We start from the raw sequence: 57,671 nt of genomic DNA on the forward strand, positions 1-57,671 counted from the left end.
CCGAACAACTCGGCCTGCCCCGAACCAACTTCTGGATTTACCCGAGCGCAGACCACGATGGCAACGTGGAGCAGTTCCTGAAAGACCCCCAGAGCGCGCCTTTCCCGGTGGTCTATATCTCGTTCCCGGCCGCCAAAGACCCGGATTACCAGAACCGCTGGCCCGACACCTCCATCATTGAAATTGTTGCCCCCACCACCTGGGAGATGTTCGAGCCCTGGCAGGGCTCCACCTGGGGCAAGCGCGGCGATGACTATGAAGCTCTGAAGACAAAGATCACCGACCAGTTGCTGGACGTAATGTACGACAAATTGCCCCAGCTCCGCGGCAAGGTAGACTACGTGGAAACTTCCACACCGCTCTCTACGGCCTGGTTCTGCCGTTACGAACAAGGTGAACTCTATGGCCTGGACCACACCCCGGAACGCTTCGAGCAACGCTGGCTGAGGCCGAAAACCGACATCCCCGGCCTGTACCTGACCGGACAGGACATCCTGACCTGCGGCGTCGTCGGTGCCATGATTGGCGGGCTGGTAACCACCCTGGCCATACGGGGTCTGAAAGGTGCAGGCCTGGCCAAGCGAATCTTTGTGGGCTGAGGTACTGCGATGAGCTCCACACTGACAGCTGCAGACGTGTCTCGCGTCATTGAAATGGCCTGGGAAGACCGAACGCCCTTTGAGGCCATTGAGGCCTGCTTTGGTCTGTCGGAGAAAGACGTCATCAGGCTAATGCGTCGGGAGTTGAAACCGGGCAGTTTCCGACTGTGGCGCAAGCGTGTCAGCGGGCGCAACACAAAACATGCCCGGTTAAGGCCTGAGGGTGTTTTACGGGCTTATTGCCCGACCCAGTACAAACACAGATGACGGCGCACACGAGTTTCGTTACCGTTACAGGTATTGAAAAACCACCGGACCGAGCTATGGCATTCTTCTCCGAAAAAGCAGCAGCGTCGCAACTGAAACACGAGGCGGACAAGGTCGGCAAGGACGACCTTGAATCGCTGTTAGAGCGACAGAGAGCGATTGAGGAAAAGGTCCGGGCCAGTGGCCGTTTACGCCGGTTCACCACCGACATCCGTTTGATGTTTTCGCTGATACGGGATTACTGGCGGGGCGATTACCGCGCCATTCCCTGGAAGAGCATTGCCGCCGTCGCCGGTGCCCTGCTGTACGTGCTGAACCCCATTGACCTGATTCCCGACATTATCTTTGGCATCGGTTTTCTCGACGACGCCGGCGTGGTGGCTTTGTGCCTGAAACTGGTGGAGTCAGACCTCCACCGCTATGCCGCCTGGAAAGCACAGCAGGAAGACAGCAACGTCACCACAGTGACAATTGATTAAGGAATAATCAGAGGGTATTCTCTCGCCCCTCCTCCTCAACCCTGTGCCGTTAACGGAGTTACCGTGGATTTTGCCACCCTGATCGGCCTGGTCGGCGCTATTATGCTTATCGCATCGGCGGTGATTCTGGGCGTGTCCCCCGAGGTATTTTTAAACCCGGCGTCACTGCTGATTGTGGTGGGCGGCAGCCTGCTGGTGGTGCTCGCCAAATTCAGCTTTTACCAGTTTTTCGATGCCTTCAAGGTGGCCGCCCGGGCGTTCAAGTTCAAGCTGCCGGAAACCCAGGCCAGCATCGACGAGCTGGTTGAAGTCGCTCAGATAGCTCGTAAACAGGGTGTTCTGGGACTGGAGGGCCGGGACGTCAGCTCGCCGTTTCTGGCCCAGGGCATTCAGATGCTGGTGGATGGCCAGGACGCCAGCACCATCAAGCAACTGCTTAACAAAGAACGGTTAATGACCCTGGACCACAATCGTTCCGGGGCCAAGGTGTTCAATGCCCTGGCTGACGTGGCGCCGGCCATGGGTATGATCGGCACCTTGATCGGCCTGGTGCAGATGCTGTCAAACATGGAAGACCCGAAATCCATCGGCCCGGCCATGGCGGTCGCTCTGCTCACCACACTTTACGGCGCCATGATCGCCACCATGATTGCCACGCCTATCGCCGACAAGCTGTCGCTGCGAATGACCGAAGAAGCCCGCATGCAATCTTTGTACATCGATGCTCTGGTGGCCATTCAGGAGGGCACCAATCCCAGAATCATTGAACAAATGCTGTCTTCTTACCTGCCGCCGAAAGAACGCGCAAAGAACGGTGAAGCGGAAACGGCAAGCGACTGACCATGGACGAGTTACCGGAAGAAGAAAAACGCGCGATACCGGCCTGGGTGGTCACCTTTGCCGACCTGATGTCGTTGCTGATGTGCTTCTTTGTGCTGCTGCTGTCATTCTCCGAAATCGACGCCCAGAAGTTCAAGCAGATAGCCGGTGAACTGTCCAAAGCCTTTGGTGTTCAAAGGGAAATTCCGGCCCTGGAAGTCCCCATGGGCACCAGCCCGATCTTCGACACGTTCTCACCGGCACCGCCGGAGCCGACCGTAGTCAATGAAATACGCCAAACCACCACCGATCAGCAACCGCAACTGCAGACCCTTAACGACCCGACCGAGCAGGCGGTGCGGGACGCCATTCGGGAACAGATGGATGCCAACCTTGCACAGATCCTGGAGGTACTGGAGCCGGCGATTATGGACGGGCGCATCAACGTCTCGGAAGACCAGCGCCGAATCGTAATCCGGGTCGAAGAGAAGGGCTCGTTCCCGTCCGGGTCTGCTCAGCTGACCTGGGAATTCGAGGGCTTGCTGCTTGGCATGGCGGAGGTGCTGGCCGACATGCCGGGCGATCTGGCGGTGGAAGGCCACACCGACAACATCCCGATCCGCACGGAAAGATTCTTCAGCAACTGGGACCTGTCAGCGGCCCGGGCAGCCGCAGTGGCTAATGTGTTGCTGGCGCGGGATCAGGTGTCGCCCGAGCGCCTGCGAGTGACCGGCCTGGCCGATACTCGCCCAAGGGTGGCCAACACCACCGCAGACAACCGGGCCAAGAACCGGCGAGTGGAAATCATCATTGACCTGTCGGGGCCGCTGGAAGAGCAGGAGATCCGACTGCGGGAGCTGATTGAGGCTGAACAGAAAAACCAGGAAGCGATCATCGATCTGCGGTCTGAGCAGACTTCACCGTCCGGCGACCTGGTCTGGTAGCGCGCTACTGTTCGGAGTAACCCGTAAGCTCCATATAACCTACCCCTTCGTGACTGCCAGTCACCGTTACCGGGCTTTCCCAGTAGGGATACAGACCATTGTTGGTGTAGTTACCTTGGGGAGCCGACAGCGTCAGATCAACATCATAATCCGGCACGGTCAGGCGCCACCGGGTGGGCACGGGCCCGGTGCCCGGTTCCAGTTGCAACTGGTCGGGGGCCAGGGCCACCGGCTCACCACCGGCAGGTATCCAGGTGCCGGAGCGGAAATGATCTTGTTGCTCCCGAAGCTGGAAGGCCATCAGTTTGTCACCGGAATCCAGATGCAGGGCAAACCAGTCCCAGCCCTGCTGGCCTGCTTTCAGAAACTGGCTGCTCCACTCCCGGTCAAACCAGGCCTTACCGCGTACCGGCAGCGTTTCACGCCCGAGCCTCACCTGTCCGGTCACCTCGATATCCACCAGGCTGAAATACATCGAGCCCTCGCCGCTGGCCGACTTGGCGCTGAACCCGTCAATGCCGTGGGCCACCGGCGCTCCCCGCACGGTCAGTTCAAGGTCAAACGCCCAATAGTCATCCGTATCAGGCTGCCCATGACGGACCAGGACCTGCCACTGATCCGGGTCATCACCGGTGATCAGTTGCCAGTGGTCTAGCCAAACCTTGAAGGGTTCGGCAGTGGCGCCCGCCTGGCCCAGATCACCCCGAGCCAATCGTTCACTAAACCAATGTTGCTCCCGGTAGCTGACGGCGGCATGGGCCATCCAGGCTGCCTGTAACGGCCAGCCCGAGGGCTCCGGTGACGGAGCTTCATGATCACGGGGCTCGATGGCCTGGCGGAACTGGGTCCATTGCAGGCCCAGCGGTTCGCCAGCGTCCGTTTCCAGATTCGCGGTGAGGTACCACCATTCGATGCGATGGGCCGGATGGGGGCCGAAATCCCGGGGGAATACCAGTTCCGTGCCCGGCCCCGGCTGCTCGAATCCGTCCCCGGTGCCGACCGTTCCACCCAGGCCGGCAAAACCCGCGTCTGTGCCCGGCTCGCTGCACCCTGCAAGCAGCCCGTAGACAAGCAACATGGTCAGCCAACGAAGCCTCATCGCTCTTCTCCCGTCACGCTACCGGTCACCGATGGGCGAACCGCAGGGCGCCCCAACTGCCGGCGCATCAGCAAGGCAATACAGCCGCCAATGAGCAACGCCAGGGCCAGCAATTCCAACCAGAATACCGGATAGACTGCCATCGGCAGCGACCAACCGAAAGCCAGGGGGTTGATGCGCTGCACCAGCACCCAGGTCAACCCAACACCCACCGGCAAGGCCAGCACGGCGGCGCTGAGGGTGACCGCCAGCGCCAGCAGCAGGAGCCTCCGGAAAACCTCCGCTCTCGCCATACCCCAGACTTCCAGCAGCCGGAAGTACCACAGGCGGGTGGACAGAAACACCCAGCCCATCAGTAACAGGGCAACCGCCGCCAGTGCCAGGGTCAGCACCGTCATGGCGCGGGTCAGTGTGAAGGTCTGCTCGAACACTCGATTGGCCAGATCCTGAATGGCGCGATTGTCCCGGATGGTCAACGCCGGCTCGCCCCAGAGTGCGCGCAAGGCGTCAGTGATGGTTTCAATACCGACGCTGGCCGTGGTGATCGAGAAACTCTCGAACGTCACCTCAAAATCCGGCGGCAGGATTTGCCCGGCAATCAGCACTTCCCCCGCTGGCCGGCCGTAATCCGGGTAGATCGCCAACACCGGCAGGTTAAGAGCCTGCTCCGCCAGCATCAGCTCCAGCTCTTCGCCCACGGACAATCCCAGGCGATAGGCGAGCTGCTCATTAACCATCACACCGGCACCAGACGCCAGTGCCTGCCAGGGCATGGGTGTCTGCTCAAGCAAGGCCCAGCCAGTCATCAGCGGGCCAACCGGCGCCACGGCAAAGATATCCACTCCCTGCCAGGCTTGCCCCTGCCGGAAGCGCCCTGAGCCACGCTGAACGTGGTGCCAAACCCCTTCGTTTGCGGTTGCAACATGTTCCGTGAGCCAGTTGGCAGCCAGGGCACTGTCCGCGCTCTCGGGCACTTCCAAGTAGACATCCGCCGACAACCGCTGGCTCAGCCAGCGATCAAAGGTCTCCTCAAAGGTAATCACCAAAGCCTGCACGGCCAACACCATGGCCAGGGAGAACTGCAACGCCACCAGGGGCAACGCCAGGCGCCGGCACAGCACGTTGAACTCGGCCCACCACCAGCGCATACCCGGTTTGCTACTGACTCGAACACCTGCACCAGACAACAAAGACAGGCCGCGGGGCATTAACCACCCGATACCGGCTAATACCAGTGCCAGTGCCGCGAACAGCAGCCACAAGGCATCGGCCCGCCACACACCAACCAGGCCGGCAAATACGACCAGGGCAGCGGCTGCTGGCCGCAGGCGGCTGCCCGGCGTGACGCGGGCAACCACCGGCATCAGCCAATCCACCGTGGCCACGGTGATCAGCAGCACGGTCATCACCAATGCGGGCACCTGCCAGTGGTTGCCGCCGGTCGCTAACTGGCGGCTGTCAAACAGCCCTTCCATGACATTGGCGAAGCCTCCTTCCAGCACTGAGGCCAACGCCTGACCGAGCCAAATACCGGGAATCAGGGTGAGAGCGGCAAGACACAGAAGCTCCAATAGCAGATGCCCACGCACACGCTGACCGGACACCCCAAAGCGGGCCAGCAGGGCGAAACTGTCCCGGCGCTGGGACAGCGACAATAGATAGACGCTGCGCAGGAGCAACCCGGTAATCAGCAACACCAGCACGCTCAAGGCATCCAGGTTCAGCAGGAAACTGTCGCCCAGCTGGCCGGTGTCCGGTGACAAAGCGAAAGGGGCGGTGCGATAGGCCGGGGGCAAAGGCCCCTCACCCGCCGACAGGATCAGGAACAGCTGCTGTTCGGCGGCCGTTAGCGCCGCTGCGTCGGCGATATCCAGAAACGGCTGGCCGACCAGTGGCTGGCCATCAAAGCTGGCAACATCCGCCTGGCCCTGAAAACACAGGGCCGCCAGAGGGTCGACACCAATCACCCGGCGGGACTCGCCCTCCGGCAGGACCTCCAGCCAGGGCATCACGCACAGGCCCTGGCGGCGAAGCAAAACAAAATCCTCTACGGTGATGGCTGCGCCATCAACCCGCTGCACCTGGTCACGCACCTCCACCAGCCGTTCACTCTGGCCGAGGCTGTCGCGGGCCTGGCTGGTCAGGTGGTGAATACCGGTCCACAAGGCGGTCGCCAGCAGCATCAGAAGGGCCAGCGCGGCGCCCTGCCAGGGGTGCCGGCGATAGTGGCTGAGCAGGGCGAAAAACACCGTCATGGGCGTTCAGCCCCCAGACCGATGGCCAAGGTCCAGCGTTTGCTGGCAGCGGGCCGCCAGCTCCGGGTCGTGGGTAGCGAGAATCAGGCTGCAACCGGTATCGCCCTGAAGCCGGAACAGCTCATCAGCCACCTCGTTGGCCGTGTTGCGGTCCAGACTGCCGGTGGGTTCGTCTGCCAGAATCAGGTCCGGTGCCATGGCAAAGACCATGGCCAGCGCCGCCCGCTGGCGCTGGCCGCCAGACACCTGGTCCGGAAACCGGTGGCCGAGTTCTCCGATATCCAACAGCTCCAGCCAATGCTGGCAACGGGTTTCCGGCTGGCCGGCCAAGGACGCGCGAAAGCGCACGTTATCCAGCAGCGACAGGGTGGGCATCAGGTTGGCTTCCTGAAACACCACACCGATTCGCTCGCGGCGCAGGCATGGCCAGTTGGCGGTCCGGCCGTCCTCGCCAAACAACGTCACGGTGCCGGCATCCGCTTGCTCCAGCCCACACAGAATATTCAGCAAGGTAGACTTGCCAGAGCCGGAACGCCCCATCAGCGCCAACGAACTGCCGGCAGGCAGATCAAAGTCGAGGCCAGACAACACGGCAACCGCCGAATCGCCCTGGCCGAAGGTTTTAAGCAAGCCGCTGACTTTCACTGCACTGTGCACCTTAGCGTCTCCCCTGGTTGGCCGATTCGCCCACAACGTTCAACCCTGCAGGGGTTCTGGCGATTCCCCGTGGCGCTGCGCCCGCCATTCCCGGAAGTGCTCCAACCACGATAACAGTGCCGGTATCACCAGCAACACCAGGAAAGTGGACAGGCCAAGGCCAAAGGCAATGGACGTCGCCATGGGTATCAGGAACTGCGCCTGCAGGGAGGTTTCAAACAACAGCGGCAACAGGCCACCGATGGTGGTGAGCGAGGTCAACAGTACCGCCCGTACCCGCTGCACGGCCGCCTCATTGAGGGCATCGGTAATACCCAGTCCTTTCTGCCGCTGCTGGTTATAGAACGACACCAGAATGATGGCGTTGTTGACCACAATACCCGACAAGCCAAACAGGCCGAACAACGACAGAATGGTGAGCTGCAATCCCATCAGCCAGTGCCCCAACAAGGCGCCGACCAGGGCAAAGGGAATGATCGCCATCACGATCAGCGGCAGACTCCAGGAGGCAAACACCCAGGCCAGCACCACGTACATCAGCGCCAACCCGATCATTAACCCGGTTTTCATGTCATCCATGGTCTCCCGCTGATCGGCAGACCGCCCCTCAAAGCTGTATCGCACGCCGTACCGACTGGCGATATCCGGCAGGGCGCCAGCCTGCAGGCTTTCCAATACTTGATCGGTGGTGGCCACCCGGGTATTCAGGGCCGAGGTCACTTCCACCGCCAGTTTGCCGTCGGCATGGCGCAGCGCCTGGAAACCCTGACGGTGGTCCAGGTTCATCACCTGGGTCAAAGGCACGAACCGGCCATCGGGAATACGCACCGTCATTTGCTCCAGTGTCGAATACCTCTCCCGCTGATCGCGGGGTAGCTGAACCCGCACCTCGATCTCGTCCCGGCCGTCCTGGTAGATCTGGGCAACCCGGCCATCAAACGCCGCCCGCAGCTGCCGCCCGAGATCCACGGTGGTCAGTCCCAGAGCCTCGCCATAGGGGCTGACCTGATAGATCAGTTGCTCCCGGCCCCAGGGCATGTCGTCTTCCACATCCAGCACCCCCGGCAAGGTGCCGAGTGCCTGAGCCACTTCGTCTGCCGCGCGCTTGAGGTTGTCGGCACTGTCGCCGGTCAGGCGAATGTTCACATCCCGCCCCGGCGGTCCGGCCTGGCGCTCACTGATGTTGAGCGAATCCAGCCCCGCTGGCAGCGACAGGCGCTGGCGCCATTGCTCAATGAATTCCGGGTTACGGACGTCTCGCCGGTCTGAAGGCACCAGTTCCACCAGCATGGAACCCAGCTCGTCATCATTGCGGGAGCTGCCTTCCGCACCTTGGGTGGCGCCGTAAGTGGTCACGGCATGAAGAATCAGGTTGCCGCCCAGCGCCTGTTCGGTCTCGTTCAGTGTGTGCTGCATCTCACGCATGAAGTCCGCCACCACCCTTTTGTCGGTACCGGCCACAAAACTGGCGTTGGCGTAGAACACCGAGGGCTCCGGTGTCGGGAAGAAATTGAAGCCCAGACGGCCACCCGCCAGCAGGCCGACGGTGAGGATTGCCAGGGCCAGGGCGCTGGCCACCGTCACGCCGCGATGCTTCAGGCTGTAGCGGGAAAAGCGCCGGAACGGGCCATCACGGAAGGCATCGAACCGGCGCTCAAAGCCATTGCGCAGTCGGGTGACCGGATTGGCCCGCCGCCGTTCAGGGGCCGGTGGGCCCGCCTTGCCTGTTTTGCGCGTGAAGGCGTGGCGCAAGTGCGCCGGCAGCACGATGAAGCATTCCACCAGTGAGGCAATGAGCACGCAGATCATTACCAGAGGAATGTCGCCCAGAATGTTACCAATCACGCCACCCACCACCAGCAACGGCATGAAAGCCGCTACTGTGGTCAATGATGACGCCAGCACCGGCCAGACCATGCGCTTGGCCGCCCCCTCGGAGGCGTATATGGATTCCTCGCCCATTCGGGCATGGGCATCGGCATCCTCCCCCACCACGATGGCGTCATCCACGATCACCCCGAGTGCCATGATCAATGCGAACAGGGAAATCATGTTGATGGAGCCGCCAATCAGCCAGAGCACCGCCAGCGCGGCCAGAAACGCGGTGGGGATGCCGATGGCCACCCACATGGCCACACGCCCCGGCAGGAACAGGTACAGCAGCCCCACCACCAGTACCAGGCCGCCCAGACCATTGTTAACCAACAGGGAAATGCGGTCCTGCAGCAGCTGCCAGGTTTCGTCGTACACCTCCATCTTGATGGATGCCGGCAACACCGGCCGGGTGTCTTCCAGCCAGGTTTCCAGCACCTTGGCGGCGGCCAGGGAGTTGCCGTTTTCTGCACGTTGCAGCTGCAGCTCCACTGCCGGCGCGCCCTGATTTTCCATCACGGTCTGATTGTCCCGGGATTCCTGGCGGATGATGGCAATGTCACCTAACTGCATCCGCACCCGGTCACCACTGAGCACCGGAATGGTCTCAAAGGCCTGAGGGCTGCGCCGCTGTTGCACCGCACGTAACTCTCGAGTGGAATCCTGCTGAGCCATCATGCCCGCCGGCAGATCCCGTGACAGCGACGCCACCCGATCGGCAATCTGTTCCAGCGACAGGCCGAGGGTTTCCAGCCGTTCTACCGGTACATCAATGCTGATTTGCTGCTCCGGTAAACCACGGATGGCGATGCGGTCGATCCCCCGGTTCAGCAGCTCATCTTCAAAGCGGTACACCAGATTGCGCAGCTCGCTGCGCTCCACATCGCCATAAATCAGCAGGCGGGCGACCGGCTCATAGCGCTCCAGTCGCGCTACCTGTGGCTCTTCGGCGTCGGCGGGGAAGTTGTTGAATTCGTCCACCTGCTGGCGCACGTCGTCCACCGCCTGAATCGGATCGGTGCCCTCATGGAATTCCAGGGTGATGGAGGATATGCCCTGGGCGGAGGTAGACGTCATTTTCTTCAGGCCATCAACGCTGCGGAGCCTTTGTTCCAATGGGTCTGTGATACCCCGCTCGACATCCTCTGCAGACGCACCACTCCAGACCACCCGCACGCTTACCACATCCAATGCAAAGGTCGGAAAGAACTGAATGTTCATCCGGCTCAGCGCCAGTACACCGCCTAGGATCATCACCAGCATAACCAGATTGCCAGCGACCCGGTGGTGGACGAAGAAACCGATAATACCTTTTCTGCGCCTCACTCTGACGACTCCCCGTTGTCGCCCGCCACCTCAACTTTCAGGCCGGTCATGGCATTAGGAAGATGGGTAATGATCAGGCGGGCGCCCGGGGTAAGCTGCTCACCGGCGATCAGCAAACGACGCTCGCCATTACTGGCGACCGCCTCGCCAATGCGCTCCACCTGCACCTTCTGCATGCGCTGATCGTCGGTCATCAGATAGACACTGTTGGCGCCGTAAAGAGCACTGAACGGCACGTCCACGGCTCGTTCCCGGGCTGGCCGCTCAAGCGTCAGCGGCAGCAGCGCGCCCGGTTTTAAGCCCGCCGGCTCGCCATCCAGAGCCAGCACCACTTCAGTGCCCGCAGGGTCGGAAACACCTGCAAACCGGGTTAAAGTAAACCGATGCTCCCCGTTGCGGCTGTATGCGTTCAAGGTTTCACCCCGTTCCAGTGCCCCGATCAATTCCCGCTGAAAGACTTCCGGCAGCCTGGCGCGCACTTCCAGCCCCGCCAGCGGATAGATCGACAACAGCGACTGGTTGCGAGACACCTGATCACCCACCGCCACCTGCACGTTGGTCACCACACCATCAAACAGCGCGACAACGCGGGCCCTGTCACCGTCCCGTTCTGTCGCCGTCAGGTTAGCGGTGGCTTGCAGTAATCGGGCCTGCAGGCTTTGCAACCTTGCCGGGTGCTCATCGATGGCCCGCTCCCGGTTACTGACGGTCAGTTCCGCCCGGGCCAGGGCGTCGGTTGCCGTTTCCAGGTTCTCCAGGGAAGCCAGGTTCCGGCCCACCAGGGCTTCAATGCGTTCAAACTGGCGACGGGCGTTGTCGGCGATGGCCTGCTCGCTTTCCAGAGCGCGCTGGTCATTGCGGTGGCGAACCTGCTCGGAGCGGATCTGGGCCTGTAAATCCTCAACCTGAGCCCGGGCCTGCGCCAAGGCTGGCTCGATATCCGCTTCGTCCAGAGCCAGCAGTAGATCGCCACGGCTCACCCGGGCACCGTCCACAGCCGGTCGCTCAGCAATGCGGCCGGCCATGGTCGCAGTCACCGTTTGCTGGTTGGGTGCGACCACTTCACCGTACAGTGGCAATACCGGCACATGGGCAGCCGGAACCACGGCCTGAACCTCTACCCGCCAGCTTCGTTCGGCAGCCGCGACTTCGGCAGGCTCTGGTCGGGTGGCCTTGAGCACAATAAAACCCGCAATACCGGCGGCCAGAATCAGAAGAGGAAGAAGGCGTTTGTACATGGGCAGATTTCACGATAAGAGTGGAAAGGTCGCATCAACGCGTTAAAACTACTATACAATTTTCATCGTCACTCGGATTGCCGAAACACAGCCCTGTGAATCAGTCGCCGCGCTCGTTTTCTTCCTGCTCAGCGGTTTTCGCGGAAGTCTGTGCGTTAAATCCCTCGTCTCCGAGATGGTCGCTCTCGGCCAGCAAACGCAGCAGCCTTTCTCTGGTAACCGCCTCATGCAGTTCAATTTGACGCTGCTCGTTTCGCAGTGATTTCAACAGGGCAGCGGCCATAAAAATCATCAGCACCATGAACGGGAAGGCAGCCAGTATCGAAATAGTCTGGAGTGCTTCCAGCCCGCCACTTAACAACAGTACTCCAGCCACCGACACCTGCACTATGCCCCAGGTCAACCGAGACCAGCGTTTCGGGTTCAACACCCCCTTGCTGGTGAACATGCCCAATACAAAGGTAGCGGAATTGGCGGAGGTGATGACGAACAGCACGATCAACACCAGCATCAGGCCACCGATAATGCCAGTGCCCGGAAGATACTCCAGGGTGGCGAACAGGGCCGAGCTCATCTCCGCCAGCACGGCGTCACCCAGGGCGGCCCCTTCAAACAATTCGAAATACAATGCGGAACCGCCGAAGGTGGAGAACCAGACAATACTGAGCAACACCGGCATGCCTATTACCCCGAACACAAATTCCCGGATGGTTCGGCCCCTGGAGATCCGGGCGATAAAACTGCCGACAAAGGGTGCCCAGGACAGCCCCCAAGCCCAGTAGAAAATGGTCCATCGCTCAACCCAGTCATCGCCGGTGTAGGGCGTCATCACCAGGCTCATGCCGACCATATTGGCAAAGTAGTCACCAATGGCATTGGTCATGGCGGCGGTGATGAAGTCGGTGGGCCCCATGAAAAACACGAACACCAGCAAGCCCGCCGCCAGCAGCATGTTGGCGTCACTCACATAGCGAATCCCGCTTTCCAGGGGCGCCAGGGAACACAGTAGGAACACAACCGCAACGCCGGCGAGAATGAACAGTTGTTGGGTGACGCCGAACGCGGTACCGGCCACCGCACCCAGGCCACTGTTGATCTGGATGACGCCCAGGCCGAGGGTGGTCGCCACCCCGAACACGGTGGAGACAACGGCCAGGATATTGATCGAATGCCCAATGCCCGAGTCCACCCGGCTGCCGAGGGTGGAGCGGAAGGCTTCACTGATCAGTCCCGGGCGTTGCAGGCGGAAGCGCACATAGGCAATGGCCAGGCCCACCAGGGCAAAGTTGGCCCACTGGTGAAAGCCCCAGTGAAACAAAGAATAGCGCATGGCCATGCTGGCGGCCTGGGGGCTGCGGGGCGCGGCTGAATCGAACGGCGGCGCCACAAAGTGGCTCATGGGTTCGGCCACCGCCCAGAACACCAGACCAACACCCATGCCAGCGGAGAAAATCATGCCCAGCCAGGTCAGATAGGAGAACTCCGGCGCCTCACCATCGGCACCCAGACGGATCTTGCCGTAATTGCCGGCAGCTACGGCAATGCAGAACACCAGAAAGCCCGAGGTGGCAAACAGGTACAGCCAGCCAAAATGCAGAGTGGTGAAAGCCAGCGCCTCATGGGCATAGCGTGACAGCTCGGCAGGCATAAGCCCCCCGGCCACCACAAACAGAACCAGCAGAACGAAGGAACAATAGAACACCCAACCGGGCCGATGACTCATAACAAACCTGATATTCCGGTGACTTTGAGAACGAAAGCGCCTTCATTCTAGCCACATTCGCAGGACCATTCCGAATACCTGCCCAGCGGATCAAAAAAACCCCGGGCAGACGGGTTGTCTGACCGGGGCACAATGTCACCCGCCGGCTATGAGAAGCGGGCAACCGCCATGATTGATGTCACCAGCGCGCAGTCAGCGCCGCGCGTAGGGTGCGGCCGGGCTCGTTAACCCTGAACACACCGCTGTCTGCCAGGTTGTCCTTGCTGACATGATACGCCCAGGTGTTATCAAACAGATTATCCAGTGCCCAGGTGACGCTCAGGTTCGCCCTTAGCGGATGGGTACCCGACAGGTTGAACACGCCGTAGCCCGGAGAAGTGCTTGGGTCCAGGCCAAACTCCAGATCTACCCGGTCCTGCCGGCGTGCCAGTTGCCATTCCGCTTCGATGGTATGACCCTGATGCTGCCACCCGAGGGTCTGGATAAACTGCACTGGCGGAATGCGAGGCAACGCCTTGTCAGCATCCCGGTTTTCACCGCGAACGGAGGCCAGCTTGCTGCTGGCACTCCAGGAGCCATTGCTCCAGCCAACCAGACCCTCCACACCCAGCAATCGGGCATCTGTATTGGTGTACCGGGTATCCACGGTGCCATCGGGATTACGGGTGTCAAAGCGGTAGACGTAATCGTCTACCTGGTCCACCCAGATCGCCGGGCGCCAGCGCCAGTTGCCATCACGGCCAGACAGGCTCACTTCCAGCTTGTTGTGCTTTTCAGCGTCCAGGTCCGGATTACCAATCCAGGAGCCGCGCATGGTTCTTTGGGCCACGTAGCGCTCGTTCACACTGGGGGAACGAACACTACGAGAAGCGGTTGCTTCCAGGGTGTTGGCCGGAGACAAACGCCACTCGCCGGTGATAAAGCCACTGACATTGTTATCGTCGGCCTTGGTGTCGGTGACGCCGTAGGCGCTCATATACAGCATCGCAGGGGTCATGGCCATCGGCGCCCCGGGCATCATCCGGAAGCTGTCTCCGGCGCGGGTAGCATCCATTTCAACCCGGTCATAGCGGATACCGGCACCCAGGCGGGTATTGACCCGAACCCGATGAAACGCCTCCACGAAGACACCAACACGGTCCCGCTCCACACCCGGCCACATCAACGACGCCGGGTTGTCCAGATTCATGCCATTAAACAGGGTGGCATCCCATTCATTACTTTCCACGTCCAAACCAATGGCGATATCTTTGGTAAAGTTGATGGTCTGATCCAGCACCAGGCGGGCACCCTGGGTGCGGGTTTGCGAGTCGGTCTGCATTTTCATGGCCGCTTCCCGCAGGCTGAAGTTATCCATCACGTGGTCCACATCCGCTTGCCAGGCCATCAGGCTCCAGCTGCCCTCAGCCACCGGCGCACCGATTTCCAGCCGATACAGGTCAGTATCGGTTTTTGGTGCATCCATGCCACGGCCCGGGAATTTCACGTCTCGCTCCTCCTGCCGGCTGAACAGGCCTTTAATGTAGAAGCCATTGCCTGTCGTCCAGGCCGCATCCACCCGGCCTTCGGTATTCTCATAGGAACTGCGAACCTTGTTACCGTCGCCATCCTCGTAATCATCGGCTTCGTCATAACCGGCCGCCATCCGCAGGTAGGAGGCCTTGCTGCCAACGGCAACACTGCCGTTCACAAGTTTGCCATCGCCATTATCCGAGCCGCCCAGAGTCAGGTGCCCGGTGGTCAGGTTGTCATCCTCAAACCCTGGTGCCGCCGTGGTAGCCACCACCTGCCCCCCGGCTATCGCTCCCCAGCGCAAAGTGCGGTTGCTGGTTCGGACTTCCAGCACCGGCGCCAGGGAGGTGCTGAGTCGACTGGTGGGCGGGTCCATTCGGCTAGGGCAGGCACCTTCAACCCGCATACCATCCATCAACACGTCCACCCGTTCCTCGTTCTGGCCCCGGATCACCGGATCAAGGCCGCGGCCGCCCATTCGCGACAGTGACACCGAGGCGCTGCCCGACAAACGCTGCACCGGCTCTGACTGAACGGCGGCAGCTGACAACCTTGCTGCTTCTGCCGACTGTCCCTCCGTCACCCGGATCAGTAATGAATCCTCGGCTTGCACTTGGGCGTGAACGGCGAGAGTGGGGATAATGCCAGCCAACACCAGGCTGATACTTCGAGCCAGACGGTTTTTGAGCATGCGGGGCGTTCCTTGTAACGGCACGGTTTGATAAAGCAGAATCACGAATGTTGGAAATTCTAACGGGCGAAAACCCGCCTGGCTTGGGACACAATGCCGCACCCCGTTGGAGATACCTCTATAGGTTAGGTTTGAATAAAGTTTGCCCGGCCATCTTGCCAACTCATGAACCAATGTGGTGCAATCACTGCCCTTTTTTCGGGCAACCGCTATTTTTGCGGCTTTCAATACGCGTCTTCCGAGGGCCTTGCCATGACAGTTAAACTCGACGAAAAACTCGAACCGATTTTCCAGGACGTTCTGCACCGCAACCCGGGCGAGAGCGAATTCCACCAGGCAGTTCACGAAGTTCTGGAAACCCTCGGGCCGGTTCTGGTGAAGTACCCGGAGTTTGCCGACAAAAAGATCATTCAGCGTATCTGTGAGCCCGAGCGCCAGATCATCTTCCGTGTGCCCTGGCAGGACGACAGCGGCGAGATTCAAATCAACCGCGCGTTCCGCGTCGAATTCAACAGCGCCCTGGGGCCCTACAAAGGTGGCATGCGCTTCCACCCGTCCGTTTACCTGGGCATCATCAAGTTCCTGGGCTTTGAGCAGATCTTCAAGAACGCCCTGACCGGCCTGCCCATCGGCGGCGGCAAAGGCGGCAGCGACTTTGACCCCAAGGGCAAGTCTGATAACGAGATCATGCGTTTTTGCCAGAGCATGATGACCGAACTATACCGCCACCTGGGCGAGTACACCGACGTTCCCGCCGGCGACATCGGCGTGGGTGGCCGCGAGATTGGCTACTTGTTCGGCCAATACAAGCGCATCACCAACCGTTATGAGTCCGGCGTATTCACCGGCAAGGGCCTGGACTGGGGTGGCAGCCGCGCCCGTACCGAGGCCACCGGCTACGGCACGGTGTTCTTCACTCACGAAATGCTGAAAGCTCGTGGTGACTCACTGGACGGCAAAACCGTCGTGGTTTCCGGCTCCGGCAACGTGGCCATCTACGCCATCGAGAAAGCCCACGAGCTCGGCGCCAAGGTGATAGCCTGTTCCGATTCCCAGGGCATGATTGTCGATGAGAAGGGCATCGACCTGCAGACCCTCAAACGCATCAAGGAAGTGGAGCGCCGCCGGATCAGCGCCTACACTGAATACCACAAAGATGCGAAGTACGTGGAAGACGGCAACATCTGGAGCGTTCCCTGCGACGTGGCACTGCCTTGCGCTACCCAGAACGAACTGAACGGCAAAGATGCCAAGACCCTGGTTGAGAACGGCTGTATCGCTGTCGCTGAGGGCGCCAATATGCCGACCACACCGGAAGGTATTGCTGTGTTCCAGGATGCCAAAATCGCCTACGGCCCAGGCAAGGCCGCCAATGCCGGCGGTGTGGCCACATCGGCCCTGGAAATGCAGCAGAATGCCAGCCGCGATTCCTGGACCTTCGATTACACCCAGAAGCGCCTTGAGGAAATCATGATCGATATCCACAAGAACTGTTACGAGACTGCCGCCGAGTTCGGTGCTGAGGGCAACTACGTGCTGGGCGCCAACATCAACGGCTTCCTGCGTGTTGCCAAGGCAATGAACGCCATGGGTGTTATCTGATCCAGCCATGACCAGCAACGAACCTCTCCAGCCTGATGACCGGGTTTCCACCGGCCTGAGTGGGCTGGATGAGGTTCTGGATGGCCTTCGAATCGGCGATAACGTGGTCTGGCGGGTTTCTGATCTGGACGACTATCGCCGATTTGTTCTTCCCTTCGTAGACGCCGCTTCTGACGCCGGCCGGCAGATTATCTACCTTCGCTTTGGCGACCATGCTCCGATTATTCCGGACCATCCGTCGGTTCGAACCATCACCATCGACGCCCTGGGCGGTTTCGAAAGCTTTACCAGCCGAGTCTGGCACCTGATCGAACAGCATGGCCGTGGCGCCTTCTATGTCTGTGACAGCCTGAGCGAGCTGCTCAACGCCTGGGCCACCGACGCCATGGTGGGCAATTTCTTCCGGGTGGTGTGCCCGTTTCTGTTTGAACTGGACACCGTGGCCTGGTTTGCCCTGCACCCGGAAAGACACTCCCGGATGACCCTGGACCGGATTCGCCAGACCACCCAGGTGATGATTGATGTGCATCGCCACGGCGACGACGTGCAGATTCATCCCATCAAGGCCTGGCGCCGGCAAACCCCCACCATGTTCCTGCCGCACCGGGAGCGCGAGGGCCAGTTCCAGCCTATAACCGACAGCAGCGATGCCACCCGCCTGCAGGCCAGCCTGGAACTCGAACACCTGCACCGCCAGCCCCTGCTGGACTATTGGGACAGGTTATTTCAGGAAGCCAGCCGGGCATTGTCCGAGCAGGACACCGACTGTATCGAAGACTTGCAGGAGCAAGTGCTGCAAGTCATGATCAGCCGCGATTCCAGGATACTGGAGCTGGCACGCCGTTACCTGTCGCTGGAGGACCTGCTGGGCATTCACAGCCGGCTGGTTGGCAGTGGCTACATCGGCGGCAAGGCCACCGGCATGTTGATTGCCCGCATTATGTTCCCTATCCCATTATGTTTCGTTCACTTTGGAAGACCTTGAAACCATAGGGAGGCCCCCTTGCACTGGGGCACATAACGATCACAGGGATTCCAGCCATTGCAGCAGCTCGGAATTGGATCGCCATACTGGCTTTCGGTGGGACTCCGCCGGAGAATCCCAAATAGGCTCACAGGTGCGGAGCGCGTCCACTTTCATTCGGAGGGTGATCTCGGCGTATCGGTTGGTGGTCTCCAAACTGACGTGTCCAAGCCAGGCGCGGATGACGTTGACCTCGACACCTGCTTCAAGCAAATGCACGGCCGTCGTGTGGCGTAAGACATGGGGTGAGATGTGCCGCACTGTGCCATCTGCGCTTTTCTTCACCACCTTGACGGTATGACGCCGCACGATCTTGTAGATACCAAATCTGGTCAGCGGCGCACTGTTGCGGGCTAGGAAGACAGCGTCATTGGAGTGGCGTCGTTGCCGATTTTGCTCCAGTAAGTCCTGCATCAGACCCGCCGTTCGCGTCCACAAAGGACAGGTACGCCATTTGTCACCTTTACCATGCAGCCGTACTCGGGGCTCAGAACCGAGTTCCAGGTGCGTTGCGCGCAGATCCGCTACCTCCTGTACGCGTGCTCCGGTGTTATAAAGGAAGCGAAGCAAGGCTTGGTCGCGCAGAGCCTGAGGGTGGTCGGTGGGCAAGGCAGCGAACAGAGCATTAATCTCGTCGCGTTCGAGATACAGAGTCTCGCCCGGTTGCCAGCGTTTGACGGGAATGGAAGCAATTTGCTGTGCTTCCCCGAGCACGCAGGGCTCACGGCCGGCAAGATACTCGAAGAAGGTATGCAGCGCCGCCAGGCGCTGGTTTCGGGTTCTAACCCCATTACCACGTTCCTGTTCAAGGTGTTGCAAAAAATGGCGCACTCGCTCGCCAGTGAGATCAGCCAGTTCCAAGCGGGTGATCCGGCAATGCTTATCCTTTGCAGCGAATTGCAAGAACAGGCGCAGGCTCTCCTTATAACTTCGGATACTGGCCGGGCGCAGCCCCCGTTGGCATTTAAGGTGATCCTCTACGAAGGCAAAGACGAGACGCCCCAATTGATCCGTCATGATAGCTCCTCCTCTCTGCGGGGATCGGCGAATCGCTCGAACCGTTGGCTCGCCTCCCGGAGCAGTGCTTCGGTGATGGTCAGATACCAGGCAGTCGATGCCGGGTCGGCATGGCCCATGAAGGTTGATAGATGAAAGAGCCGTTGATTGGGATCCACGCCGGTGCGATACCAGCGGAGCAGAGTTGCGACCGCGAAGGAATGGCGCAGGCAGTGCAGATGAGGTTGGCGTACGCCAGGTGGCACGTACGGATCCATCTTCAGTATCAAGTGGTGAAATGTCTGACTGACCGTCTCAATACGCATTGGCTTGCGCTCTGGGAAAAAGCTGAAAGAAAATACCGGATCATCCGGCTGCCATGGCCCATACCGATCAACGCCAAACTGTAGATAGACAGCGATCTGTTGCGCCATGCGCGGGCCAAAGGGGACCAAACGCGTCTTGCCAAACTTGCTCTTGTCGATCACCAGAAGGCTGCGCTGGCAATCGACGTCGCGATACCGAAGATGCACAATCTCGCCGACACGCAGGCCCAAACCGTACATCAGCGAGAAGATTGTTCGGTAGACCATGCCACGACAGGGTGCCCGGGAATTGTCCGGAAGCTGTGACGCCAACGTCAGGATGTCTTCCACCTGAGCCGGTTCGAACAGGAAGGGTTTAAGCTGGGAAGTCACCGGCTGAGGGTGAGCACGAACCGGAGAATGCGCTAGCCGCTCCTGGGCCACCTGCCAGGCAAAAAAGCAGCGGAGCACCCCCAAGAGGTGGTTATAGCTGCGTGGGCGAGTGCGTGGCCGCGAAGCGAGAAAGGCCTCAATCAACGCCGGTTGCACTAACGCCGCATCACTCACCCGTTCCTCGACCAAAAAGCGATCGAATAATTGCAAGGCGAGCTCTTCAGTATCAAATTTTCGGCCCAGCGCGCGCTTGTAACTCAAGTAAGCCGAAAAATCCTTGCCCAGTACGCTGTGGAAGGAGGCGGTCATGGCAGCACCTCCTCGTGGCCCAGCGCCACCATGCGCAGGGTTTCCACGTCCACCTTGGTATAGATGCGGGTGGAACTTGGCGATGCATGACCAACGTAATCGCCGATGACCTTGAAGTTGAACTCGGCATCGACCAATCGCTGTACGCAAGTGTGGCGCAAGGTGTGCGAACCTGGGCGACGGACATTAATACCCGCTTTGCGCAGGTAGTGCGTCGCGCGGCTGGACACAGTAACCGCCGTCACAGGTCGGACGGGCGCCAGAACCCGGAAAAACAGCCTTCGCTCCTCGACGTGTGGGCGTGCATTTTTTAAGTAGTCGAGAATAGCTTCGCCTACCACTGAAGAGAGAGGGTACGCAGTGGTGTGTCCCGCCTTGCGCTGCGGCACCAACAGGCGTTCTCTCTTCCAGTCAATATTCTCCAGTGTCAATCCGGCCACCTCATGGCCGCGCAGTCCATACGTGACGAGCAAAAGTAGAATGGCATAGTCGCGCTTGCCCAGAGCACTGCGCCGATCAACAACATCTAGCATGCGCCGGACGTCGTCCCAGGAGATCGAACGCGGGAGATCGGCCAGCTGATACCGACGCGGGGACTCTACGGTAGCGCCGAGATCGCGATTGATCAGCTGCTCGCGGTACAGGTAGCGCAGGAAGACTCGCAAGGAGCTGCACAGCCCCGTCATAGAATGCGGGCTCAATCGGCGACCGCTCTCCACCACAAATGCACTGAGTATGGCTGGAGTGAGCTCGGACAAATGCAGCAGGTTGATTCGCGCCAGGTAGGCTTCCAGGTTATGCAGATAATGGCCATAGTGCCGGAGAGACAGCTCGCGCAGGCCCCGTTCTTCACGCAGATAAACAAAGAACCCCGGTGCCTGAACCAGGAAGGGATCTTGACTGGTCCGTCTCCGACCTGTTCCGCGGAAATCGGGCAACATCAGGGACAGCAATTGCTCGATCGGTGTACGAGCATCATTAGCCACCCATCGCTTTGCCTGGTATGCGTTCTTGGCGTGAACCTTTACCCAGTGCTTTACATAAGGCTCGACATGAGTCGGAAGCTCGCTCCACTGCGTGGCACCATGATCGCGAGCAAACTCGCCAAACTGCCTCAGGAGTGGGACTCGCCGCAAGATTACCCTGGGCCTGTATCCGTGCCCGGCTAACCACGCAACGTACTGCTCAATCGGTTCCGCGATCCAGGAAGCGCGGATCGCATCGATGGTATCGGGCTTAACGAAGTAATGTTCTAACATGACAATCTCCTTTCTGGATGTAGGAAAGGAAATCATGCGCCCAAACGGCATCTGTCGTTATGTGTCCTTTTACACGGGATCCTCCCTATGGATTCAAGGTCTTCCAAAGTGAACGGAACATAATGGGATAGGGAACATAATCCGGATTATGTGTCCCGGCACATAATCCGGAACATTCTGTTGAAAGACGCCAGTGAACAATGGCAAAGCCAGCTCGAGCCTCACGATTCCAATTATCTTGGCACAGACGCCTATTACGCTTTCCTGGTCCACAACGGGCTCTGGCCGGCAATCATGCGGCAACGCTCCGGGGAAGGTTACCTGAGTGAGGCGCCCACCCTCAGGGCTGCCATCCTGGCCGGCGACTTTCCTAACGAGATACAGGCCGAGCTGGAACGACTGTTGGACCATTACGGCCAGTATCCGATCCTGGTTCGCTCGTCGAGCCTGCAGGAAGATGGCTTTGGCAATGCTTTTGCCGGTAAATACGACAGTGTGTTCCTGGTGAATCAGGGGGCACCGGAACAACGGCTGTCGGCACTGGAAGACGCCATTCGCCAGGTGTATGCCTCGTCCATGAGCGAAGATGCCCTGGTGTACCGCAAACAGCGGGGCCTGGACCAGCGGGAAGAGCCCATGGCGTTGCTGATCCAGCGGGTAAACGGGCGGTTTCATGGCCGCTATTATCTGCCCGATGCCGCCGGGGTCGGGGTGTCGCGCAACACCTTCGCCTGGGACAGCAGTATGGACCCTGAAGCCGGCATGGTCCGGCTGGTGATGGGCCTGGGCACCCGGGCGGTCGAGCGCATCGAAGGCGATCACGCCTGCGTGATGGCGCTGGACCACCCCATGCGCCAGCCGTTCCGCAACCAGGACGAAAGCTACCGGTATTCCCAGCACCTGGTGGATTTGTTGGACCTACGGGATGGAAAGCTCGACACCCGGCCCCTGAGCCAGTTGCTGGACACCACCAACGATCTGCCCATGGATCACCTGGCCGAGGTGGACCGGGCGGCCAGTACCCGGGCCGAGCAGATTGGCTTGCAGGGCCCCGTGTGGCGGCTGACCTTCCGCCCGCTAGTTCAGCGCACCCCGTTTATCGGCCGGCTGTCGAATCTGCTGCACACCCTGGAGGCCGGCTACCGGCACCCGGTGGATGTGGAATTCACCCTGCACCTGGACCAACAGAGCAACCCTACCTTCAACCTGGTGCAATGCCGCCCGCTGGCAACGATTGGTGAGACCGGGCCGGTGGCGATACCTGACGACTTGCCAGAGGGCAACCTGCTGTTCAGAACCCAGGGTCACTTCATGGGTGGCAACATCAACCTGTCCATCAAACGGGTGATCCGGGTGGACGCGTCGGTTTACGCGGGGCTGTCCACCAGCCAGCGCTGCGACGTTGCCCGCCGTGTTGGCGAAGCTGTCCGTGCATCCAGTGTTCCCACCTTGCTGATCGGCCCGGGCCGCTGGGGCACCAGCAGCCCGGATCTTGGCGTTCCTGTCCGCTTTGCTGACATTGCCGGGGTCGCTGCCCTGGTCGAAGTCTCGGAAAAAGCCGGCGAGATGGTGCCAGACCTGTCCTACGGTTCTCACTTTTTCCAGGACCTGGTGGAAACCGGCATCGCCTACGCGGCGCTGTTTCCCGACATCCAGCATTGCCGATATCACCCTGAACGCCTGCCCGGGGCCCCGACGCCCACCAGCACCGAATCGGCGGTCAACCGTGCGGTTCAGGTGCATGATCTGCAGGCGCAACACCTGCAACTGACCGGTGATGTGGTGCGCCAGCAACTGGTCTGTTATTTCACCGATTGACCCGTCGCAACCCAACGCTGTTTTCACCACCATGACCGATGGCATGCTGCTAGAATGCCGGCTATGGAATGGCTCACACACTCTCAAACCGGTTTTCGCCAGACAGCCCGATATCTGCTGGGCATGCGGCTGGCTATCATTGCCACGCAACTGGTCGCGATTGCCGTTGCCGAAACCACTGTAACACTGGCCCACCGGGCCGAAGCCCTGATCCTCAGCCTGCTTTATGCCGTCCTGGCCACACTCGCCTGGCTGTGGTTCAGCCGTAAGCCCCCCGAGGCTTTCGTGCCGGTCAGCCTGACACTGGCCACAGATCTGTTCCTGATCGGCTGCTGGCTGTATTTCACCGGTGGCTACACCAACCCTCTGGTCTCTTTGCTGCTACTGCCCATTGCCGTCGCCATCATTCTGGTGCCCAGCCGCCAGAGCATTGTCCTTACCGTCACCGGCGTTGCGGTATATACAGCGCTGGTGCTCTGGCACACCCCGGTCATGCATGACCACCACTCGGCAGACCTGGCCAAGCTGCATCTGGTGGGCATGTGGGTGACCTTCGCCCTGACCGCCGCCATTCTGCTTTTGGTGGTTGGCACCCTGTCCCGCAGGCTAAGGCTGCAACAGTCCCAGCTCTCACACTTCCGGGAAAACCGTTTGCGGGATGAACAGATCATCGCCCTCGGCCTATCCTCGGCTGCGGTTGCCCACCGGTTGGGTACCCCGCTGAATACCATGACCCTGTTGCTGGATGAGATACGCTCCCATACTGAGGGCCAGACCTCCGTTGCGCTGACTGAAGATCTCGACCTGATGGGTCAGCAGTTGAACCTGTGCAGTCAGCACTTGCAGCAACTGACCAAAGCGGCGATTGAAGCCCGCACAGCGCAACTGGAAATACTGGGGGTCAAAGACTGGCTCGCCAGGCTCAGGGAGTCGGCCACCCTGCTATGGCCGTCGGGGCCGGTTCAATGGCCGGCTACCCACCCAGACGTCTCGGTGGCCGTGGATGCCACGCTGGACCAGGCGATACTCAACCTGATGGCAAACGCTCTGACAGCAAGCCCATCCTGGGTCGCCATCAGAAGCCAGCTGTCCGCCTCCGGCCGGGTGGAGGTGATTGTCGAGGACAAGGGTGACGGCCTCGAAACCGCCCTGCAGGGCACACCGGGTGAGGACATTGTCGACTCCCGTCATGGCCTCGGGGTCGGATTGTTCCTCTCCAACGCCACGATCCAGAGGCTTGGGGGCAATCTCCGGGCCATGGCCGGTGAAACAGGTACCACCATGGTCATCGATCTACCGGTTGCCCAGCCGCGAGGCGAGGAGGTACAACCATGACGATTCGGGAACTCTGGCTGCTGGTCGACGATGACCAGGCTTTTCTCCAGGTTCTGGCCCGCTCCCTGTCTCGCCAGGGCATTGAAACGCTCTGCGCCAGCGATGCCGACAGCGCTCTGAAGGCCATCCGCAGCCAGGAGGTGAATCGGTGTGTGCTGGATCTCAACCTGGCCGGGGAAAGTGGCCTGCAACTGTTGCCGGACCTTCTGGAACACCATCCAGACCTGGAAGTACTGGTGCTGACCGGTTACGGCAGCATTGCCACCGCGGTGGAAGCCATGCGCCGCGGCGCCGCCAACTACCTGTGCAAGCCGGTTACCGTGAGCCAGTTAATGAACGGTTTCGAACCGCTGAACACACCACCGGCCCTGAGACCCGAGCCGCCGTCGGTGGAAGAAATGGAGTGGGAACACATCCAGCGCGTACTGAACGAACACGATGGCAACATTTCCGCCACCGCCCGGGCCCTGAACATGCACCGGCGGACCCTGCAACGCAAACTGCAAAAACACTCACGCTGGCGCTGAAAGACGGTGGCCCCCTGTTGACTCGAGAGAATGTCGCCAGAAATTGACTTCAATCAACCATACACCGCTTTGGTCCAATGTCTTATCGGGCCAGATAGGCTAGCATCGTGCCCCGTTGTGAGGTTGCAATAAACGGACACACCCTCTCACAGGGAGGAGAGAAACACCCAAACCACCGTTACCCGGAACACCCGACACATGTCGAATGCCCCTGATTCCAACAATATGTCACCGGATATTGACTCCAAGCGCCTGGCATTGGTGGCCTCTGCCACCCGCAATCTGGTGCTCATTCTGGATGCTGGTGGTCGCATCGAATGGGTAAACACCGCTTTCGAACGTCATACCGGCTTTCACCTCGACGCCATAGCAGGCAAGAACCCCGGCGACTTTCTCCACGGGCCGGACACCGACACCGAGACCGTCCGCCGCATTCGCCAACACCTGTTCCGTGGCGAAGTGTTCGAGGAAGACATCCTCAACTACACGGCTGATGGCACCCCATACTGGGTGCACACCTACTGCATGCCCGTTGGCGAAAGCGAGGGTGTCGAGCCTGGCTTCGTAGTCATTCAGACCAATATCTCCGATCGGAAAAACAGTGAGCGCGGCTTACGCATCGCCGCCAGCGTGTTTGATCGCAGCCACGAAGCGATTGTCATCACTGATCACTTCAACCGGATTATCGACGTCAACCCGGCCTTCTCCCGCATCACCGGCTACAGTCGCCCGGAAGTACTCGGGTTAAATCCGTCGATCCTGAGCTCCGGTCGCCACTCCCGCGAATACTATCAGTCCATGTGGACGTCGATTGAGAAGACGGATCACTGGCGGGGCGAAATCTGGAACCGCCGCAAAAACGGAGAAGAGTACGCAGAGCTGCTATCAATCAGCCGGGTTCACCTGGAGGAGCCCGGGCGTTGCTACTACGTGGCCGCATTCTCCGATATCACGGCCCTGAAAAATCATGCCAAGGAACTTGACCGCGCCGCCAACTATGACGACCTAACCGGGCTGCCGAACCGGCAGCTTTTGGAAGAACGTATTCGCTCGGCCCGTACCCATGCGGATCGTCAGAAGCGGGTGCTTTCCATCTGCTACCTGGACCTGGACGGCTTTAAAGCCATCAACGACCAGCTGGGCCATGACATCGGCAATCAGGCGCTGCGGGCAACCGCCGAGCGCCTAACCCGCACCCTCCGCAGTGGTGATACCATCGCCCGCATCGGAGGTGATGAGTTCGTGCTTCTGCTGCAGAGCGACAGCCCGGAGCCCGTGTATTCGCGAATACTCGCCAGTGTCGGCGAGCCCCTGAAAATTGGTGGCCACACCGTCAACCTCACCGCCAGCCTGGGCGTCACCCTGTATCCGGAGGACGACACCGATGCAGAGGGTCTGATTCGCCACGCTGACCAGGCCATGTATGCCGCCAAAGAAAAGGGCCGGAATCAGTTCCACATTTTCGACCCCGGCCTGGATGCCCACCGCCGGCAGCGCCGGAACCGGTTAATGGAAATAGCCCGCGCACTGGAATGTGAAGAATTTGAACTCTATTTCCAGCCCCAAGTACGCCTGGCCGATAACGAGGTCACTGGCGTCGAGGCGCTGATTCGCTGGAATCATCCGGATAAAGGGCTGGTTGCCCCCAGTGAGTTCTTGCCAGCTGTCGCCAACAGCCATCTGGAGATTCCGCTGGGCCAATGGGTACTCAAGGAAGCCATCCACCAGATGAACCTGTGGCACGAGGCGGACGAATCGCTCGCCGTTAGCATCAACATCAGCGCACCCCACCTGATGGACCGAAGTTTCGCGGATTACCTGGAGAGCTACCTGCACAGCCATCCGGATGTGCGCCCAGGCCAGATCACACTGGAGGTACTGGAATCCACCGCGCTGGAAGACACCAAGCGCGCAAGCAACGTGTTGGCTCGCTGCCAGTCCCTGGGGTTGCAGGTGGCACTGGACGACTTCGGCACCGGTTTCTCGTCACTGACTTACCTGCGCACCCTGCCGGTGGATGTGATCAAGATCGACCAGAGTTTCGTCCGCAATATGCTCACCGATGCCAGTGACCGAGCGATTGTGGAAAGCGTTATTTTCCTTGCACAACGCTTCGACCACCCGGTTCTTGCGGAAGGCGTCGAAACCATGGAGCATGCTCGCGCCCTCAGGGATATGGGGTGCAACCTCATTCAGGGCTATGGCGTTGCCCGCCCCATGCCAGCGAAGGCTGTGCTGCCTTGGCTCGCGCAGTGGCGCAATCAGGTGCGCCACCATCGCAGCCTGGTCAAACACGAAGAAACCTCCGTCCTGGGCGGAGGCATCTGACGGGCGCTACCGGTATCGTCGCTGGTCCAGGGTACTGAGCCGATCCGGGTGAAACACCATCAGGCCGGTGACAAAAACACCGTTCACAAAGCCTTCCGGAATCATGAACAAAGGCAGGTAACGCAGGTATTCGTGTACCAGGGTCTCGAAGGTATAAACGCCACTGGACCATAGCATCACGCACATCAGAACACCGGCTGCGGCCACCGACAGCCCGGCACCAAAGAACCCGCAAAAGAAGATGTAGGCAAAGAAGTTGCGAAAATCCCTGCGCCGCTCCCACAGCATGATGGCGTGGGTAACCAGGGCCGGCACCATCACAGTGACCAGGCCATTGGCGGCAAACATCAACAGTGGTTCACGGCCGGTAATGACGGTGATCACCAGTGCAAACAAACCGCTGATGATGGCCAACGCCCAGCCAAGCATCAGGGTGATTACGGTGATGCCAAAAATGTGGATAGCCAGCCCGGGCGAGATGCCAGCCCGCAGCTGCCACACAAAGCCCAACACCACCGCCGCACCAAACAGCGAGTGCTGGGTGGCGTTGTCTTTCTTCAGTGCCTGCCAATCCACCGAGCGCAAGGCTGCCAGCAACACCAGCACAAAGACCACCGCGGTCAGCAACCACTGGCTGGTTGAAAGCAGGTTTTCGGTCATTCCCATCAAAGTCACCGGTTACCATAGCATCGGATGCGCGGGGCAGTGTTTACTGATACCCCCCGACCGGTCAATGGGATCACATGACCCCGGTCACTCCGGGGTGGTACGCCCGGTCAGGGACTGCCAGGCCGCAAAGGTGCTCAGGTGGACGTTGCCCCCGAGGTGCCGGATGAGCTCGGTACCCTTCAGCCGATCCATCACCGGACCTTTCACCTCCGACAGATGCAGCCGCACCCCGGCATCGGTCAGCCGCTCGTTGATGGCTTCCAGGCTTTCCAGGGCTGACGCATCCACCAGGTTCACCGCCGGGCAGACCAGCACCAGGTCGGTCAGCTTTGGTTCCCGGGTGACCAGGTCCATCACTCGCTCCTCCAGGAACCGGGCGTTGGCAAAGTAGAGGCTTTCGTCCACCCGCAAAAAAGTCACTTTCGGGCACAGTTCCACGTCGTGGCGCAGAACATTCCGGAAGTGCTCGGTGCCCGGCACCCGGCCCACCACGGCACTGTGGGGGCGGCTGGTGCGGTACAGAAACAGGCCGATCGACAGGGCAACACCTGTAATAATGCCTGCCTCAACGCTGTGAACCAGCGTCAGCACAATGGTCGCCAGCATGGCACCGAAATCCGTCCGGGAGTACCTGAAGGTGCGGCCCAGCGCTGGCAGGTCAATCAGCGTGGCGACCGCCACAATGATCGTGGCCGCCAGGGTGGCCTGGGGCAGCCAGGCGATGGCCGGAGTCAGGAACAACGTGGCCAGGGCGATACCGACTGCCGTGTAAGCGCCGGCCGCCGGCGTTTCTGCGCCGGCCTCGAAGTTCACCACCGAACGGGAAAAACCACCGGTCACCGGCATCCCTCCGGAGAGCCCGGAGCCCAAGTTCGCAGTGCCCAGGCCGATCAACTCCTGGTCCGGATCGATTCTCTGGCGCCGTTTTGCGGCCAGGGTCTGGCCCACCGACACCGATTCGACAAAGCCAACCACACTGATCAGCAGGGCACTGACCGCCAACTGCGACCAGATCGCCAAATCCAGTGCCGGCATGGTAAATGCGGGTAACCCGGCCGGAACCTCGCCCACCAGGCGAACGCCTTTCTCGTCCAGATTCAGCCACCAGGCGATCAGCGTGGTCACCACCACCGCCAGAATCGGAGCGGTTTTGGTGATGATATCTGCGCGCCTGTTGGCCAGGCCCAGCCGGATCAGCAACGGCTTCAGAAACTGTCGGGACCACAGCAGGAATGCCAGCGCGCCACCCCCTACCAGCAGGGTAGGAATGTTGGTTTCCGGCAGAGATGCCAACAAGGAGCCGCCGATCTCCCAAAGGTTATGGCCCGAGGCCTGAATTCCGAACACGTGTTTGAGCTGACTCGCCGCAATCACGATGCCCGAGGCCGTCATAAAACCGGAGATGACCGGATGGCTGAGGAAGTTCGCCAGGAAGCCCAGCCGCAGGATGCCCATCACCGTCAGCATCAGGCCAGACATCACCGCAATCAGCACGGCACCGGCAATGTACTCCGGTGTGCCCACCTCGGCCAGCGGCGCCAGGGCCGCCGCCGTCATCAACGATACCACCGCCACTGGACCCACTGACAAGGTCCTGCTGGTGCCGAACACCGCATACACTACCAACGGCAGAATACTGGCGTATAGCCCGACCTGCGCCGGCAACCCAGCCAGCAAAGCGTAAGCCAGCGACTGGGGAATCAGCATCACGGTGACAATCACCGCCGCGACCAGATCACTGGTCGCCTGATCACGACTGTACTTTGGCGCCCATTGCAGAACGGGCAGATAATGTTTGAGGTTCATGCCGGGTTCAGAACCGGTTGATTGGAACTTTCAGGTACACCTGGCCGTTATCCTCAGCCGGCGGCATGTGACCGGCGCGCATGTTCACCTGCACCGACGGCAGGATGAGCCGGGGCATATCCAGAGTGGCATCCCGCTCGGTGCGCATTCTGACAAATTCATCCTCTGAAATTCCCTCGTGCACGTGCACGTTGGCCTCACGCTGTTCCGCGACGGTGGTCATGTGGTGGTACTCGTCACGACCAGGCGCTTTGTAATCGTGGCACAGAAAAATCCGGGTCTCGGCCGGCAACGACAGCACTTTCTGGATTGACCGGTACAGGGTACGGGCATCACCACCCGGAAAGTCGCAGCGAGCGGTGCCGTAATCGGGCATAAACAAGGTGTCGCCAACGAAAGCGGCATCGCCAATCACATAGGTCAGACAAGCGGGAGTGTGGCCCGGAGTGTGCAGCACCCGACCTTCCAGGTTGCCGATGGCGAGGGTATCGCCCTCTTCGAACAGCCGGTCAAACTGGCTGCCGTCACGGGTAAACTCGGTACCAGCATTGAACGCCTTACCAAAGATTTCCTGAACATCGACGATTTTTGCGCCAATACCCGTCTTGCCACCGAGTTTCTCGTGCAGGTAGGGGGCGGCGGAAAGGTGATCGGCATGCACGTGGGTTTCAAGGATCCACTCAACGATCAGGTTGTGAGCGCGAACATACTCAATAATGTCGTCAGCCGAACGCACATCGGTGCGACCTGCGGCATAGTCGAAATCCAGCACGGAATCCAGAATGGCGCAGGCCCGGCTGTTCGGGTCACGCACCACGTAACTGAACGTGTTGGTGGGCTCGTCGAAAAAATGCTGGACGATGGGCTGTGTCATGCTCGTCACCTCTGGGCTCTGCCGATCACTAACTTTATGATCTAAGAATATACCGAAAATATATATGAGGTGAAATGCTGTTTTCTTATATGCGTGATAACCCCGATGCATCGACCAGGCAGTCCCGACCGCCCTGTTTGGCCTGGTACAACCGCTGGTCTGCCAGCCCAATCAATGCGTGCGGGCTGGCAGGCTCCTCGGTAAGCTCCGCCACACAGGCAGAACCCGCGCTTACGGTGATCCCGAAAGTCTCGCTGCCAATCACAAACTTTTCCGCCCTGACGGCGTGCATGATTCGCTCCACCAGTGGCTGAGCATTCGAATCCGCCATTTCGGTGAAAACCACGAGAAATTCCTCGCCGCCATACCGGGAAACCACATCGGTATTCCGCGTGTTCGCCAGAAGCAGCTCGGCAAATCGCACCAACACCTGGTCCCCGGCCAGGTGACCCAGGTTATCGTTAATCCGTTTAAAGTGATCGATGTCAAACATCGCCAGGCAAAAACGCTCACCATGGCGGCTGCAGGTTGCCAGCACCTCGTCCAGCCTGGGCATTAGGTAGCGGCGGTTGTGAAGGCCGGTGAGAGGGTCGCGAATCGACTGGTTCAGCAAGTCTTCCTCCAGGCGATTGCGCTCAAGAGCACCAGACAGAAGTCCGGAGACGATGATCAGAAGGTCTGCCATGTCCTGCCGCCAAGGCCGTTGCGATAACGAATCAACGCCAAAAAAGCCCATTACCTGGCCACGTATCCAGATGGGCACGCAGAACATGGAACTGACCCCCTGCGCCTCCAACAGGGCACGCTCATTGCCGGCCTCGGGCGGCAACTGATTGACGTCCTCAATAAAAACCACCTGGTTCTGGTGTTTCATCGCGTTGATTTGCGTTTGCCACCACTGAAAATCCTGAATCACCACACCTTGCTGATCTGCCATCAGGGACGCCACCCCCGGCGCACACCATTCGTGGGTGTTGGTCATTGTCAGGTGATCCGGCGAGAACCGATAGACATAGGCTCGATCAATGCCAAAAAAACCACCAATGGAGCGGAGTAACTCATCAATGCAGTCGTCGATCGAACCAAATCCAAGTTGGATAAACTCTCCGGACAAACGGGCAATCAGCTTCTGAAAACCCGCCTGAAACTGGAACTCCGCTTCACTGTCCCGAAGGGTCTGCTCCAGTTCTTTGTAGTGCTGTATGTTGTGAAACTGACCATACCAGATGGTGCTGCCATCGGGTTGGCGCTCCGGCACTGAATGGGCCTCAAACCACTGATACTGGCCATCCAGCAACCTCAGACGCGCCCGGTACCGCCAGGGCTCCAAAGTCTGCGCCGAGTGCACGATACTGTCCGCCACCCCGGTCGCATCCTCTGGATGAATCACCGAGAATACTGCTTCGGCATCTTCTTTAAGCCGGGCAGGCTCAACGCCGAACAGGTCTTGTACCTGGTCACTGACATAGGGATAACGATGGGACTGACCGTCTGGGCTCAGCCAGTAGGTAAAAAGAATACCGGGAACCCCTGATGCGAGCTTCTGGAAAAAGGATACAGGTATAGCGGTTTTCAGCTCACCATCAGATCTGCTGGGCATAAACGGCGGGTCTCCCCAATCATTTACTTAGTTAGTTTAGCTTATCGGGAAAGGGACCTCACATATCCGATCATCTAAGGTCAGCGATGGCCTGCACCTCCGGACCACACCCGTTACAATACCGCACCCAAGCCTGATGGAGTGTCTCCGTGCGTTTAAACCGAAAAGCCAAGCTTGAGTGGCAGGCCTTCTGGCTGGCTGTAAGCTTTTTGACCCGTTTTCCCATGCTGGTCAAAATCCAGTATTCACAGCGACTGATGAACCAGAGCAGCCTGTATTTCCCGCTGGTGGGGCTGTTGCTGGGGGCTATCTATGCATCCTCTTGGGCCCTGCTTACGCTGGCCTTCAGCCCCCTGGTTGGCATCATTCTGGTCGTTATCCTGCACCTATTCCTGACCGGTGCATTCCATGAAGATGGTCTGGCCGACAGTGTTGATGCTCTTGGGGGTGGCTACACGGTTGAACGGCGGTTGGCCATTATGAAAGACAGCCGAATAGGCACCTATGGTGCGGCAGCTCTGACAATGGCCTTACTGCTTAAAGTAGCCTTACTGTTAGAGGCCAGCAGCATCTGGCTAGCTCTGCTGGTAGCGCCAGCGATCGCCCGAATGACGCCATTGATCCTGATGGCAATGCTGGACTATGTGACGGACCCCGACACCAGCAAATCCAAACCTGTTGCCGATGGTTTTCCACTGCAACGCCTGCTGGTTGCGGCTGGGTTCACCCTGGTTGTCGCGGCCGTGCTGTCCTACTGGAACCCGATATTATTTGCCGGGGCGCTGTCTGCCGTCATCCTGACGGCATTCTGCTGGGGCACGTATCTGAAACAGCAGTTGGGCGGCTATACCGGAGACGCCTTGGGTGCCAGCGTGGTATTGAGCGAATTGGCCCTTCTGCTTTTTTTGTGAACAAAGGGTCAGTTATCCACCGTGAATGACACGATCCGGGAAAGCTGACTGATGGGCATCCCGGTTTCCTCATGCCAGCGATTAAATGCTTCCTGGGCCTGGGTGAGCCCCTTCTTGCTGGCAGGCGACGCATCCAGAATTCCGGCACGGGTCAGTGCGGTCACCACATCGTGAGACAGGATAAAGCCATCCCAGCCCACCCGGCGCAGGAAATACTGGGCGGAATTCCCACCCAGACGCTCGCCGTTGCGCTTCAGGTACAGCAGCAGCCCCACCTGATCGGTTGACGGCCACTGCGCCAGAAACTGGCCAAAGCTACCATGATCTTTCGCCGCATCCATGATCATCCGGGCATTCTCCGGAACCGTGCGGATCTTCTGCATATTACGAACAATCCGCTCGTCCGTTGCCAGCCGCTCCAGGACTTCCGGCTGGACCTGCTGCCAGTAGGCGGGCACAAACCCTTCGAACGCCGCCTCAAAATCCGGCCATTTGTTCTCGATCACCCGCCAGACAAACCCAGCCTTGAAAATGCACCGGGTGATCTCGGAAAGGTAACGGTCGTCGCTGATCTTGGCCAGGCGCTGCTTGTCGGTGACCGGTGGCAGCATGGATTTCAGGGCCTGTTCACCGCCTTTGCGGGCCAGTGCCTGCTGGTAGAGCTCGGAAAACTTCATCTCACCTCCTGAACAGAAGCCCCAAATCGAGTCTGATCGTACCCAATTCAGGACCTGTGAGGAAAACGATCGTGCTGTTTTTCTGTGCCCTTCATTTGCCGGCGAGGTAACTTGCCAGACGCTGATGCTCAAGAGGCTGACCCCAGCCATTGCCATGCACCAGCTCTTCCAGCGGAAGCCGTGAACGCCAGCCTTTGGCCTGCAGCTCCGGCTGTTCCAGAAACTCGCTGACATACCCCAGGCACAGATACGCAAGAGGGTATACGTGATCTGGCAGCTGCAGGATGTCAGACAGTATTCCCTGATCCAGAATACTGACCCAGCCCACACCAATACCCTCTGCTCGCGCCGCCAACCACAGGTTTTGTACCGACAGACAGGTGCTGAACAGATCCATTTCCATGATCGAGTTACGGCCGAGCACATGGGGCCCGCCGCGGGAACGGTCACAGGTAATGCATAGATTAATGGGACTCTCCAGAATGCCCTGGAGTTTGAGTGTCCGGTAGGTTTGCTGTCGCTCGCCGGTGTAGTTTTCCGAGGCTTTTGTGTTTTCCTCATTGAAGCTCGCCAGCACCTGCTCACGCACCGCCGGGCTGTCGATAACGATGAAATCCCAGGGCTGCATGAATCCAACGGACGGCGCATGGTGGGCTGCCCTCAGAATACGGCCCAGCACCTCATCCGGAATGGCATCCGGCAAGAACTGCGAGCGCACATCCCGACGCTCGAAGATGGCCCGGTAAAGCCCCTCACGTTGGGCATCCGTGAATGGGTCGTTCTGGTTGCTCATAACTGCAACAGGCTCCTTAACCGGTCCGTGTCCAGATACTGTTCCACCTGATCTGCCAGGCGGTCGAGTTGCTGCAGACGGTGACTCTGATAATCCACTGATTGCGCACTCTGTGTATTGAGACCAGCCCAGCACAGAATGGCATCGCAGGCCGCAGGCTCATCAAAGAGACCGTGCACATAGGTGCCCACCAACTGACCGTCGGCGCTGACCGCACCGTCCGGTCGCCCATCAATCACCGCAAAAGGCCTGGCCAGCGCTGAGCCTTCGGTGACTCCGTTGTGCATTTCATAGCCGGTCATTGTCGCCTTAACACCACTTCCAGCAACCTCGGTGGATAGCCTGCCGGTCACCTGTCTGAGCTGCTTACCCGACACCATGCGGGTGACCATCTCGAACAGTGCCAGGCCCTCGGTATTGCCAACTTCGCCTTCCAGCCCGTCCGGGTCTTCCACCCGAAGCCCCAGCATCTGGAATCCGCCACAGATACCCAGCAGCTTGCCGCCATAGCGCAGGTGTTTCTGGATGGCCTCGGGCCAGCCCTGTTGTTTCAGCCACTGCAGGTCGTGGCGGGTACTTTTGCTGCCGGGCAGAATAATCAGGTCTGCCGGCGGAATGGACTCATCCGGCCCCACGAAAACCAGGTCCACCCCCGGGTGCAATCGCAACGGATCAAAATCATTGTGGTTGCTGATCCTGGGCAGTACCGGCACCACCACTTTCAAGGCGCCGGCCTCACTGGTACCGGCGGCACTGACACTGTCTTCGGAATCTATCACCAACCCGTGCAGGTAGGGCAAGACCCCGAACACCGGCTTGCCAGTGTGTTCGGCCAGCCAGTCCAGCCCGGGCTCCAACAGCGCAATGTCACCCCGGAACCGATTGATGATAAATCCGGCCGTTCTGGCTTGTTCACTGTCGGAGATCAACGCCAGGGTGCCCACCAACTGGGCAAACACACCGCCTTTATCGATATCACCTACTAACAGCACCGGGCAATCGGCGGCCTCGGCGAAGCCCATGTTGGCAATGTCGTTGGCCCGCAGGTTGATTTCCGCCGGGCTACCGGCACCCTCGGCAATGATCACATCATAACGCTCGTCCAGGGCCTGCCAACTGGCCAGCACGGAGGCCATGGCCTCGGCCTTGTAGGCATGGTAGTCCAGGGCATCCATATTGCCGTGAACCTTCCCCCGCAGGATGACCTGGGCTCCGCAATCGCTCTGGGGCTTCAGCAACACCGGGTTCATGTCACTGTGGGGCTCCAGACCACAGGCCAGCGCCTGCAATGCCGTGGAGCGGCCGATTTCCCCACCATCCACGGTGACCGCACTGTTCAGGGCCATGTTCTGGGGTTTAAACGGCGCCACCGACACGCCCTGACGCGCCAGCCAGCGGCACAGGGCCGCCACCACCGTGGTCTTGCCGGCATCCGAGGTGGTGCCCTGCACCATCAGAGTGGGCATTTACAGCTCCACGCCCTTCTGGGCCTTGATGCCCTGATCCTTGAAGGCGTGCTTGACCACACCCATTTCGGTCACGGTGTCGGCGAGGTCGATCAGTTCCTGGGGCGCACCACGGCCGGTGACCACCACGTGCTGCATCTCCGGCCGGGCCTGAAGGTCGTCCAGCACCCGGTCCAGGTCGATGTAGTCGTACTTCAGCGCTATATTCAGTTCGTCCAGCAGAATCAGGTCATAGCTGTCGTCTCTGAGCATATCAGCTGCGATATTCCACGCTTCAGTCGCACTCTGCACATCCTGTTCCCGATTCTGGGTGTCCCAGGTGTAGCCCTGTCCCATCACGTGGTAGGTCACGTTCGGCAGCCCCCGGAAGAACGCTTCCTCGCCGGTGCTGAAGGCGCCCTTGATAAACTGGACGATGCCCACTTTCATACCATGGCCCAGAGCCCGGGCGACCATACCAAAGCCGGAGCTGCTCTTGCCCTTGCCGGGACCAGTCAGCACAAGTAACACCCCCTGTTCTTTCTGGGCGCGGGCGATGCGCTCCTGCATGACCTTCTGCTTGGCAGCCATGCGTTTGGCATGGCGTTCGGGGTCTTTGGCGCGTTCACGCATGATGACTCTCCTTGGGTTCACGCATTTGGATTCATCAGGAAAACCAGGTTAGCGGAGGCCGGCTCCGCTGTCCTGGGTATACTTGTGAGCTAGTCTCGTTTTGGCACGAAGAAAGGCGCGCCATCCACTTCCACCGTTGCCAGTTGCTGGTTATACAAACGTTCCAGAGCATTTGGCACCAGCATCCTTTCTGCCAGGCCCCAGCAGGCTTCGCCATTGGGGTACAGCAGCAGAATATGATCACACCAGCGGGCAGCCAGGTTCAGGTCGTGCAGGCACATGAAAATGGCGTTACCCGCTGCCGCCCGTTCGGTGAGCAGTTTCATGACGGCTACCTGGTGGTGCAGATCCAGGTGATTCGTGGGTTCATCCAGCAGCCAGGTGTGAGGCGACTGAGTCATCAGGGTGGCAATCGCCACTCGCTGACGTTCACCGCCAGACAAGGTGCTGACCAGGCGGTTTTTCAGATGCAGGACATCCAGTGCTTCCAGTGATCTCTCGGCCATGGCCAGATCGTCTGCCCCTTCCATCTGCCAGGGTGCCAGCCACGGATGACGCCCGATCAGCGCGGTTTCCAGTACCGTTGCCGGGAAGCCATCCTGTCGGTCCTGGAACACCAGCCCCAACTGTTGGGAGAGGGCTCGCCGCTTTAGCTTCGCTGTAGGCACATCATTCAGGAACAAAGCACCGGCGCGGGGCGAACGAAGGCCTGCGAGGGTGTGCAACAGCGTGGTCTTGCCGGCACCGTTGGGCCCGAGTACGCCCCAAATCTGACCTGATTTTATTGTCAGATCCAAAGGGTAACCGTCGGCCCGGCCAGGAATATCGATGACCAGTTCCCGGGTACTCAAGGCTTGCATTGGGGGGCGTTTATTACCGGACATCAGCGACTCCGGTACAACAGATACAGGAAAGTGGGAACGCCCAACAGCGCGGTGATCACACCCACCGGCAGTTGCTCCGGCGCGATCACAACCCTTGCCAGGGTATCCGCCAGCACCAACAGTATGCCACCGGCTAACGCACAGGCCGGTAAAATCAGGCGCTGGTCGTTACCAAGCACCAACCGAAGCATATGCGGGACCACCAGCCCTACAAAGCCTATGCTACCGGCCATGGTCACCGCCGTGGCCGTGAGCAGGCTGGCAAGTATGTAAATCAGCCATTCCAGTGGGCGCACTGAAATCCCCAGGGCAGCAGCCTGCATGGGGCCACGGGCCAATACATTCAGACTGCGGCCAAGAGGCACCACCAGCGCACAGACCAGCACCAGCACGCCAAGCCCCGGCCAGGGTGCCCTGGCGTAGGACACATCGCCCATGAGCCAGTACAACATGCCCGGCAACTCTCTGGCCGGGCTGATGGCCAGCATCAAGGTAATGACCGCCCCCCAGCCAGCCGCCACCACAACCCCCGTGAGCAAAAGGCGGGAGGGCGTCCAGCTGCCGGTGCCGTGGGCGAGCCCGAACACCATCAAGGTGGCCAGCATGGCACCGGCAAAGGCAGAACCGGAGATAACCGCGCCGCCGAGCCCCGCCAACATCGCCAGCAATGCCCCCACGGCGGCACCCCCGGACAGCCCCAACACATAGGGATCGGCAAGCGGGTTACGCAGCAGCACCTGCATCAATGCCCCGGCCACCGCCAGCAGACCTCCGGTGGCAAAGGCCGACAGCGTTCTGGGTAGCCGGAGCTCAAGAATCAGAGTACGGTGCAGGTTGGAGCCCTCACCCAGAAACACCAACAGCACATCCGCAGGTGCAATGGCGACACTGCCAATACCGACCGACATCACCATGGCGATCAGCCCGGCTACGGCTAGAACGGTGAGGGGCAGGGTGATCGGGCGTATCACACGGCTACTCCACTAGGGCCGTCGGCCACGGGCCACCTCCAGTTTCTCGCAAAACAATTGCGTTCCCTCAAGCATTCTCGGAGTCGGTCGCTGAACCAGTGACGGCGGAATAAAAAAGAGGTTGTTTCGCTCTGTCGCAGTGATACTGGGGAATGCCTGCCAGCGCGCCAGCCAGTGGCGATTCTCCTCACCCATTCCACCCGCCAGAATGGCCTCGGGATTCGCCGCAATCACCGCTTCCGCACTGATCCTCGGCACTAGCCGGTCCAGCTTACCAAACACGTTATCACCACCGCAAAGTTCAATCATTTCACCGATCAGGTGCTGGCTGTTGACCGTCATCAGGGGCTCATCCCAAACCTGGTAAAACACCGGCACCGGATCAGCCTTGGCGTACGCCTCCTGCAAGTCGGCAATGCCCTGACGGAATCGCTCCGCCTCTGCAAAGCCTTCTGCTTCAGTACCTGCCAGTATGGAGATGCGCTCAATGGTGTTGGAGACAGCTTCAAAACTCCGGGGTTCAATGGAGAACACCGGGACGCCCATATTCTTGAGTGTGACCAGCTGCTCCGTCGGATTCCCGGTTACCCAGCCAATCACAAGATCCGGCTGCAGCTCCAGCAGCCGTTCCATATCCATGCGGGTATGGCTACCCACTGAAGCGACCTCTCGGGCTGCCGGGGGATAATCGCTGTAAGCCACCACGGCAACTACCTGATCACCGGCGCCCGCCGCCCATGCCAGTTCTGTCGCCCCAGGCGAAAGTGCGGCAATGCGTTTTGCCGGGTGTTCCAGGCATATCTCCTCGCCCAGATCATCCGTGGCGCAGACATAGGATGCCAGGGCCGGAGATGCCAGCAGCATCCAGCCGAGCAGTATGCTCACACCCTTAAGCTTTCCCACTGGCGCCTCCCCGGCAAGATTATGCAGTTTTATCGGAAGTCATAGCGAATCGAAAGAAACCCTGCGGTTCCCGCCGCCAGGTAGCCTGAACCATCAAATCGGGTTGCCGTCGCGTATTCCTTATCCGTAACGTTCTGAAGCGTCAGCCGTGCTGTCCAGTCCGGAGCAAACTCCCATCCTGCACGGAGGTTGAAGGTGACGTAACCTGGTAACCGATTCTGATTATTCGCATCGTCGTAGCGGTAACCACTGGCCAGAGCGGTGCCTCCCAGGCTCCAGGCGCCCATTTGGCGGTCCAGGTCTACCCGCAGCGATTGGTGACTGCGACGACGCAGGCGGTTATCCGTGTCACGATCTCGCGGATCCATCAAGGTGAGCTTGACCCCAAGATCCCAACCGTTCGCACGAAGACCGGAGGTCAGCTCCGCCCCACGAATACGGGCTTCACTTACGTTGGCAGGCCGGAGATCCCCGTTGATGCTCTGTAGTTCAATCAGATTCTCTACGTCCAGCTGATAAAGAGCGGCATCCCAGTACCAGTTCTGGTAACGACCGCTAAGCCCCAGCTCCACGGACGCGCCTTCCTCCGGCTTGAGATCCGGGTTGCCGGCATAACTGCCACCGAAATCGAAGATCTCCAAAGGATAGTAAAGATCATTGAACGTGGGCGCCCGGAAAGAGGTGCCATAACTCAGCCGCACCCGATGGGAACGGTCAAACGAGTGGCCAAGGGCAATGCCACCGGTTTCCTGTCGACCGTATGCCTCGTTGTCGTCGCCGCGAAATGACAACTGAATATCGGAAGGGCCGAAGTTCAAGCGCAGTTGGGTGAACAACGCGGCATTGGTGCGACTGTTCTCATCGAACTCGATGGTGCTTTTCACTTCGTCGGATTGTAGCTCTCCCCCGACCGCAAGCTCGTGCACGCCGGCGGTGAACGTATTTTCCCATCGTGCGGTTCGGGTTTTGGTGTTGAATACCGAATCCCCGGCAGTGCGGAAGCTCTCCTGCTCGTCAGCGGACTCTGAAAGCTGGATGGACGTCGCCCAATAGTCACTGACGGGTGTGTTCAATGTAACGCCGAGCGTTCTGATCATAAAATCCGTGTTGCCGCCGTCAAACTCCGTGTTGCCCTCTGACTGCAAGATGACAAAGCTGGCCTCTCCGCCACTCGGCAATTCATGGACCACACGCCCGACGCCAGCGGTGTTGCGAAAGCCTTTGTCCTCGTCACCCTTCACAATTCTGGTGCCATCGGTTTCCTTGTGCAGCCCGCTGAGGCTGAAACGGGTCGTGCCATGAGTCGCCGATGCCCCAGCACTGGTCTTCTGAGTGTTGAAGTTGCCTGCACCAGTTTCAACCCAACCTCGGTTGCCGTGCTTTGGATCCAGTGTGAAGGCCTGTATGACACCGCCTACCGCGTCAGCCCCGTAGAGTGCACTGCGGGGCCCCCTGACGATTTCCACGCGCTCGACCAGATCAGCAGGAAAATACTGCCAGGGCGCGCCACCGCTGGTGGCAGAACGAAGGCGCACACCATCCACCAGAAAGACCGTGGAATCATTCGCGGTGCCGCGGGTGAATACACTGGTGTTCTTACCATAGGAACCGTTGGTGACCAGATCAATGCCCGGCTGCGCCGCCAGCAGATCTGTGAATTCGGCAGGCGCCTCACGACGGATGGCTTCTTCTTCAATGACCGTCACCGAAGACAGGCTTTCGCCCACCGTGCGGGGGCCAAGCGTGGCAGTTACAACAATAGGCTCGAGAGTATCCAGGTCGGTTTCAGACTCTGAACCCGCCGCCGGTAGGGCAAACGGTAGGAACACAAGGGCAGACAGGACTTTGGAACGCTTCATTTCTTCACTCGCTTCGCACCGCACTCACCCGTGCGGTTGATACTGATTCATGCGGAGGAGAAATGTCTGTTTTGACGGAGGGTGGAGGGGCGTCGATCAGTTGCATTGGCCGGTTCACCCACCGCCGCTGCCCTCCGCAACGTAGGTGTCTGGAACTCATGGCTCCACATTCCAGGCCGGTCTCCGGGCTCCCAGGTGGAGCTGTTGCTCCGGGGCAATCACCTTCCCATGCCAGAGGCACAGTGGCGCATCGGATTGCCTTTCACCTGATTACCGTTGCGGGGGCAGCGCCGGGTTTTCACCGGCTTCCCGTTTCACTCGTTGCATTCGCCGGACTATCGCCAGTCCGGTTGGAATGCTCAGAGCACCTGAAATTGCCGGCAAGACTATCAACCGGGGTGGGGGTGGTCAATGAGATATGTTAATTCAGACAACGCACTTCCCAGACGTTGCCACCCGGACTCATCAGGCGGCAAACCGAAGCGCAGGGCTGACGGCTCATCAAACCACCGCACCAGGATGGCACGACGGGCCAACTCGTCGGCTATTTGTGCTGCCTTTTCGTGATGGAGCGTGCGAAACAGCAACGTGCCGGTAGCTGCCGGCATGCCAGATGTCCTGAGCAGGCCGTCCATCCGCAGCCGTGACGTCTGCAGCCTGCCCCGCGCCTCTATCTGCCATGCCCTGTCAGCCAGAGCTCTTGCCATCAGGTAACGCGCCGGGCCACTGACGGTCCAGGGGCCCAATTCAAAAGCCACCGCACGGGTCAGCTCAGGTTCAGCCAACACAGCCCCAGCGCGCATTCCGGCCAGGCCGAAAAACTTGCCCAAGGATCGCAGAAGTATCAGACCCGGCGCACCCGCCCAGGGTTCCAACCCAAACCCGGGCTCTCCCTCAACAAAGGCCTGATCAAGTACCAGCCAGCCCCCACGTGCCTGCAATCGTTGGTGCCATAGCAGAAGACGGGCCGGATCGACCAGTTGCCCGGTCGGATTATTCGGCTGTATCCACACCACAACATCCACAGAATCCAGCCAGGTCAGATCGTCTTGATCTGTTGCCTGCTCAGGTATCGCCACCACCTCGAAACCGGCGCGACGCCAGGCGTGACCATGCTCGCGATATCCCGGCACAGGCACCGCCACCCGACCAAGACCATGTACCCTGGCGCGCACGGCGGGCAGGGCCATGATCGCCGCCTGGGATCCCGCCACCGGCAGGCAGCTGGCCCGCTCGGGCGCACCTGCCCAGCTACGGATGATCTCCTCCAGCCCATCGTCCGGCTCTGGCAGTCGTTGCCAGACCTCTGGTGGAATGGCCGGAACCGGCCAGGGTACCGGATTGATGCCGGTGGACAGATCAAGCCATTGCTCGCGGGGAATGCCCCAACGCTGTATTGCAGCCTGTAACCGCCCACCATGCTCCGGGGATTCAGGAAGGTCGAAGGCCGTCATCCTGAACCTCCGGGCAGCACCCAGCTGCAGGCAAGTGCAAGAACGAACAGCACCGACAACCAGAGCATTGCCCCGCGCTGTACCAAAGCAATGGCACCTTCGATTGTTGCTGCCGAAGCCCCGGGGCCACGACCTAACAGTGGCCGGTCCTTGATGCCGTTGGCATAGGGCGCCGGTCCACCGAGGGTCACGCCAAGGGCGCCCGCCCCGGCCGACATCACTGGCCCGGCATTGGGGCTATCCCAGGTTCTTGCCTGGGTACGCCAACAACGCATCGCCACCCGGGTACTTCCCAACAGCGCATAAGTGAGGGCGGTCAGCCGGGCAGGCAGCCAGTTCATAAGGTCATCCAGCCTGGCGGCAAACCGACCGAAGTAAAGAAATCGGGAGTTGCGATAGCCCCACATGGCGTCCAGGGTATTGATCAATCGGTGCAAAACCACACCCGGCAGCCCGGCAAGCAGGTACCAGAACAGACTTGAGAACACCGCATCGGCACCATTCTCCAGCATGGATTCCGAGGCAGCCGCGGCCACCCCCTCGTCGGACAGCGCCGCTGCATCCCGGCTGACAATCCACCCCACCGCTTTCCTGGCTTGGTCACCGTCGCCCGCATTCAGCGCAATGGACACTGCCCGGCCATGTTCCGCCAGCCCCCGTAACGACATTGCGAGCCATACGCCCGCCACTTGAGCCACCAACCATAGCCAGCCGCCCAGCCAGAATTGCAGTGCTACAGCCAGTGCCAGCACCGGCGTGACGACGATCGCGGTTGCCAGCGCACCCAGGCACAGGCTCCTTGCGGCGGCCTGCGGCTGGCCATTCAGGCCAGCTTCTGCCACCGAGGCCCAACGGCCAAAGCCTGCCAGAGGGTGCCACCGGCGCGGTTCACCAACCAACCAGTCCAGTGCAACCGCCGCGACACACACCAACACCGCAACCAGAAACGTTTCCAAATGTGGGCTCCATGAATCAAATGTTGGAAAGTCTAACCGAGTGGGGCCTGATCTTGACACCTTCGCCTCCCGGTAAGACCATCCTCGGTTTTCCGCCCACAAGGAATCATCGTCATGGCCCTGCCTCAAAGCTGGCTAGCACCGCCCCCCGCCCCCTCAGCCCAACACGCCGCACTTGCCGCAGCGCGACAGCAGGTTCTGACCAAACCACCAGGCTCTCTCGGGCGACTGGAGCAGCTGGCGATTACCCTGGCGGCCCTGAACGGCACAGACAGGCCAACCGTTGATCCTGTCCGCATGGTGGTGTTTGCCGGTGATCATGGCGTATGTGCTGAAGGTGTTTCCGCCTTTCCCCAGGAGGTCACCGCCCAGATGATTGCCAACTTCGCCGGCGGCGGCGCGGCCATCAGCGTTATGGCCAGGGAACTCGGTGCCAGCCTGGAAGTCGTTAACCTCGGGACAGTCGGCGAGGTGCCAGAGCTCCCCGGCGTCATTCACCAGATGATTGCCCCCAGCACCGCCAATTTGGCCAAAGCGCCCGCCCTTGACCCCGGCCAGGTAGCCGCTGCACTGACCAGTGGCGACCAGGCAGCCGAGCGGTCGGCCAACGCCGGATGTCGGCTGTTCATCGGTGGCGACATGGGCATCGGCAACACCACCAGTGCCGCCGCACTCGCCTGCGCATTGCTGGGCCTGCCACCCGAGAGGCTCGTCGGGCCGGGCACCGGCCTTGACAGCGAGGGGGTCACTCGCAAAGCCCGGGTGGTATCCAAAGCATTGGCCCGGCATGGCGACGACCGCACCCCATTGTCTGTGCTGACGTCCCTCGGGGGCTTCGAGATTGCGGCGTTGACCGGTGCCATCCTCGGCTGCGCAGCCCGCAAGATCCCGGTATTGGTGGATGGTTTTATCGTCTCGGCCGCCGCGCTTGTGGCGGTTCAACAGCAACCCGGAGCGCGTGATTGGCTCATGTTTGCGCACCGGTCGGCCGAGCCCGGCCACGACGCGGTGCTCAACGCGCTTGATGGCACTCCGCTGCTGGACCTGGGCATGCGTCTGGGCGAAGGCAGCGGCGCCGCCGTTGCCGTACCTTTGCTTCGGGCCGCCTGCGCACTGCATAACCACATGGCCAGCTTTGCGGACGCCGGCGTCAGCGGAAAATCCAGGGAGTAGAACCATGACAACCACCGTGATCGACCTGATGCGCCATGGCGAACCTGAGGGTGGGCAAATGTTCCGGGGCAGCAAGGACGACCCGCTGAGCCCCGTCGGCTGGCAGCAGATGGAAGCCGCCGTCCACGGTCACGACCATTGGGATGCCATTGTCAGCTCGCCAATGACACGGTGCCGCCTGTTTGCAGAACAGCTCGCGCAAAGACGCAGGATTCCCCTGCACATCGAAGATGACCTGCGGGAAATCGGATTCGGTGACTGGGAGGGGTTAACTTCGCGCCAGGTCCAGGAACGTTATGGCGACCATCTCAGCCGCTTCTGGCAGGATCCCATAAACTCCAACCCGCCCGGCGGCGAAGCCATGACCGACTTCTACCAGCGCGTCACCCTCGGGTTTGATCGCTGGCAGGACAAACTTGCGAGTCAGCGTATCCTGGTGGTTTGCCATGGTGGCGTTATTCGCATGGTGCTGGCCAAGGTGCTGGGCATTCCTCTGGAGAAATCGTTTGCCGGTTTTTCCGTGCCCTATGCCTGCCGCAGCCGGATTCAGGTAGACCAGTCCGAGTTTGGCACCTTCCGCAGCCTGGTTAGCCACCAGCCTTGAGGGTCAGTGGCAGACCGGCCACCGACATCACCACCTCATCACAGCGCTGCGCGAGTGCCTGGTTGAGCCATCCCAGCTCGTCGGCAAAGCGACGGGTGAGGGGGTCCATGCCGATGGTGCCCAGGCCTACCTCATTGGTGACGATCACCAAGGGGCCTGGATAAGTTTCCACGGCAGTCAGAAAGGCGGCACGTTCAGGCTGAAACAGCGAACGGTCGGCGAACAGGAGATTACTCAACCAGAGACTCATGCAGTCCACCAGAACCAGCGGCGAGGTATCGTGCCCGGCAGCCAGGTCTGACAGCGCCCGGCCAAGGTAAACGGGCTCCTCCACCAGCTGCCAGTGTGCCGGTCGTTGCTGCTGGTGGCGCCGGATCCGCAGGGCCATTTCATCATCACCGGCGGTGGCGGTAGCCACGTAGACCACGTCTGTGCCGGCGTCTCGCGCCCGCTGTTCCGCCAGCCCCGTTTTTCCGGACCGGATGCCCCCTGTGACCAGTAACTTGTTGACCATAAAACACTCTCTTGTGCTTACCCACGGCGGCCAAGGTACACCAAGTCAACAGACAGCTGCTATAGTTTGGCCAGACTCTGGAATAACCGGTTCGCCAACCGCCAACGTTTCATCAAGACTCAGTCACTCTGGAGAGCCCATGCAGGCCGAACTGTTGGACATCCGCAACCACATAGCCCAATACCCCCCGTTCAATGACTTGTCTGAAGAACTGCTTGAACGCGTTGTCAGCGGTATTGAGGTGGTCTACTACCGCGCCGGCACCCAAATACTCGAACTCGGCCAGAGCAATCACTGGCTTCACTATATCCGCAGCGGCGCCGTGGAGATTTTCCGCCGCTCCGGTGAGCTGTACAACCGCGTGGGCGAGGGCGAGATCTTCGGCCAGTTCGGATTGATGATGAACAAAAAAGTCCGGTTCCCCGCCAAAGCCATCGAAGATTGCCTGATCTACAAGATTCCGGATACCACCTTTCAGCATCTGTGGGAAAATGACGAAAACTTTGCAGACTTTGTTGAGATCGAAGACCGCAGCCGGCTGCGTTCGGCGGTGTCACGCAGAGAAAAATCCAACGAACTGATGACCGCCAAGGTGACCCGCCTGATATCCCGGGAACCGGTTTCCGCTCCGACCACCGTTCGCCTGCAGGAAGCCGCCAGAATCATGACCGACAACGGCGTGTCGGCGCTGTTATTGATGGATGAAAGCGGCGAGCGCCCGAAATTGCGGGGCATCATCACCGATCGGGATCTACGTACCCGTGCCGTCACCCATGCCCTGGCCTCGGAAACTCCGATCAGTGACATCATGTCGGAAGGGCTGATCACCATCAGCGCACGCTCGTTCATCTTCGAAGCCATGCTCACCATGCTCCACAATAACGTGCACCACCTGCCAGTGATGGAAGGCGACGAAGTGCGAGGCGTGATTGCGCTGTCTGACATCGTCAAGTACGAAAGCCAGAGCAGCCTCTACCTGGTCAGCAACATCTACCACCAGAACGACGTCAAGGGCCTGAAGAAAATCAGCCTGGAAGTCCGTGACAGCTTTGTCCGCATGGTCAATGAAGACGCCAACTCCCACATGATTGGCAGCGCCATGGCGGGTATTGGCCGCAGCTTCAGTCAACGACTGCTGGAACTGGGTGAAGAAAAACTCGGACCGCCACCAGTGCCTTATTGTTTCATGGCCCTCGGCTCCATGGCCCGGGATGAACAGCTGGTCGTGACCGACCAGGACAACGCCATGGTGCTGGACGACCGATTCATTCCGGAAGAACACGACGAGTATTTCCTGGCTCTGGCCAAGTTCGTGTCCGATGGCCTGGCCGAATGTGGTTACGCGTACTGCACCGGCGATATCATGGCCACCAACCCGAAATGGCGGCAACCGCTGAGTGTCTGGAAAGGCTACTTCACCGACTGGATCGACAACCCCAAGGCGGAAGCCTTGCTCAACAGCAACATCTTCTTCGACCTTGACGGCATTTACGGTGAAACCGACTTCACCGAACAGCTGAAAACCCTGATCGTCCAAAAAGCCAGTGGCAGTCAGCGCTTCCTTACCTTCCTGGCCAGGAATGCCCTGAACCGAACGCCACCACTGGGCTTCTTCCGCACCTTCGTGCTTGAGGAAGACGGCAAGCACCAGAAAACATTCAACCTCAAGCGCCGAGGCACCGCGCCATTATCTGATTTGATCCGCGTGCATGCTCTGGGCTGTGGCAGCCGCTCCCAGAATTCCTTTGAGCGACTCAAAGACATTGCCAAAACCAAGCTGCTGCTGGAAGACGACGCCGGCAATCTGCGCGACGCCCTGGAATTCATCTCCATCGTCCGCATCCGCCACCAGGCCCTGGCCATTGAAGAGGGGCGAGAACCCGACAACAACGTACGCCCGGAAGACCTGTCCCCGTTCGAACGCAGTCATCTGAAAGACGCCTTCCAGATCGTCAGCAACGCCCAGAAGTTCCTGCGCTTCCGTTACAACGCCGGAGGAGCCACCAGGAATGTCTGACAGCATCAAAAGCGGGAACAGCAAACAGGACTGGCCAGACAACTACCGAAAAGCCGCGGAAAAAGCGAAGGATGCCCGAATCCGAGCTTTCTACCAAGCCGGCTGTCCTGACCCGCAAACTCCCATTAAAGAGGTGCCACTGGTCGCCCTCGACTTCGAAACCACCGGCCTGGATGCCGACCGCCACTCCATCATCAGCATCGGCCTGGTGCCTTTTACCCTCGATGGCATACAGTTAGGCCAGTCCTGGCACCAGATCGTCCGCCCGCAACTGCCGTTGCAGCAAGACACCGTCACCATCCATGGCATCACCCACAGCGAAATCGAAAACGCCCCGGACCTGGCAGACGTTCTCGACACCCTGTTCCAGCACCTCAACGGCCGAATCCCCGTGGTCCACTACCGCAACATAGAACGCCCGTTTCTCAACACCGCCCTGCAGTGGCGTCTGAAAGAACAACTCCGCTTCCCGGTCATAGACACCATGGCCATCGAAGCCCACCTGCACCCCAAACGAAACCCAAGCCGCTGGCAACAACTCATGGGCAAACAACCCATCTCCATCCGCCTGGCCGACAGCCGAACCCGCTACGGCTTACCCCACTACGCCGGCCACAACGCCCTGATAGACGCCATCGCCACCGCCGAACTGCTCCAGGCCCAGGTGCAGCATCATTTCAGTTATGACACACCTATCGGAGATCTCTGGGTCTGATTCCCCCACATGCGTGCATTCAGGATAGAAAGACTATGCCCGGTGGCCTGATAGTGAGGGTATGGGATTGCTTTCCAAAAATTTCGAAGGCCATGGATGGCCTGAGAGAAGCGCACATGGATGTGCTCGTAGCGGTTTTTGGAAAGCAATCCCATACCCTCACCAACTCCCAACCCCGCAGGCTGCTGACAATACACCCAAGCCATAGCCCCAAAGCCCCGCAACCGCTAGAATGAACCCACACCAACCAAAGAGCCCAAAGTGACCGAACAAATCACCAAAACCACCCCCCTGGACGCCTTCCGTCGCGCCAGAAGAATGTGGCTAAAAGGGGAAAAAATCAGCCTCGCAGCCCTGGCCGACGACCTACACATCGGCCGTGCCACCCTGTTCCGCTGGGTAGGCAACCGTGACCTGCTGATTGGTGAAATCCTCTGGTCCCTATACGAACCGCTCTACAAAGAAGCCCGAGCCAACACCCCCGGCCATGGCGTAGACTACGTGGTCGGCGTATTCCGCCACATCAACATGACCATTCTGCACTTCAGCCCCCTGCGCAAGTTCCTGCACCAGGACCCTGAATACGCCCTGAAAATGCTCACCTCGTCTCACTCCACCCTGCACGCCCGCACCGTGGAAGTGAACACCCGCTTACTGAAAGACGAAGTGCGCGCCGGCCACCTGAGCCCACCGATGAACATCCAGAGCCTGTCCTACTTCATGGTGCGCATCGCCGAATCCTGTCTGTACAGCGATATCATTGGCGGCCGCGAACCCAGGGATGAAGAGCTGGAAGATGCCTGCACCGCTGTGCGCATCCTGCTAGGCGGGAAAGTCTGACAACATCTGCGCTGGCAGAACCGTGCAACGCAGGCTAATCTGACGCAATAACGCCGGGCCCCGGCCCGTTCAAAAGCAGACCACAAACACCCGGAATCAACACCCGCAAAGGAGCGCGACATGCCGTTACACCAATCCATTAGCCAGAAACTGTTTACGCCAATCATCATTGCACTCGCCCTGACTGCCCTCACACTCGCCCCCCAGGCTCAGGCTCGCGACCTGACAGAAAAAACCGTCCGGTCATTCATCGACAGCCTCGGCGCCGCCGAAACCTTGGCCGAGGACCACAAAGAATTTCTAGATGCCCTGGAAGCCGAGCAGGACGAGAACATGGATTTCTCCAGACTCTTCTCCGACAGCCTTAAAGACTTAGAAGGGCACGCGGTGCACGGACAGCTGGAGAAGTTGGTCAAGCGGTATGGATTCTCCAGCCTTGAACAATGGGGACAGACGGGGGACCGGGTTTACCAGGCCTGGTTCGCTCTGGAAATGGATGAGCAAGGGGGAGCGCCCCAACATGAAATGCAGCAAGCCTTGGCTGAGATCGAAAACAGCCCTCACATGACAGAAGAACAAAAGGCCCAGATGCGCGCCATGCTGCAATCGGCGACTTCTGCCTTGGATACTGCGATGAATGCCCCGGAAAGCGACAAGCGTGCGGTTCGCCCGTTTATGGACGAATTGCGGGCCCTGAGCGAGGATGAAGACAGCGGCTGGTAACCAATCGTCACTGGATATTCATTATGTAAATCTTCTATTCCGAACCGTTATCCCGCATTACCGACGCAGATTGATTCTTCGTGAGCTCGGATATGAACGGTTACGCAGGAAAACATTATGACAAAACCGTAAAGTGCGGTTTTGTCATAAACATGAAATATCGGCTAGGATTGCCGATTCATTTTTACCCGTCTTCTACCGTCAACAAGGAATGCTGACGATGAGCTTCATGAAACTGGTCAGGCCCTCGGAGTTGAGAGCCTGTGATCTCCCCCTCGTTGAAACCCCCTTTTTCGCCGCCGATAAGGCCAGGCGCCTGGTTGAAGAGCACGACCATGTTCGCTCTAACATGCACTCGTTATTCAGGCACCACTACCGTGGCCGAGGCAATATAGCCGAGACTGTCCACCGGGCGGTGAAAGACGGTGAGCTGATGTTGGTCTGTGAAGGCTGGGATGGACCCTTCTCCCCCTTGGTGACCTGGCGGCCAGACGACAGCCTGCCTGCCGGCGGCCGGTGGCGGGTAAATGACAACTGGATATACACGCCTTCGGCGATTGAGAGCGCCGTGGCGCAACTGAACGAATGCGGGGTGACCCTCGATCAGTTACGCCAATCCGCCCCCTGGGGGGTTGGAGCGCTGAAAGTGAACATGTTCTCGATGCACTACCGGCAGTGGCAGCGCCGGGAACAGGCTGAGCAAGACAGCGCGGATAACCACCGGCTGAGCCTGCCCCTGGGGGCGTCCGCCTTGGTGGCTCCGCTGCCCATGCTGGCAGCATCCGCCACCAAAGGCGCCTCTCAGGAACCCTCCCCCAGGATTCACCTGGAAGTGGGCCTGTTTACCGACGGCACCATGAACAACGCCGCCAATACCCAGGCTTTTAGAGAGCAGCTGGAGCAGGAGTGCCTGATTCCTTATGAGAATAACACCATCAGCCGTGAAGAGTGTGAGCAGAGGCTGAGCCTGATGTTGGGTGCCAGCTACGCCAATGCGGCCAGCAATGTGGCGAAGCTGCGAGACTTGTACAGTGAAGGTGAGGATGAATCGGAAAACACCATCACCTACCGGCGCAGGGTCTATGCACCTGGGGCGGGCACCAAGACTGGCGGCAGCGACAAGCTGTATAGCGCCGCCACGGGCTTGGGGGAAGCTGGCGTTATCGCACAGGTGGACTACACCTTCTCGCAACTGGCCTTGCGGGTGAAGGAAGTCCTGCAGGACCTGCCCACCGACCGACTGGACAAACCCATCGGCAAACTCACCTTGGACCTGCTTGGCTTCAGCCGGGGCGCGGCGGCGGCCCGCCACGCTGCGCACGAGATTAATCAGGGGGAAAGCGGTCTGCTCGCCGAGATACTGGCTCAGAACCATATTCCTTGGCCGGAGATGGTAGAGATTCGCTTCGTGGGGCTGTTCGACTCCGTGGCCGCCATTGTGAACCCAGCTGCCGGCGATTTGTTGGCCCATAACAACCGCAACCACCCGGTAAAGCTGTACCTGAATCCGGACAAGGTGGGCCATGCGGTGCACCTGACCGCCGCCCATGAGCACCGCAGGAACTTTGCTCTGAACAGTCTGCAAAGCCCCGACGGCAGCTTGCCGGCCAACTTCCGGGAAATCTCCCTGCCGGGCGTTCATTCCGATATTGGCGGTGGTTACGGCGACAGCCAACGCGAGGATGTGCTGTTAAGCCCCAAGTTGCAGGTACCTCGCGACCGGCTGCGCTGGCCGGACAAAACCCTGCAGTGGGACAACCTGGAGGCCAAACGGCAACAGATAGAGTCAGAAGGCTGGATAGGCCCCCACAACCTGCCGGTACGGCAGTCCGAGCAGTTGCAGGCATGGCCGAAAGACCTGGGCCCCGAAGGGCCAGCCCAGCTGGAAATTGTTGCCCGGCGCTATGACCACCCGGCACCGGATGGCCGGGTGGAGCTGGTGTTGCGGATGCTACGCCAGGTGCGGGGGGAGTATTCGCAGGTGGCCTTGAGGTTGATGCATCGGCTGGCCACCGATAGCGGTGCGCCGCTGCAAGATATTGATACCAGGAAAACCGACAATACCTTGCCAGAGGAACTGAAACCCATCCTGCAACAAATCCTGGAACAGGTTGAACAAGGGAGCGACGCCCCTTCATTGACCGCGGAACACGAGCACCTGTTGCTCCAGCGCTATATTCATTACTCCGCTCACTACAACGGCATCGAAGCCCTGGTGGCGGGAACACCTGCAAAGTTAGAGGGATTGCATCCCCATGCACCAGTGCTCTCCGGGGAGCGCCTGGTTTATCCACAGGAGGAAGGACAATGACGGTAAGATCAATGATGGCCGGGATAGCCTTGGTGGGCTGGGTGGTGCTGGCTGCTGGCTGCGCCTTAAAGGCCAAGGACGATATTCCTTGGGGTATTCAGGTAGCGGCTCCCAAGCACTACGACATTTGGGGGGTGAGCATGTTCCTGGAGAAACCCGGGGAACGGAGTTGGCGCCAGCCCGTTGGCTATGTGAGCTGCTGCTGGAAGGAGGGGGAGCGCGGCCCCTGGGGTAGTGGGGGGGGGGTTGATCCTTTCCCCGAACTGATCTTCCTGCACTGGTTCTCCTTTGCGGAGCAGAAATACTACGTCAAGCTGATCGAGGTGCCGCCGGATCTGCAGGATCGCATGCGGGAGCCGGTGCTCGTGAAGACCCAGACTGGCGAGCGCTTGGTTCCCCGCCACACCTTGGTATTTGGCCTAGCCCCCGGCGGAACTGTGGTGGTGTGGATCAGGAACCAGTTCGGCAACGTGATCGAGGTGATGCGCATGCAGGCCACGGAGGTGCCGGGGGATCCAGATGATTTTGAGGCAGGAACCAGGAATTATCTCGAAAAACACGGTGATTACCTCAGGGAACATGGCATACCGCTGGAGGGCTGGTAAACGAACTACTCAATAACATAAAAAACCCGGCGACTGTCTCCAGCGCCGGGTTTTCTTTTTGGCGGGCTATCAGCCGGGCTGATTACGCCAGCAGGTTATAGACAAACACGATTGCCACGGCAATCGGCGTTACAAACCGGATCAGGTTGTACCACAAGCCAAAGGTGCTTTCCTGCAGAGCCAGGTCGCTCTTCAGGGATTCCTTGGCCACGAACCAACCTACAAAGATAGCCGTCAGCAGACCGGAGAGCGGCAGCATGATGTTGGCAGTGAAGTAGTCCAGCAGATCGAAAATGGTCTTGCCTTCGAATGCAGCGAACATACCCAGCGGCGCCACGTCGGCCCACAGGTTCAGGGACAGGATGGAGGCAATACCGAGCAACCAGCAGGCACCACCGGCGATCACGGCGCTACCCACACGGGCAAAGCTGGTTTTTTCCTCTACCCACTCAACCACCGGCTCCAGCAGTGAGATGCCGGATGTCCAGGCGGCGAACAGCAGCAGTATGAAGAACAGGGTGCCGAACAGGGTACCCATGGGCATGTTACCGAACGCCAGTGGCAGGGTCTGGAAAATCAGGCCGGGGCCGGCACCGGCTTCAAGGCCGTTGGCGAACACCACCGGGAAAATAGCCAGGCCCGCCAGCAGGGCTACAACCGTATCCATAATGGCAACGCTCACCGCCGTGCGGCCAATGGAGACATCGCGGCTCAGGTAAGAGCCGTAAGCCATCATGATGGCCATACCCAGGCTCAAAGTGAAGAACGCATGACCCAGGGCCACCAGCACACCGTTCACTGTCAGGGCACTGAAATCCGGATTAAACAGGAAGGAAACCGCCTCCCCGAAGTGGCCGGTGGTGGTGGCATAACCCACCACCATCAACAGCAGGATAAACAGGGCCGGCATCAGAATGGTGACTGCACGCTCCAGGCCGCCTTTCAGACCGCGGGCTACAACCAGCACGACCAGAGCCATGAACACCGTGTGCCAGAGCAGGAGCTTGGCCGGGCTGGCCAGCAGGCCGCCGAACATTTCACCCACGGATTCGGCAGTGCCGCCGGTGAAATCACCCATGGCGGCGTGGCCAACATAGGAGGCAGCCCAGCCACCGATCACCGAGTAGAACGACAGAATGATGAAGGCCGCCAGCATGCCGATGATGGCGGAAATTCGCCAGCCGGACGACGCCAGGTTGCGCTCGGCCACCAGGCGGAAACTGGTGATCGGATTGTGGCGACCATTCCGGCCGATAAACACCTCGGCCATCATGATGGGAATACCGATGATGAAGATACAGAGCAGGTAAACCAGAACGAAGGCACCGCCGCCGTTCTCACCAGTGACATAAGGGAACTTCCAGACGTTACCGAGACCAACAGCAGAACCGGTTGCTGCCAGAATAAACGCGAACTTGGACGACCAGAGTCCGCGAGCCCCGATACCGCTGTCTGATGCGGAGTTGGACTGTGACATGAATTTTCTTCCTGTGCTTTTGGCTATAGGAAACTACGAATTGTGAGGGCGCCAAACCGTTGGTTCAGGCCATTGGTGCGGGATTCTGCCAGCACTGGCGCGGTGATGCCAGTGCTGAAATGTTGTTCAGTGGTTTCTGTCGACCACACAGATCCGACGGGCAAGCGCTAACTAGCCAGATTTACTGACAAACCGGGCAATCAGGTCCTTCAGGCCACGGGCCATGCCACTGAGCCGGTCGCTGCTGTCTTTAGCGGCTTCTGCCTGCTCGTCGCTCTGGTCAGCAAGGCCGGCGATGTTCACAATTTGCCGGTTGATCTCATCCGATACCTGGCTTTGCTCCTCGAACGCGGCCGACATGGTAATGAAACTGTCGGAAATCGAATCCACCGAACCCACAATGGTTTGCAGGGATTCTGCCGCGCCCTGCACCCGGGCCAGGCCCTGGCTGGCGATTTCCTCACCAGAACGTACCGCCTGAATGGTTTCATCCACCTGGGCCCGGAACTGCTCAATCACCTCATGGATCTTGACGGTGGACTGCCGGGTTCTCTGGGCCAGGGAGCGCACTTCGTCGGCGACCACCGCAAAGCCTCTGCCTTGCTCGCCGGCGCGGGCCGCTTCAATGGCCGCGTTGAGAGCCAGCAGATTGGTCTGCTCGGCAATGTCCGAGATCAGGTCGGCCGCCTCTCCAATGGTGCGGGTGGATTCACCCAGACGACCCACCGATTCGCCAATGCCATTCACCTGCTGCACCAGCTGCTCGATCGCGGCAGTGGCCTCACCACTGCGCTGCCTGCCCTCATGGGCCAGCCGGTTGGCCTGCTCCGCCTCTTTCGCATTGTGGGTAACGGCTTCCGCCACTTCCTGAATGGACGCGGTCATTTCATTGATCGCCGAGGCGGTCTGGTCCGTCTCCGCCCGCTGCCGGGCAATGGCGGTAGCACCTTCCGTAATGAAGCCATGAGACGCCCGGGCCTGCTGCAGTAAATGCTCAGCCTGATCGTCAATTCGAGCCAGCGCTGTGCGAATACGCGCTTCCTCACTGACCAGCACCAGAGCCAACCGCGACATCAGACCGTGCTCACCGCTGTACGTGCGGGCAACGATGGGGTCCTGGAAAGCATCGGGGCGCAAAGCGAGTAAACCTTTCAGACGATTGGAAATAGACCCGAACACCAGACTGAACGCCAGAGCATGCCCCGCCAACACAATCAGGGCTGCAAGCCAGAGCGGTTCCAGCTGAATGGCCCCCAGGGTGATCACCAGGGATAACAGAAACGGCCAGCCGGAACGCCCCATTGACATGGCCCGGTTAGTGAACGATGACGACAACTTGCCTGCGGAAATACCGGCATAGAGTTTTTCAGCCCGGGCAATCTGGTCCCGAGTGGCCGCCACGCGCACGGATTCATAGCCCACCATCTGGCCGTTCTCCCAGATGGGAGTGGCATAGGCACTGACCCAGTAATGATCACCGTTCTTTGCCCGGTTCTTGACCACACCCATCCAGGCCTTGCCCGCTTTCAGATACTCCCACATGTCAGCGAACACCGCCGGCGGCATGTCCGGGTGGCGAATCAGATTATGCGCCTGGCCAATCAGTTCGTCCCGGGTGTACCCGCTGATGGTTTCAAAATCGTCGTTGCAATAGGAGATCACGCCCTTGAGGGAGGTGGTACTGATCAGGCGCATACCTTCCGGTACGGTAATTTCGCGCTGGGTGACAGGTAGATTCTTGCGCATAGGGGGTCGATGTCCGTTAAACCGGGGAAATTATTTCAGGGCGCAAGCGTAAGTCTGGATGAATATCAAGGAAATATCTAATGAGTTACGCTACGTCACATTAATGTAACGGCACACAACCCGATATCTTGAAGACAAGGCTTGTCAGGGCCCGGCCAGGACCCTTGCCCGGGGATGAAAACGGGCATTCACCCACAGTGAAAACGCGATCACCGCGCCGCCAAGCATAAGGCGCATGAGGTCCGCATCCCGGTTCCAGATCAGCAGGTTCACCAGCAACCCGGCAGGCACCAGGGCATTGTTCATAATCGCCAGGGTGCCAGCATCTACCTCACAGGCACCGCGATTCCACAGGTATAGCCCAAGCCCCGAGGCCGCGAGCCCCAGCCAACCGAGAATGCCCCACTGAAGACTGGTCGTGGGCAGCTTGTCAGCATCACCGAATATCAGGAACGACGGCAAGGCGATCACCAGCGCCCCGAAAAAGAAGTAGCCGAAGGTACGGTAGCCCGGCAAGGCCAGGGCGTAGTGGCGCATCACGTGTTTGTAGCCCACTTGGCCGGCGGCAAAGGTAAAATTAGCCACTTGCAGTAACAAGAAGCCGGTAATGAAATCTTCACTCAGGCCATCGTAGCGAATAATCCCGGCGCCCAGAGTAGCGATGGCTGCCGCCAGCAAGGCCACCGGGGAGAACCGGCGAAACAGGGCATCGTCAATCAGCGTAACGTACAAAGGGGTGAAGATGGTGAACAGCAACACTTCAGGCACCGTGAGGTAACTGAACGAGCGGTACAGACAAAGGTAGGTAATACCGAACTGCAGCATGCCGGTAATCAGAATACCAAGCTTCATGCCCCCGGGCACACCACGCCAGCGGGTGAAGGGCAGAAACACCAGGGCCGCCAGCAGCACACGGGTAAGCACGGCAAAATCGCTGTCTACCCGGCCAGCCAGGAACTCGCCGATCAAGCTGAACGAAAACGCCCACAGCGCCGTTACCAGAACCAGAAGAACCATACCACCACACCAGAAATAAACCGGACCGCTACTGTACCGTTTTTGCCGGCATTATCCAGTACGGAAGGCGGTGCAAACCCCTATAAGCTGCCCGACCGCCAATCGGGTAACATGTCC

Annotated in this window: 48 protein-coding genes and 1 riboswitch (1 of these 49 cut by a window edge); of the genes, 20 read left to right on the top strand and 28 right to left on the bottom strand. The window is 59.7% G+C overall.

The genetic code is table 11. The features are described from left to right. The 5 genes from ASQ50_RS09605 to ASQ50_RS09620 form a co-directional block, all read left to right on the top strand. Positions 1-599, top strand: the end of a protein-coding gene (locus ASQ50_RS09605; protein ID WP_227513294.1) for a phytoene desaturase family protein. The gene continues 1,045 nt to the left of window position 1, outside the view; only the last 599 of its 1,644 coding nucleotides appear in the window; its start codon lies beyond the left edge, outside the window; it ends in the stop codon at positions 597-599. 9 nt (positions 600-608) lie between these two features. After that, on the top strand, positions 609-866 hold the full coding sequence (locus ASQ50_RS20485; protein ID WP_076657200.1) for a TIGR03643 family protein: 258 nt from the start codon (positions 609-611) through the stop codon (positions 864-866). Positions 867-922: 56 nt separating this feature from the next. After that, positions 923-1,345: a YkvA family protein gene (locus ASQ50_RS09610; protein WP_058093036.1), complete on the top strand. Its 423-nt coding sequence runs from the start codon at positions 923-925 to the stop codon at positions 1,343-1,345. 63 nt (positions 1,346-1,408) lie between these two features. Next, positions 1,409-2,185, top strand: a complete 777-nt coding sequence (gene pomA / locus ASQ50_RS09615; RefSeq protein WP_058093037.1) for a flagellar motor protein PomA — start codon at positions 1,409-1,411, stop codon at positions 2,183-2,185. 2 nt (positions 2,186-2,187) lie between these two features. Next, positions 2,188-3,108, top strand: coding sequence for a flagellar motor protein MotB (locus ASQ50_RS09620; protein ID WP_058093038.1), 921 nt, complete (start codon positions 2,188-2,190; stop codon positions 3,106-3,108). A 4-nt stretch (positions 3,109-3,112) separates the two neighbouring features. On the opposite strand, the gene ASQ50_RS09625 is transcribed toward ASQ50_RS09620, so the two are convergent. The 7 genes from ASQ50_RS09625 to ASQ50_RS09655 form a co-directional block, all read right to left on the bottom strand. Further along, complete coding sequence (locus ASQ50_RS09625) at positions 3,113-4,207, bottom strand: lipocalin-like domain-containing protein (RefSeq protein ID WP_058093039.1); 1,095 nt, start codon at positions 4,205-4,207, stop codon at positions 3,113-3,115. Continuing rightward, a complete protein-coding gene (locus ASQ50_RS09630; RefSeq protein WP_058093040.1) occupies positions 4,204-6,462 on the bottom strand; it encodes an FtsX-like permease family protein in 2,259 nt (752 codons plus the stop codon). Before ASQ50_RS09630 ends, ASQ50_RS09625 begins: the two co-directional genes overlap by 4 nt. A 6-nt stretch (positions 6,463-6,468) precedes the next feature. After that, positions 6,469-7,119, bottom strand: coding sequence for an ABC transporter ATP-binding protein (locus tag ASQ50_RS09635; RefSeq protein WP_058093041.1), 651 nt, complete (start codon positions 7,117-7,119; stop codon positions 6,469-6,471). Positions 7,120-7,158: 39 nt separating this feature from the next. After that, positions 7,159-10,317, bottom strand: coding sequence for an efflux RND transporter permease subunit (locus tag ASQ50_RS09640; protein ID WP_058093042.1), 3,159 nt, complete (start codon positions 10,315-10,317; stop codon positions 7,159-7,161). Further along, positions 10,314-11,555 (bottom strand): efflux RND transporter periplasmic adaptor subunit, encoded by a 1,242-nt coding sequence (locus tag ASQ50_RS09645; protein WP_058093043.1) that lies wholly within the window; start codon positions 11,553-11,555, stop codon positions 10,314-10,316. The genes ASQ50_RS09640 and ASQ50_RS09645 overlap by 4 nt, the downstream gene beginning before the upstream one ends. 100 nt (positions 11,556-11,655) lie before the next feature. Then, positions 11,656-13,278: a BCCT family transporter gene (locus ASQ50_RS09650; protein WP_082888469.1), complete on the bottom strand. Its 1,623-nt coding sequence runs from the start codon at positions 13,276-13,278 to the stop codon at positions 11,656-11,658. Positions 13,279-13,456: 178 nt separating this feature from the next. Continuing rightward, positions 13,457-15,481: a TonB-dependent receptor domain-containing protein gene (locus ASQ50_RS09655; protein WP_197492727.1), complete on the bottom strand. Its 2,025-nt coding sequence runs from the start codon at positions 15,479-15,481 to the stop codon at positions 13,457-13,459. A 252-nt stretch (positions 15,482-15,733) separates the two neighbouring features. On the opposite strand from ASQ50_RS09655, the gene gdhA reads away from it, so the two are divergent. After that, positions 15,734-17,083, top strand: a complete 1,350-nt coding sequence (gene gdhA, locus ASQ50_RS09660) for an NADP-specific glutamate dehydrogenase (RefSeq protein WP_058093055.1) — start codon at positions 15,734-15,736, stop codon at positions 17,081-17,083. A 7-nt stretch (positions 17,084-17,090) separates the two neighbouring features. Next, on the top strand, positions 17,091-18,068 hold the full coding sequence (locus tag ASQ50_RS09665) for a hypothetical protein (protein WP_227513295.1): 978 nt from the start codon (positions 17,091-17,093) through the stop codon (positions 18,066-18,068). Between the two features lie 39 nt (positions 18,069-18,107). Here the strand turns inward: ASQ50_RS09665 and ASQ50_RS09670 are convergent, their stop codons facing one another. Genes ASQ50_RS09670 through ASQ50_RS09680 form a run of 3 tightly spaced genes read right to left on the bottom strand, consistent with a single transcriptional unit; the run spans position 18,108 to position 21,369 of the window. Then, on the bottom strand, positions 18,108-19,124 hold the full coding sequence (locus ASQ50_RS09670; RefSeq protein WP_058092803.1) for a tyrosine-type recombinase/integrase: 1,017 nt from the start codon (positions 19,122-19,124) through the stop codon (positions 18,108-18,110). Further along, positions 19,121-20,110 carry a tyrosine-type recombinase/integrase gene (locus ASQ50_RS09675; RefSeq protein ID WP_058092802.1) on the bottom strand — a complete coding sequence of 330 codons (990 nt, stop codon included), beginning with the start codon at positions 20,108-20,110 and terminating at the stop codon, positions 19,121-19,123. Before ASQ50_RS09675 ends, ASQ50_RS09670 begins: the two co-directional genes overlap by 4 nt. Continuing rightward, positions 20,107-21,369 carry a site-specific integrase gene (locus ASQ50_RS09680; RefSeq protein WP_068351350.1) on the bottom strand — a complete coding sequence of 421 codons (1,263 nt, stop codon included), beginning with the start codon at positions 21,367-21,369 and terminating at the stop codon, positions 20,107-20,109. Before ASQ50_RS09680 ends, ASQ50_RS09675 begins: the two co-directional genes overlap by 4 nt. A 180-nt stretch (positions 21,370-21,549) precedes the next feature. Here ASQ50_RS09680 and ASQ50_RS09685 point away from each other — a divergent pair, with 180 nt between their 5' ends. The 4 genes from ASQ50_RS09685 to ASQ50_RS09700 all read left to right on the top strand — a co-directional run bounded on the left by ASQ50_RS09685 (position 21,550) and on the right by ASQ50_RS09700 (position 27,377). Next, positions 21,550-23,187, top strand: a complete 1,638-nt coding sequence (locus ASQ50_RS09685; RefSeq protein ID WP_197492803.1) for a PEP/pyruvate-binding domain-containing protein — start codon at positions 21,550-21,552, stop codon at positions 23,185-23,187. 63 nt (positions 23,188-23,250) lie between these two features. Continuing rightward, positions 23,251-24,522, top strand: coding sequence for a sensor histidine kinase (locus ASQ50_RS09690; protein ID WP_058092279.1), 1,272 nt, complete (start codon positions 23,251-23,253; stop codon positions 24,520-24,522). Continuing rightward, the gene (locus tag ASQ50_RS09695) at positions 24,519-25,049 is read left to right on the top strand and encodes a response regulator transcription factor (protein WP_058092278.1); all 531 of its coding nucleotides are present in this window, start codon (positions 24,519-24,521) and stop codon (positions 25,047-25,049) included. Before ASQ50_RS09690 ends, ASQ50_RS09695 begins: the two co-directional genes overlap by 4 nt. 198 nt (positions 25,050-25,247) lie before the next feature. Beyond that, positions 25,248-27,377 (top strand): putative bifunctional diguanylate cyclase/phosphodiesterase, encoded by a 2,130-nt coding sequence (locus ASQ50_RS09700; RefSeq protein ID WP_058092277.1) that lies wholly within the window; start codon positions 25,248-25,250, stop codon positions 27,375-27,377. Positions 27,378-27,383: 6 nt separating this feature from the next. On the opposite strand, the gene ASQ50_RS09705 is transcribed toward ASQ50_RS09700, so the two are convergent. The 4 genes from ASQ50_RS09705 to ASQ50_RS09720 all read right to left on the bottom strand — a co-directional run bounded on the left by ASQ50_RS09705 (position 27,384) and on the right by ASQ50_RS09720 (position 32,326). Further along, positions 27,384-28,043, bottom strand: coding sequence for an energy-coupling factor ABC transporter permease (locus ASQ50_RS09705; protein ID WP_058092276.1), 660 nt, complete (start codon positions 28,041-28,043; stop codon positions 27,384-27,386). Positions 28,044-28,130: 87 nt separating this feature from the next. Then, positions 28,131-29,852: a SulP family inorganic anion transporter gene (locus ASQ50_RS09710; protein ID WP_058092275.1), complete on the bottom strand. Its 1,722-nt coding sequence runs from the start codon at positions 29,850-29,852 to the stop codon at positions 28,131-28,133. Between the two features lie 7 nt (positions 29,853-29,859). Further along, on the bottom strand, positions 29,860-30,726 hold the full coding sequence (locus ASQ50_RS09715; RefSeq protein WP_058092274.1) for an MBL fold metallo-hydrolase: 867 nt from the start codon (positions 30,724-30,726) through the stop codon (positions 29,860-29,862). An 85-nt stretch (positions 30,727-30,811) separates the two neighbouring features. After that, complete coding sequence (locus ASQ50_RS09720; RefSeq protein ID WP_058092273.1) at positions 30,812-32,326, bottom strand: diguanylate cyclase; 1,515 nt, start codon at positions 32,324-32,326, stop codon at positions 30,812-30,814. Between the two features lie 149 nt (positions 32,327-32,475). Between ASQ50_RS09720 and cobS the strand changes: the two genes are divergently transcribed. Beyond that, positions 32,476-33,237 (top strand): adenosylcobinamide-GDP ribazoletransferase, encoded by a 762-nt coding sequence (gene cobS, locus ASQ50_RS09725; RefSeq protein ID WP_058092272.1) that lies wholly within the window; start codon positions 32,476-32,478, stop codon positions 33,235-33,237. A gap of 8 nt (positions 33,238-33,245) precedes the next feature. Here the strand turns inward: cobS and ASQ50_RS09730 are convergent, their stop codons facing one another. The 10 genes from ASQ50_RS09730 to cbiB all read right to left on the bottom strand — a co-directional run bounded on the left by ASQ50_RS09730 (position 33,246) and on the right by cbiB (position 43,812). Further along, positions 33,246-33,914 (bottom strand): DNA-3-methyladenine glycosylase I, encoded by a 669-nt coding sequence (locus ASQ50_RS09730; protein ID WP_058092271.1) that lies wholly within the window; start codon positions 33,912-33,914, stop codon positions 33,246-33,248. A 91-nt stretch (positions 33,915-34,005) separates the two neighbouring features. Continuing rightward, positions 34,006-34,707, bottom strand: a complete 702-nt coding sequence (bluB, locus tag ASQ50_RS09735) for a 5,6-dimethylbenzimidazole synthase (RefSeq protein WP_058092270.1) — start codon at positions 34,705-34,707, stop codon at positions 34,006-34,008. Continuing rightward, complete coding sequence (locus ASQ50_RS09740) at positions 34,704-36,173, bottom strand: cobyric acid synthase (protein ID WP_058092269.1); 1,470 nt, start codon at positions 36,171-36,173, stop codon at positions 34,704-34,706. The genes bluB and ASQ50_RS09740 overlap by 4 nt, the downstream gene beginning before the upstream one ends. Beyond that, entirely contained in the window at positions 36,174-36,785 is a 612-nt protein-coding gene (gene cobO / locus ASQ50_RS09745; RefSeq protein WP_058092268.1) for a cob(I)yrinic acid a,c-diamide adenosyltransferase, read from the bottom strand. Positions 36,786-36,874: 89 nt separating this feature from the next. Further along, positions 36,875-37,645, bottom strand: a complete 771-nt coding sequence (locus tag ASQ50_RS09750; protein ID WP_058092283.1) for an ABC transporter ATP-binding protein — start codon at positions 37,643-37,645, stop codon at positions 36,875-36,877. A gap of 23 nt (positions 37,646-37,668) precedes the next feature. Beyond that, entirely contained in the window at positions 37,669-38,583 is a 915-nt protein-coding gene (locus ASQ50_RS09755; RefSeq protein ID WP_058092282.1) for a FecCD family ABC transporter permease, read from the bottom strand. Positions 38,584-38,652: 69 nt separating this feature from the next. Beyond that, positions 38,653-39,504 carry a cobalamin-binding protein gene (locus tag ASQ50_RS09760; RefSeq protein WP_058092281.1) on the bottom strand — a complete coding sequence of 284 codons (852 nt, stop codon included), beginning with the start codon at positions 39,502-39,504 and terminating at the stop codon, positions 38,653-38,655. Positions 39,505-39,572: 68 nt separating this feature from the next. Then, positions 39,573-41,402: a TonB-dependent receptor domain-containing protein gene (locus ASQ50_RS09765; RefSeq protein ID WP_058092267.1), complete on the bottom strand. Its 1,830-nt coding sequence runs from the start codon at positions 41,400-41,402 to the stop codon at positions 39,573-39,575. Positions 41,403-41,558: 156 nt separating this feature from the next. Further along, a riboswitch (cobalamin riboswitch) is annotated at positions 41,559-41,763 on the bottom strand. A gap of 28 nt (positions 41,764-41,791) precedes the next feature. Continuing rightward, positions 41,792-42,856: a threonine-phosphate decarboxylase CobD gene (gene cobD, locus ASQ50_RS09770; RefSeq protein ID WP_058092266.1), complete on the bottom strand. Its 1,065-nt coding sequence runs from the start codon at positions 42,854-42,856 to the stop codon at positions 41,792-41,794. Continuing rightward, entirely contained in the window at positions 42,853-43,812 is a 960-nt protein-coding gene (gene cbiB, locus ASQ50_RS09775) for an adenosylcobinamide-phosphate synthase CbiB (RefSeq protein WP_058092265.1), read from the bottom strand. The genes cobD and cbiB overlap by 4 nt, the downstream gene beginning before the upstream one ends. Before the next feature lie 114 nt (positions 43,813-43,926). Between cbiB and cobT the strand changes: the two genes are divergently transcribed. Both cobT and ASQ50_RS09785 read left to right on the top strand, forming a co-directional pair. Then, on the top strand, positions 43,927-44,985 hold the full coding sequence (cobT, locus tag ASQ50_RS09780) for a nicotinate-nucleotide--dimethylbenzimidazole phosphoribosyltransferase (protein WP_058092264.1): 1,059 nt from the start codon (positions 43,927-43,929) through the stop codon (positions 44,983-44,985). 4 nt (positions 44,986-44,989) lie between these two features. Then, the gene (locus ASQ50_RS09785) at positions 44,990-45,589 is read left to right on the top strand and encodes a histidine phosphatase family protein (protein WP_058092263.1); all 600 of its coding nucleotides are present in this window, start codon (positions 44,990-44,992) and stop codon (positions 45,587-45,589) included. Here ASQ50_RS09785 and cobU read toward each other — a convergent pair. Further along, positions 45,573-46,103, bottom strand: a complete 531-nt coding sequence (gene cobU, locus ASQ50_RS09790) for a bifunctional adenosylcobinamide kinase/adenosylcobinamide-phosphate guanylyltransferase (protein ID WP_058092262.1) — start codon at positions 46,101-46,103, stop codon at positions 45,573-45,575. The genes ASQ50_RS09785 and cobU overlap by 17 nt on opposite strands. Before the next feature lie 139 nt (positions 46,104-46,242). Between cobU and ASQ50_RS09795 the strand changes: the two genes are divergently transcribed. From ASQ50_RS09795 to ASQ50_RS09825, 6 genes are all read left to right on the top strand, one after another. After that, complete coding sequence (locus ASQ50_RS09795; protein WP_058092261.1) at positions 46,243-48,120, top strand: putative nucleotidyltransferase substrate binding domain-containing protein; 1,878 nt, start codon at positions 46,243-46,245, stop codon at positions 48,118-48,120. Next, complete coding sequence (locus tag ASQ50_RS09800) at positions 48,113-48,835, top strand: 3'-5' exonuclease (RefSeq protein ID WP_058092260.1); 723 nt, start codon at positions 48,113-48,115, stop codon at positions 48,833-48,835. Before ASQ50_RS09795 ends, ASQ50_RS09800 begins: the two co-directional genes overlap by 8 nt. Positions 48,836-49,096: 261 nt before the next feature. Beyond that, positions 49,097-49,675, top strand: a complete 579-nt coding sequence (locus ASQ50_RS09810; RefSeq protein WP_227513298.1) for a QsdR family transcriptional regulator — start codon at positions 49,097-49,099, stop codon at positions 49,673-49,675. 120 nt (positions 49,676-49,795) lie between these two features. Continuing rightward, positions 49,796-50,398 carry a hypothetical protein gene (locus ASQ50_RS09815; protein WP_058092258.1) on the top strand — a complete coding sequence of 201 codons (603 nt, stop codon included), beginning with the start codon at positions 49,796-49,798 and terminating at the stop codon, positions 50,396-50,398. 220 nt (positions 50,399-50,618) lie between these two features. Further along, entirely contained in the window at positions 50,619-52,709 is a 2,091-nt protein-coding gene (locus tag ASQ50_RS09820; RefSeq protein WP_227513299.1) for a T6SS phospholipase effector Tle1-like catalytic domain-containing protein, read from the top strand. After that, positions 52,706-53,314, top strand: a complete 609-nt coding sequence (locus ASQ50_RS09825) for a DUF2931 family protein (protein ID WP_068351462.1) — start codon at positions 52,706-52,708, stop codon at positions 53,312-53,314. Before ASQ50_RS09820 ends, ASQ50_RS09825 begins: the two co-directional genes overlap by 4 nt. 82 nt (positions 53,315-53,396) lie before the next feature. Here the strand turns inward: ASQ50_RS09825 and ASQ50_RS09830 are convergent, their stop codons facing one another. The 3 genes from ASQ50_RS09830 to ASQ50_RS09840 all read right to left on the bottom strand — a co-directional run bounded on the left by ASQ50_RS09830 (position 53,397) and on the right by ASQ50_RS09840 (position 57,554). Then, the gene (locus ASQ50_RS09830) at positions 53,397-54,791 is read right to left on the bottom strand and encodes a sodium-dependent transporter (RefSeq protein ID WP_058092804.1); all 1,395 of its coding nucleotides are present in this window, start codon (positions 54,789-54,791) and stop codon (positions 53,397-53,399) included. Between the two features lie 171 nt (positions 54,792-54,962). Next, on the bottom strand, positions 54,963-56,537 hold the full coding sequence (locus tag ASQ50_RS09835) for a PAS domain-containing methyl-accepting chemotaxis protein (protein WP_058092805.1): 1,575 nt from the start codon (positions 56,535-56,537) through the stop codon (positions 54,963-54,965). Between the two features lie 144 nt (positions 56,538-56,681). Further along, positions 56,682-57,554 carry a carboxylate/amino acid/amine transporter gene (locus ASQ50_RS09840; protein ID WP_058092806.1) on the bottom strand — a complete coding sequence of 291 codons (873 nt, stop codon included), beginning with the start codon at positions 57,552-57,554 and terminating at the stop codon, positions 56,682-56,684. Positions 57,555-57,671 lie beyond the last annotated feature (117 nt).

This window comes from Marinobacter sp. LQ44 (assembly GCF_001447155.2).
Taxonomy (GTDB): domain Bacteria; phylum Pseudomonadota; class Gammaproteobacteria; order Pseudomonadales; family Oleiphilaceae; genus Marinobacter.

Excerpts from the sequence above, each read along its gene's own strand:
- ASQ50_RS20485 (WP_076657200.1), top strand. The coding sequence starts at position 609 with ATGAGCTCCACACTGACAGCTGCAGACGTGTCTCGCGTCATTGAAATG.
- ASQ50_RS09610 (WP_058093036.1), top strand. The coding sequence starts at position 923 with ATGGCATTCTTCTCCGAAAAAGCAGCAGCGTCGCAACTGAAACACGAG.
- ASQ50_RS09620 (WP_058093038.1), top strand. The coding sequence starts at position 2,188 with ATGGACGAGTTACCGGAAGAAGAAAAACGCGCGATACCGGCCTGGGTG.
- ASQ50_RS09625 (WP_058093039.1), bottom strand. The coding sequence starts at position 4,207 with ATGAGGCTTCGTTGGCTGACCATGTTGCTTGTCTACGGGCTGCTTGCA.
- ASQ50_RS09630 (WP_058093040.1), bottom strand. The coding sequence starts at position 6,462 with ATGACGGTGTTTTTCGCCCTGCTCAGCCACTATCGCCGGCACCCCTGG.
- ASQ50_RS09645 (WP_058093043.1), bottom strand. The coding sequence starts at position 11,555 with ATGTACAAACGCCTTCTTCCTCTTCTGATTCTGGCCGCCGGTATTGCG.
- ASQ50_RS09650 (WP_082888469.1), bottom strand. The coding sequence starts at position 13,278 with ATGAGTCATCGGCCCGGTTGGGTGTTCTATTGTTCCTTCGTTCTGCTG.
- ASQ50_RS09655 (WP_197492727.1), bottom strand. The coding sequence starts at position 15,481 with ATGCTCAAAAACCGTCTGGCTCGAAGTATCAGCCTGGTGTTGGCTGGC.
- gdhA (WP_058093055.1), top strand. The coding sequence starts at position 15,734 with ATGACAGTTAAACTCGACGAAAAACTCGAACCGATTTTCCAGGACGTT.
- ASQ50_RS09665 (WP_227513295.1), top strand. The coding sequence starts at position 17,091 with ATGACCAGCAACGAACCTCTCCAGCCTGATGACCGGGTTTCCACCGGC.
- ASQ50_RS09670 (WP_058092803.1), bottom strand. The coding sequence starts at position 19,124 with ATGACGGATCAATTGGGGCGTCTCGTCTTTGCCTTCGTAGAGGATCAC.
- ASQ50_RS09675 (WP_058092802.1), bottom strand. The coding sequence starts at position 20,110 with ATGACCGCCTCCTTCCACAGCGTACTGGGCAAGGATTTTTCGGCTTAC.
- ASQ50_RS09680 (WP_068351350.1), bottom strand. The coding sequence starts at position 21,369 with ATGTTAGAACATTACTTCGTTAAGCCCGATACCATCGATGCGATCCGC.
- ASQ50_RS09690 (WP_058092279.1), top strand. The coding sequence starts at position 23,251 with ATGGAATGGCTCACACACTCTCAAACCGGTTTTCGCCAGACAGCCCGA.
- ASQ50_RS09695 (WP_058092278.1), top strand. The coding sequence starts at position 24,519 with ATGACGATTCGGGAACTCTGGCTGCTGGTCGACGATGACCAGGCTTTT.
- ASQ50_RS09700 (WP_058092277.1), top strand. The coding sequence starts at position 25,248 with ATGTCGAATGCCCCTGATTCCAACAATATGTCACCGGATATTGACTCC.
- ASQ50_RS09705 (WP_058092276.1), bottom strand. The coding sequence starts at position 28,043 with ATGGGAATGACCGAAAACCTGCTTTCAACCAGCCAGTGGTTGCTGACC.
- ASQ50_RS09710 (WP_058092275.1), bottom strand. The coding sequence starts at position 29,852 with ATGAACCTCAAACATTATCTGCCCGTTCTGCAATGGGCGCCAAAGTAC.
- ASQ50_RS09715 (WP_058092274.1), bottom strand. The coding sequence starts at position 30,726 with ATGACACAGCCCATCGTCCAGCATTTTTTCGACGAGCCCACCAACACG.
- ASQ50_RS09720 (WP_058092273.1), bottom strand. The coding sequence starts at position 32,326 with ATGCCCAGCAGATCTGATGGTGAGCTGAAAACCGCTATACCTGTATCC.
- ASQ50_RS09730 (WP_058092271.1), bottom strand. The coding sequence starts at position 33,914 with ATGAAGTTTTCCGAGCTCTACCAGCAGGCACTGGCCCGCAAAGGCGGT.
- bluB (WP_058092270.1), bottom strand. The coding sequence starts at position 34,707 with ATGAGCAACCAGAACGACCCATTCACGGATGCCCAACGTGAGGGGCTT.
- ASQ50_RS09740 (WP_058092269.1), bottom strand. The coding sequence starts at position 36,173 with ATGCCCACTCTGATGGTGCAGGGCACCACCTCGGATGCCGGCAAGACC.
- cobO (WP_058092268.1), bottom strand. The coding sequence starts at position 36,785 with ATGCGTGAACGCGCCAAAGACCCCGAACGCCATGCCAAACGCATGGCT.
- ASQ50_RS09750 (WP_058092283.1), bottom strand. The coding sequence starts at position 37,645 with ATGCAAGCCTTGAGTACCCGGGAACTGGTCATCGATATTCCTGGCCGG.
- ASQ50_RS09755 (WP_058092282.1), bottom strand. The coding sequence starts at position 38,583 with ATGGTGATGTCGGTCGGTATTGGCAGTGTCGCCATTGCACCTGCGGAT.
- ASQ50_RS09760 (WP_058092281.1), bottom strand. The coding sequence starts at position 39,504 with ATGCTGCTGGCATCTCCGGCCCTGGCATCCTATGTCTGCGCCACGGAT.
- ASQ50_RS09765 (WP_058092267.1), bottom strand. The coding sequence starts at position 41,402 with ATGAAGCGTTCCAAAGTCCTGTCTGCCCTTGTGTTCCTACCGTTTGCC.
- cobD (WP_058092266.1), bottom strand. The coding sequence starts at position 42,856 with ATGACGGCCTTCGACCTTCCTGAATCCCCGGAGCATGGTGGGCGGTTA.
- cobT (WP_058092264.1), top strand. The coding sequence starts at position 43,927 with ATGGCCCTGCCTCAAAGCTGGCTAGCACCGCCCCCCGCCCCCTCAGCC.
- ASQ50_RS09785 (WP_058092263.1), top strand. The coding sequence starts at position 44,990 with ATGACAACCACCGTGATCGACCTGATGCGCCATGGCGAACCTGAGGGT.
- cobU (WP_058092262.1), bottom strand. The coding sequence starts at position 46,103 with ATGGTCAACAAGTTACTGGTCACAGGGGGCATCCGGTCCGGAAAAACG.
- ASQ50_RS09795 (WP_058092261.1), top strand. The coding sequence starts at position 46,243 with ATGCAGGCCGAACTGTTGGACATCCGCAACCACATAGCCCAATACCCC.
- ASQ50_RS09800 (WP_058092260.1), top strand. The coding sequence starts at position 48,113 with ATGTCTGACAGCATCAAAAGCGGGAACAGCAAACAGGACTGGCCAGAC.
- ASQ50_RS09815 (WP_058092258.1), top strand. The coding sequence starts at position 49,796 with ATGCCGTTACACCAATCCATTAGCCAGAAACTGTTTACGCCAATCATC.
- ASQ50_RS09820 (WP_227513299.1), top strand. The coding sequence starts at position 50,619 with ATGAGCTTCATGAAACTGGTCAGGCCCTCGGAGTTGAGAGCCTGTGAT.
- ASQ50_RS09825 (WP_068351462.1), top strand. The coding sequence starts at position 52,706 with ATGACGGTAAGATCAATGATGGCCGGGATAGCCTTGGTGGGCTGGGTG.
- ASQ50_RS09830 (WP_058092804.1), bottom strand. The coding sequence starts at position 54,791 with ATGTCACAGTCCAACTCCGCATCAGACAGCGGTATCGGGGCTCGCGGA.
- ASQ50_RS09835 (WP_058092805.1), bottom strand. The coding sequence starts at position 56,537 with ATGCGCAAGAATCTACCTGTCACCCAGCGCGAAATTACCGTACCGGAA.
- ASQ50_RS09840 (WP_058092806.1), bottom strand. The coding sequence starts at position 57,554 with ATGGTTCTTCTGGTTCTGGTAACGGCGCTGTGGGCGTTTTCGTTCAGC.